The sequence below is a fragment of the Bradyrhizobium sp. USDA3010 genome (genome assembly GCF_056429065.1).
The window spans coordinates 57,088-113,994 of sequence record NZ_JBWJZD010000012.1; the positions used below are offsets into that span (position 1 = coordinate 57,088).

Here is a 56,907-nt window from a genome sequence, read left to right on the forward strand (position 1 = left end):
CCGTCATGCACCGCGCGTAGCGCAAGCCCGAGATAGGTCGCGGTCAGCTTGGCCGGCGGCGACACCTTCACCACCCGCCCGTTCTTCTCGAACTCCCAATCGAACATCACGCCGTTGCTGAAGCGGCTACGGATGCAGGCATGCGCCAGCAGATCCTTCGGATACATCGGCCGGCCATGCTTCGCGACGTAATCGCGCGACGCCACGACCGCGTAGCGTTGCGGCGCGCCGAGCGGGACCGCCACCATGTCCTGCGCCAGGTGCTCGCCATAGCGCACGCCGGCGTCAAAGCCCTGCGCGACGATGTCCACGAACGCACTTTCGGCGACGATATCGAGATCGACCTGCGGATATTTGGCGAGGAACGGCGCGACCATCGGCGCCAGCACGAGATCGACCGCGGGCGGCGGCGCGTTGATGCGCAGCCGCCCCGAAGGCTCGGCGCGCAGGCCGCGCACCTCGGTGATCGCGTCGGCGACGTTGACCATTGCCGGCGCGACGCGGGCGAGCAGCAGTTCGCCGGCTTCGGTCAGGGCAACGCTGCGGGTGGTGCGGTTCATCAGGCGGACGCCGAGCCGCTCCTCCATATCGCGCAGGCGCTGGCTGAGGCTTGAGACCGAGACGCGGCTCTCCAGCGCGGCACGCCGGAAGTTGCGCGTGCGCGCCACCGCCACGAAGGCATCGAGGTCGCGAAGGTCGAAATCCTGCATTGTTCGATATAGTGAACAACCCGTTCGCGATTGTCCAGCTTATCCCAAAAACCGGATCGGCCCATATCAGCGGCGGCGGATCATCCGCCGCAATGTTTTGGGAACACCATCATGGACACACGTAAACTCGGTTCCACCGGCCCGACGGTTTCGCTGATCGGCCTCGGCTGCATGGGCATGTCCGACTTCTATGGTCCCACCGACCGCGGCGAGAGCATCGCGACGATCCATGCCGCGCTCGAGGCCGGCATCACGCTGCTCGACACCGGCGACTTCTACGGCATGGGCCACAATGAGATGCTGATCGGCGAGGCGCTGAAGAGCCGCAGCCGCGACAATCTCGTGATCAGCGTCAAGTTCGGCGCGCTGCGCGATCGCAACTACGGCTTCCTCGGCTATGACAGCCGTCCCGCTGCCGTGAAGAATTTCGTCGCCTATTCGCTGCAGCGGCTCGGCGTCGATCACATTGATATCTATCGCCCGGCGCGGCTCGATCCCAATGTGCCGATCGAGGATACGGTCGGCGCGATGGCCGACATGATCAAGGCCGGCTGGATCAGCCATATCGGCCTCTCCGAAGTGGGTTCCGACACCATCCGCCGTGCCCACAAGGTGCATCCGATCGCCGATCTGCAGATCGAGTATTCGCTCATCTCGCGCGGCATCGAGACCGACATCCTGAAGACCTGCCGCGAGCTCGGCATCGGCATATCGGCCTATGGCGTGCTGGCACGCGGGCTGATCAGCGGGCACTGGTCGAAGGACCACGCCGGCGCAAAGGATTTCCGCCTGCTGAGCCCGCGCTTCCAGGCCGGCAACATCGACACCAACCTCGCGCTCGCCGATCGGCTGCGCATCATCGCAGGCGAGATCGGCGCCTCCCCGGCGCAGGTCGCGATTGCCTGGGTCGCGGCGCAAGGCAAGGATATCGTGCCGCTGGTCGGCGCGCGGCGGCGCGAGCGGCTGACCGAGGCGCTCGGTGCGCGCGATGTGAAGCTGACCGCGGCGCATCTTGCCGCGCTCGCCGAAGCATTTCCGCCCGGCGCCGCCGCCGGCGGGCGCTATCCGGAGGAGCATCTCCGGCACATGGACAGCGAGAAGCCCGCATCCGCGTCTAGAGCGGGATAATTTTTGGTTGAATCGGCTTGCCGTGGGTTCGGTTCACCTCTCCCACGGGAGAGGTGAACTTTCGACGTCGTTCAAGCTCAACCTAATCTCATCACGCTTTAACGAACTACAGATGCCCGCTCAGATCGGTGATGCCGGGTGTATCACCGTTGAGCGGGTTCTGCGGATCGCGCGCGTAGCGCAGGGTTTCGAACCGCATCGCGCGCGCATCGACCATCAGGAGGCGGCCGACCAGGCCCTCGCCGAAGCCGACGATCTCGCGGATCGCCTCCAGCGCCATCATCGATCCCAGGACGCCTGCGAGCGCGCCCATCACGCCGGCCTCGGCGCAGGCCGGCACCGTGCCCGGCGGCGGCGCCTCCGGGAATAGGCAGCGATAGGTCGGGTTGAACACGCCGTCCGCATTCTTCTCGTGCGCGCGGATCGTGGTCAGCGAACCGTCGAACTGGCCCAGCGCCGCCGTGATCAGCGGCCGTTTCGCGAGGAAGCAGCCATCGGCGACGAGATAGCGGGTCTCGAAATTATCGGAGCCGTCGAGCACGAGATCGTAATTTCCGATCATCGCCATCGCGTTGTCGGCGGTGAGCCGCATCGGATGCGCCTCGAACGCCACGTGCGGGTTGAGCGCGTGGATCTGCGCCGCCGCGCTGTCGACCTTGCGCTTGCCGATATCCGACGTCGTATGGATGATCTGGCGCTGCAAATTGGAGAGCGAGACGATGTCGTCATCGATCACGCCGAGCCGGCCGACGCCGGCGGCGGCCAGATACATCAGCGCCGGCGCGCCAAGGCCGCCGGCGCCGATCACCAGCACCGACGCCTTTTTCAGTGCATTCTGGCCGGGGCCGCCCACCTCGCGCAGCACGATGTGGCGGGCATAGCGTTCAAGTTCGTCGGCACTCAGCATTCGGTTGTCCTGCGCGCTGTTCCCTGAACCGGAGCGCGGTTGTTGCCGACCAAGCAGATGTGCTTAATTGCTTGGACGTCAATGGTATCAGTCATTTCCCCCGGATTTGTCATGAGATTGGTGCTTTCGGCAACATTGATGGTCGTGGCAGTCGGCGCCGCGCACGCCCAATTGACGCCGCCGACGACGGCCGGAGCCAAGCCGAAGACCGTGACGACGGTGCCGGTTCGCCCCGCTCTGCAGAAACCGGAAGATACCGCGAGCGCGATGGCGCAGGCCGAGCGGCTGGCGCTGCAATCCGACCTCGCCTGGGTCGGCGAATATAACGGCGCGATTACCGGCGACGTCAGCGAGCGCATGGTCAATGCGATCAAGGAATTCCAGAAGAACCGCGGCGGCAAGCCGACCGGCGTGCTGAACCCACAGGAGCGCGGCGTGCTCGCCGACACCGCGCGGCGGAAGCAGGAGAGCATCGGCTGGAGGGTCGTCACCGAGCCTGCCACCGGGGCGCGGCTCGGCATTCCCACCAAGCTGGTGCCGCAGCTCACCAGCGACGCCTCCGGCGCCAAATGGACCTCGCCGACCGGCACCGTCCAGGTGCTGCTGACCCGGCGCAAGGAGGCGAGCCCCACCACTGCAAAGCTTGCCGAGCAGGAGAAGAAGGAGCCGGCCGGCCGCACCATCGACTACACCGTGGTGAAGCCAGATTTCTTCGTGCTGTCGGGCATGCAGGGACTGAAGAAATTCTATCTGCGCGGCACCTTGAAGGGCGACGAGGTCCGCATCCTCACCATTCTCTATGATCAGGCGATGCAGACCACGGTCGAGCCGGTGGTGATCGCGATGTCGAGCGCCTTCAACGCATTTCCGTCCGGCGTGCAGGCCGGCCCGCCGCCGCGCAAGACCGTCGAATACGCCACCGGCGTCGTGGTCAGCGACGATGGCGCTGTCGTTACCGACCGGGTGGCGACCGATGACTGCATCGCGCTGACGATCCCGGGCCACGGCAATGCCGATCGGGTCGCCGCGGACAAGGATCATGATCTCGCCTTGCTGCGCATCTATGGCGCGCGCGGGCTGAAGCCGCTCAACATCGCAGGCCAGGCGACGCAGACCGCGCTCGACATCACCGGCATCGCCGATCCGCAGAACCAGGGCGGCGGTGCAGCCGCGAGCAGCGTCAAGGCGTCGGTGGCGCAACTCGGCGGCGGCGATCAGGCGCTGTCGCCGCCGCCGGCGATCGGGTTCTCCGGAGCGGCAGCACTCGACGGCAGCGGCAAGTTTGCCGGCATCGCGGTGCTAAAGCCTGTCATCGTTGCAGGCCCGGCCAATGCGGTACCGCCGGCGCAAGCCGCGCTGGTGCCCGCCGATACGGTGCGCAACTTCCTGAAGGCGCACGGCGTCAACGCGTCGGGCGAATCGGCGGATGCCAAGGCCGCCGTGGTCCGCGTGATCTGCGTCAGGAAATAGGATGCTGTCATCGCCCGCGCATGCGGGCGATCGGGTATTCCAGAGACTCGTGTGATTCAGCCACGGCTCTTCCCACACGTCGTCCTGGCGAAGGCCAGGACCCATAACCACCGCATCCAGCGATGAAACCGGATCGCGGCCCCGGCGTCGCACAATAATGAGATTTGGGGTAATGGGTCCTGGCTTTCGCCAGGACGACGTTGAGGATGGTGCTCGGTTCAAGCTGTCAAACAGCGTAGTCGGCGTCGGCGTCACCTCAGCGCAAACCGCACCCCGGCGCGGGCGAGACCGCCGGCGATGCCGACCGGCGTGCCGTCGGCGCGCCAGCAGGCCGCGCCCGACATCGTGCCGTCGGCGTGGAACTGGATCGCGTTCATGCCGCCGGCGACCGTCGGCACGACCTGCACCTTGTGGCCCTTCGCCGACAGTGCGGCGCGGATGCTCTCCGGGACCGCCTGCTCGACCTCCAGCGCATTGCCCTCGGTCCAGACTCGTGGCGCCTCGACCGCCTCCTGCAGGTCCATGCCGTGGTCGATCAAATTGATCAGCGCCTGCATCGCGCTCGGGAAGATGCGCTTCCCGCCCGGCAGGCCGAGTGCGTAGACCAGTTTGCCGTCGCGCAGCGCCATCATCGGCGACATCGAGGTGGTGACGCGCTTGCCCGCGGCCAGCGACAGCGCGTGCCCCGGCCGCGGATCGAACAGGTTCATGTAGTTGTTCGGCACGGTGCCGAGGCCCGGGATCAGGATCTTGGCCCCGAACAGATTGTTGATCGTCTGCGTGGTCGCCACCACATTGCCCATCGCATCCGCCGCGGTCATGTGCGTGGTGTGGGCGCCTTCGAGCTGCGTGACACCCGCGCTCCAGGCCTGCGCGCGGTCGGGATCGATGGCGCGGCGGCGCTCCTCGGCATAGGCCTTCGAGGTCAGCCGCTCCACCGGAACGCTGATATAGGCGGGATCGCCGCTCGCGGCTTCGCGGTCGGCAAAGGCGATCTTCAACACTTCGGCGAGATAATGGATGGTCTCGGCCGTGCCGAAGCCGAGGCGCGCGACATCATAGCCTTCCAAGATGTTGAGCATCTCTGTGATGTGCACGCCTGACGCCGCGGGCGGCGGGGGCCCGAGGATTTCCCAGCCGCGGTAGTCGCAGCGGATCGGCTGCCGCTCGACGGTCTTGTAGGCCGCGAGATCCTCTTGCGCGATGAAGCCGCCGTTGTTCTTCATGTAGTCGACCAGGATGTCGCCAAGCGGCCCCTGGTAGAGCGCGTTGTCGCCGTGGTCGGCGATGTATTTCAGTGTCTCGGCATACTCGGCCTGCACCACGCGCTCGCCCGGCTTCAGCGGGGTGCCGCCAGGCAGATAGATTGCCGAGATCGGCTTGTCCTTCAGCATCTCCTCGGCACCATCGGTGATGCATTCGTTCAAGTACGGCGTCGCCGCGTAGCCGCGCGCGGCATGCTTGATCGCGGGCTGCATCACGTCGGCGAGACTCATGGTGCCGAAGCGGCGCAGCGTTTCGCACCACGCCTTCAGCGAGCCCGGCACCGCGACCGCCTTCGGCCCATTCAGATTCTCGTTGCCGACGGTGTCGAACACGTCATGCGCCGAACCGGGCTTCGACGTGTAGGTGTCCGGCCGCACCGCCTTCGGCACCGTGCTCTGGCCGTCGATGAAGCGATGGCTGCCGTCGGCGAGGCGGATATGCGCCATGCCGCCGCCGATGATGCCGACCATCATCGGCTCGACCACGGTCAGCGTGAACAGGGTCGCGATCGCTGCATCGATCGCGTTGCCGCCGGCAGCCAGCATCTCGGCGCCCGCGCTCGATGCCAGCGGATGATTGCTCACCACCATGCCGCGGCTGCTGGTGGCCGGTTGCTTCTCGCACTGAAAGCTTGTCGCGGCGCGATCGCGCCAGTTGCCGTTGATCGCCATTGTGTTCTCGTTTTTGAAGGAGCGATGGGCGCCATGTTCTGCGGCCTCGCATCCGCGGTCAAGGCGCCACGACTTTTCTCACGGCGGCATTCGCCCTTGAGGGTCACGTTGTCGGGCGATCGCGCAGCCAGGTTTCGCGCGTGACCTTCCATTTCTCCGCTCTGGATTCGCCATTGTGGTGCGGAAGTTCGACGAAGCCGACCAATTCGGCGCCGGTCTTCTGCTTGACCCGGCGCGAGGCGATATTGGACTGCGCGTTGCAGACATGGAAGTGATCGAGGCCGAGCGTCAGGAAAGCGAAATCATTCACCGCGGCGATCGCCTCCGTCATCAGTCCTTGATTCCAGTAAGGCTCGGCCAGCCAGAACCCGCGATTGCCCTTGCGCCCGTCGGCGCGCGGCCGGAAATTGATGTTGCCGATCGCCTCGCCATCGCCGGTGCGCAACACCAGCACCCATTGATAGCTTTCCTCGCCGGCCGCGATCTTGTCCAGCTCGCGCTTGATGAAACTTTCCGCGCCGTCGTCGGGATACGGCCACGGCACCACCGTGGCGAGCGTCTTGATCACGTTCCAATTGTTGAAGTGACGCTGAATCGCCGCGGCATCGGACAGCGCAAGCGGCCGCAGGATCAGGCGTCGCGTCTCGATGCGTGGCGTCTCGAACATGTTATTTCTGGCACTTCGGGCACCAGAACGTGGAGCGGCCGTTCTGGGTGAAGCGCCTCACGATGCCCTCGCAGCCCGATGTGCGGCATGTCTCGCCTTCGCGGTCGTAGACCTGGAAGGAATGCTGGAAATAGCCGAGATCGCCGTTGGTCAGCCGATGATCGCTGATCGACGAGCCGCCGGCCTTGATCGCCTGGTTGAGCACAGAATGGATCGCGTCGACCAGCCGTTTGGCGTGATCGGTGGGCTCGGCCTTCTTCGTTGCAAGCGTCGCGGCCAATCGCCGCGGCGACAGGTGCGAGCGAAACAGCGCCTCGCAGACATAGATGTTGCCAAGTCCCGCCACCACGCGCTGATCGAGCAGCGCGGCCTTCAGGCTGGTCTTCTTGTTGTGGCAGGAGCGCGCCAGCATCGCAGCGTCGAACGCATTGCCGAGCGGCTCGGGTCCGAGCCCCTTCAGCAGCGGTTCATCCTCGATCGCATTGCGGGCGATGATCTTCATGTAGCCGAAGCGCCGCGGATCGTTGAAGACGACGGCCGCACCGGACGACATGTGGAACACGACGTGATCGTGCGCGCGATCCTCACTGCGCGGATGGTGGAATTGCCCCGGCGCCGCCGCGCCGTCCTGCTTCAGCACGCGGAACGAGCCCGACATGCCCAGATGCATCAGCAGCACGTCGCCGGAGTTCAGGTCCGCCATCAGATATTTGGCCCGGCGGCCGAGCCCGGTGATGGTCTGGCCCTCGAGCCGGGCGATGAAGTCTTTCTGGAACGGAAACCGCAAATCCTTGCGGCGGGCCTCGGCCTTGATGATTTTGGACCCTTCCATGGCCGGTTGCAGGCCGCGGCGGACGGTCTCGACTTCGGGTAATTCCGGCATGGCAGGCATTCACCTTTTGGAAGTGACGTGATAGCGCCATTGCGGCCGCCGCGCTATGGTCCGGCTGGAGCGTTTTCGAGCGAAGTGGGCACCGGTTCGCGTGAAGAGAACGCGACCAAAAAGGTAAGAGTATGAGTTGATGGATCGGCCGGATCAAACCACCCATTTCGGCTTCAGGGACGTGCCTCTGGGCGAGAAGCAGACGCTGGTGAACGAGGTGTTTCACAGCGTGGCGTCGCGCTACGACCTGATGAACGATCTGATGTCGGTGGGCCTGCACCGGGCCTGGAAGGACGTCATGATCACGACGCTCGATCCGCCGAAGGGCGACCGGCCGTTCGCGCTGCTCGACGTCGCCGGCGGCACCGGCGACATCGCATTCCGGGCCGCCAAGACCGCGGGCACCGGCTTCCATGCCACGGTCTGCGACATCAATACCGACATGCTCGCCGTCGGCCGCGAACGCGCTGCCAAGCAGCACCTCGATGACCGCGTGTCGTTCGTCGAGGGCAATGCCGAGGCGTTGGGTTTCGCCGACCGCGCGTTCGACGCCTACACCATCGCGTTCGGCATCCGCAACGTGCCGCAGATCGACCTCGCGCTGCGCGAGGCCTACCGGGTGCTCAAGCCCGGCAGCCGCTTTCTCTGCCTGGAATTCTCCACCGTCGACGTGCCCGGCCTCGACAAGATCTACGATCTGTTTTCCTTCAAGGTGATCCCGCCGCTCGGCCGCGCCGTCACCGGCGACGCCGAGTCCTATCAGTATCTCGTCGAGTCGATCCGCAAATTCCCGCGGCCGAGCGCGTTCGCCGAAATGATCGGCGCCGCCGGCTTTGCGCGCGTGAAGTGGCAGAGCCTCTCCGGCGGCATCGTGGCGCTGCATTCGGGCTGGCGTTTGTGATCTCTGCAGTGACCCACATCGCGCGCCTTGCCCGCGCCGGTTTCGTGTTTGCGCGCGAGGGCGTGTTCGGCGTCGTCGATCCCGCGCTGGTGCCGCCGCCCGGGCAACTTGCGTTGAAACTGGCGCGGCTGATCGAGCGCCGCTCCGCCAAATCCGGGCCGCGGCTGTCCCGCGCGCTGACCCGGCTCGGGCCCGCCTATCTCAAGCTCGGGCAATTCCTCGCCACCCGGCCCGACGTGGTCGGCGTGGCGATGGCGCTCGATCTCGAAGCCCTGCAGGACCGGCTGCCGCCATTCGCGCAGGAAGAGGCCGAAGCTGTCCTCACGCAATCGCTGGAACGGCCGCTGTCGCAGGCCTTTGTGAAACTGGGTCCGGCGGTTGCCGCAGCCTCGATCGCGCAGGTGCATCGCGCCGAGGTCGAGCGCGACGGCGTGCGGCATCAGGTTGCGGTCAAGGTGCTCCGGCCCAATGTCGCCGCGCGCTTCCGGCGCGACCTCAGCGACTTCTTCTTTGTCGCGCACAAGGCGGAAGCACATTCCGCCGAGGCGCGGCGTCTGCGGCTGATCGAGGTCATCAACACGATGTCGCGCTCGGTCGCGATGGAGATGGACCTGCGGCTCGAGGCGGCCGCGCTGTCCGAGATGGCCGAGAACACGCGCGACGATCCGGACTTCCGGGTGCCGGCGGTGGATTGGGATCGCACCGCCCACAGCGTGCTGACGATGGAATGGATCGACGGCATCGCGCTGAACGATCACGCCCGGCTGGCGCAGGCCCAGGTCGACCTGCCGGACCTCGGCCGCAAGGTGATCCAGAGCTTCCTGCGCCACGCGCTGCGCGACGGCTTCTTCCATGCCGACATGCATCCGGGCAATCTGTTCCTCGACGAGGCCGGCCGGCTGGTCGCGGTCGATTTCGGCATCATGGGGCGGCTTGGGCTGAAAGAGCGGCGCTTCCTTGCCGAGATCCTGCTCGGCTTCATCACCCGCGACTATCGCCGCGTCGCGGAGGTGCATTTCGAGGCCGGCTACGTGCCGGGCCACCATTCGGTGGAGAATTTCGCGCAGGCGATCCGTGCCATCGGCGAGCCGATCCACAACCGCACCGCCGAGGAAATCTCGATGGCGAAGCTGTTGACGCTTCTGCTCGAGGTCACCGGGCTGTTCGACATGCAGACGCGGCCCGAACTGATCCTGCTGCAGAAGACCATGGTGGTGGTCGAGGGCGTGGCGCGCGGCTTCGACCCCAAGCTCGACATCTGGAAGATCGCAGACCCGGTGGTGCGCGAATGGATCACGCACAATCTCGGCCCGGCGGGACGCATCCAGGGCGCGCTATCGGGCGCGGGCGAACTCGGCCGCATCGTCGCCAACCTGCCGTCGATTGCCAACCGCGCCGTGACCGTGCTCGAGCAGCTGGAGACCATGACGCGGGAGGGCCACATGCTGTCGTCGGACTCCATCGACGAAATGGCCCGCGCCGAGGCCCGCAAGGCGCGGGTGCAGACCGTCGGCCTCTGGGTCATCGCCGCCGCCCTGATCGCAATCTTTTTCGCCATCCGCGCACACTGATTGCAATGCATGCACTATGTGATAGCATCGCTATCATGACTTGAGCATGATGCTGGGGGCACGCCGTGGCCAGCCTGACCATCCGCAAACTCGACGACACGCTGAAGGCCTACCTGAGGCTTCGCTCGGCCAGGAACGGGCGCTCGGTCGAGGAGGAGATCCGGGTGATCCTCCGGGACCTCGCAGAGGGCGGTATGGAGCCCGCAGAGACGCCCAGCGCGGGTTCCCCGACAGCTGCAGCCCCTGCTCCACGGGTCGCCAGCGTGGCCGGCGAGCCCCGCGTGACCCTGATCATCGGTGGCGGGATCGCGGCCTACAAGGCGCTGGATCTGATCCGGCGGCTGAAGGAGCGGCACATCCAGGTCCGCTGCGTGCTGACCAAGGCGGCCCAGCAATTCGTCACCCCGCTGGCGGCCAGCGCGCTGTCGCATGAGCGCGTCTACACCGACCTGTTCGACGCCGAGAGCGAGTTCGACGCCGGCCATATCCGCCTGGCGCGGGACTGCGACCTGATCGTGGTGGCGCCGGCGACCGCCGACCTGATGGCCAAGATGGCGCAGGGCCATGCCGACGATCTCGCCACCGCCACGCTGCTCGCGGCCAACCGGCCGATCCTGCTGGCGCCGGCGATGAACCCCTTGATGTGGAACAATCCGGCCACCCGCCGCAACGTGCTGCAGCTCCGCCGTGACGGCGTCCATACCGTCGGCCCCAACGCGGGCGAGATGGCGGAAGCCGGCGAGGCCGGTATCGGGCGGATGGCCGAGCCGACCGAGATCGCCGCCGCCGCCGACCGCATGCTGCGGCCGCCGCAGCCGCGCCCGCTGGCCGGCAAGCGCGTGCTGATCACCGCAGGCCCGACCCATGAGGCGATCGATCCGGTCCGCTACATCGCCAACCGCTCGTCCGGCAAGCAGGGCTTTGCCATTGCCGCCGCCGCCCGCGCCGCCGGCGCCGAGGTCGTGCTGGTGACCGGCCCGGTCGAGCTCGGCGATCCCCAGGGCATCTCCGTCATGCGGGTAGAGTCCGCGCGCGACATGCTGCACCGGGTCGAGGCGGCGCTGCCGGTCGACGTCGCGATCTTCGCCGCCGCGGTCGCCGACTGGCGGGTCGCCACCGAAGGCAGCCAGAAACTGAAAAAGACGGCGGCCGGGATGCCGCCGCTGCAGCTCGTCGAGAACCCGGACATCCTCGCGACAATCTCCAAGCTGAAGGAGAAGCGGCCGCCGCTGGTGATCGGGTTTGCCGCCGAGACCGAGCATCTGATCGAGAACGCCAAGGCGAAGTTCGCGCGCAAGGGCTGCGACTGGATCGTCGCCAACGACGTCTCGCCGGCGACCGGCGTGATGGGCGGCGATCGCAACACCGTTCACCTGCTCTCGCGCGAGGGCAAGGACGTCACCGTCGACTCCTGGCCGGTCATGACCAAGGAAGAAGTCGCGAGCGCGCTGGTGTCGCGGATCGCAAGAGCCGTAGGAACCGCATCGTGAGCGCCACCATCAAGGTTGAAGTCCACCAATTGCCGCATGGCGCAGATCTTTTGCTGCCGATCTACCAGACCGCCGACGCCGCCGGGCTCGACCTTTTGGCCGCGGTGCCGCGGTCGGCGCCGCTGCTGCTGCTGCCGGGCCGCTACGAGATGGTTCCGACCGGGCTGACGATCGCGCTGCCGCCGGGCTACGAGGCGCAGGTGCGGCCGCGTTCCGGCCTCGCCGCCAAATACGGCGTCACGGTGCTAAACTCGCCCGGCACGATCGACGCCGACTATCGCGGCGAGATCAACGTGCTCCTGATCAATCACGGCCAGGAGGTGTTCTCGATCCGGCGCGGCGAGCGCATCGCGCAAATGGTGATCGCGCCGGTCACCCGGGCCGAGCTGGTTCCGGTCGACGTGCTGTCACCGACCGAGCGCGGCGGCGGCGGCTTCGGCTCGACCGGACGCTAGAGCGTTTTCGAGCGAAGTGGGCACCGGTTTGCGTGTGCGGCCGGCTCCGGGAGATCACGCTTTCCGGCGTGCTCTCCGCGAATACGGAGTCAATTCGCGTAAAATCCACATCAGCCGCCGCATTTTTTCACAGCGGATTCTGCGTTCACGGTCTGGACTCTTACTCGCCGAGTCCGGTTGGGACTATTCTGGATTGATTCGAGCGCGACGGGGGGTCTTCGTCGGGCTGTTGGGTCCTGCTTGGGCATGATCCCCGGACAGACGTCATACGTTTGCCGTGGGGGAATTCCGGTCTCCTGTTTTCCGGATCATGCCTTAAGGTTTGTGCGTTCTGGGGCAACATATGTCGGGCGTAGTCGCGGCAATGCGTCGAACCCTGCTGTCATGCACCTCACTGGCGCGCGACGGCATGCTTGGGCTCGCCATCACCGCATTGCTGCCGGCCCGCACGTCCTTTGCCGCTGAAAGCCTGGTCGCCCAGGCGATGTCGGATCATTTCGGCTTCAATCATCAGGAGATCGCGGTTCTCGCGACGTCGTTCGCGCTGGTCGGCTTTTCCGCCGTCGCCGCGATCCTTTTGATGCGCACCCGCCTGCGCGCGACGAGGAACGAGGAGCAGCTGCAGTCCGAGATCACGGACCTGCAGGCGCAATCGGACCGGCTGCGCGCGCTGCTGTTCGTCGAACCGCAGGTCCTGATCTCCTGGGCCGCGGGCGACAACCGGCCGCAGATTTCGGGCGACGTCTCGCTGGTGATGTCGCAGGAAAGCGCGCCGCAACGCATCCTCGCCTTCGGAACTTGGCTGCCGCCCGAGCCGGCGCTGCAGATGGACCACGCGGTCGACGCGCTGCGCGAAAAGGGCGAGGCGTTCCTGCTCAACCTCTCGACCTCGGCCGGCCGCGCCATCGAGGCGATGGGCCGCGCGATCGGCGGCCAGGCCATCGTGCGGATCCGCGAGCTCGGCGGCCTGCGCCGCGAACTCGCCGAATCCAACCTGCGCTACAAGACGCTGCAGGAGGAGACCGAGCTGCTGCGCGATTTCGCCGCCGCCGCGCCATGGCCGATCTGGGCCAAGAGCCTCGAGGGCAACCTGCGCTACGCCAACGCGGCCTATGTCCGCGCCACCGAGGGCAAGAGCGTGTCGGACGCGCTGCAGCGCAACCTCGAACTGCTCGAAAGCGACCAGCGCACCGAACTGACCCGCGCGCTGAACGACAATGCCAATTACGCCGCACGGCTGCCGATCGTGGTCAGCGGCGAGCGGCGGATCTACGACGTCCAGGCGCTCAAGCTCTCCGGCGGCAGCGCCGGTATCGCGATCGACGCCAGCGAAGCCGCCGCGTTGCGCGCGGCGATCGCGCGGATGGTCGAGGCGCACCGGCGCACCCTCGATCAGCTATCCTCGGGCGTCGCCGTCTTCGATGCCGACCGGCGGCTCACCTTCTACAACGAATCCTACCGGCGGCTGTGGGGCCTCGACCAGGCCTTCCTCGACAGCAATCCCGACGATTCCAGCGTGCTGGACCGGCTGCGCGCCAACCGCAAGCTGCCCGAGCAGCCGGACTTCCGCGCCTGGAAGGCCAAGCTGCACGAGGCCTATCGCGCGGTCGAATCCGAGACCTACACCTGGTTCCTGCCCGACGGCCGCGCCATCAGCGTCGTCACCACGCCGAACCTCGAGGGCGGCGTCACCTATCTGTTCGACAACGTCACCGAGAGCCTCGACCTCGCGCGCCGCTACGACCGCCTGACCCGGGTGCAGCGCGAGACCCTCGACAATCTCGGCGAGGCGGTCGCGGTGTTCGGCAGCAATGGCCGCGCGGAACTGTTCAACCCGCCCTTCGCCAAGATGTGGAAGCTGCCGGCCGATGCGCTGCAGGGCGAACCGCACATCGAGGCGGTGGAAGCGCTGTGCCGGCCGCTGTTCGATGACGCGCTGACCTGGCGGACGCTGCGCGAGCAGATCACGGCGATCGAGAACCGCGCCCAGGTCGCGCTCAAGCTGGAGCGCAAGGATGGCAGCGTGCTGAATTGCATGACCATCCCGCTGCCCGACGGCAAGACCCTGCTCGCGTTCCAGGACATCACCGACACCGAGAATGTCGAGAGGGCGCTGCGCGAGCGCAACGAGGCGCTGGAAGCTGCCGACCAGATGAAGGTGGATTTCGTTCACCACGTTTCCTACGAGCTGCGCGCGCCGCTCACCACCATCATCGGCTTCGCGCATTTCCTCAGCGATCCCTCGACCGGGCCGCTGACGCCGAAGCAGGCCGAATATCTCGACTACGTCACCAAATCGACCAACGCGCTGCTGGCGCTGACCAACAACATTCTCGATCTCGCCACCATCGACGCCGGCGCGATGAAGCTCGAACTCGGCCCGGTCAATATCGGCCAGGCGATCGAGGCCGCTGCCGAAGGCATCCAGGACCGCCTCGCGACCGACCGCATCACGCTGAAGGTCGATATCGAGCCCAACATCGGCGCCTTCGTCGGTGACGAGCGGCGCGTGGTGCAGGTGCTCTACAATCTGCTCGCCAACGCGGTCGGCTTCTCGCCGCATGACGCCACCGTCACGATCAGCGCGCACCGCACCGAGCACAGCGTGGTGTTTTCGGTGACCGACGCCGGTCCCGGCATTCCGGCCGAGATGCGCGACAAGGTGTTCAACTGGTTCGAGAGCCATTCGCACGGCTCGCGGCATCGCGGCGCGGGGCTCGGCCTGTCGCTGGTCCGCTCCTTTGTCGAACTGCATGGCGGACGGGTGCGCGTCGATTCGACCGTAGGCCGCGGCACGACCGTGACCTGCGACTTCCCGATCGACCAGACCGCACATCGCAACGCTGCGGAATGACGGCGACCTCGACATTCTCGGTGGCGCTCGCGAACGAAACCGCGACGGCCGAGCTGATGGCCGACCTCGCGCTCTTGATCGGCGCCGGCGACGTCATCACGCTGTCGGGCGACCTCGGCGCCGGCAAGACCGCGGCCGCCCGCGCGCTGATCCGCTACCTCGCCGCCGACGATACGCTGGAAGTGCCGAGCCCGACCTTCACGCTAGCGCAGAGCTACGAACTGCCGTCGTTTCCGCTGGTTCATGCCGACCTCTATCGCATCAACGATGCCAGCGAACTCGAGGAGCTCGGGCTGTCGCCGTTGCCCGACGACATCATGGCGCTGATCGAATGGCCGGAACGTGCGCCGGACGCCATGCCCACTGATCGCATCGACATCGCATTCAGCCACCGCCCGGCGCTCGGATCGGCCGCACGCGCGGCCGAGATCACCGGCCATGGCAAAGGCGCGGCGAAGGTTGCGCGGCTCAACGAGCTGCGCCGGTTCCTCGAGCGCGGCGGCTTCCTCAACGCCCGGCGCGAGCGCATGCCGGGCGATGCCTCGACGCGCTCCTATGCGCGGCTGCGCAACGACGACGGCAGCGTCATCCTGATGAACTCGCCGCGCCGCCCCGACGGACCGGCGATCTACAACGGCAGGTCCTACAGCGCGGCAGTGCATCTCGCCGAAGATGTCAGGCCGTTCGTCGCCATCGGAAACGGCCTGCGCAAGCACGGCTTCTCCGCGCCCGCGATCCGTCACATCGATCTCGAATCAGGCTTCCTGATCACCGAGGATCTCGGCGCCGAAGGCGTGATCGAAGGCGATCCACCGCAGCCGATCGCCGAGCGTTACGAGGCCGCCGTCGACATGCTGGCGGCGCTGCATCGCGAGGTGCTGCCCGACACGCTGCCGGTGACCTCAGACGAGAGCTACGACATCCCCGTATTCGATATCGACGCCTGGCTGATCGAGATCGGGCTGATGCTGGAATGGTACCTGCCTGACCGCGGCGTGCAGCCGGACGAGGAGCTCCGCACCGAATTCCTCGGGATGTGGCGCGGCCTGCTGCAGAAGCCCGCCGCGGCGCCGCAGACCTGGGTGATCCGCGACTTCCATTCGCCGAACATCATCTGGCTTGCCGAGCGCACCGGCATCCTGCGCGTCGGCATCATTGACTTCCAGGACGCGCTGCTCGGCCCCGCGGCCTATGACGTGGTGTCGCTGCTGCAGGATGCGCGGATCGACGTGCCCGAGCAGCTCGAGCTGTCGCTCTTGACGCGCTACATCAAGGCGCGGCGCGCGACCGACGAGAGCTTCGATCCCGCAGGGTTCGCTGAGCTCTATGCGATCATGTCGGCGCAGCGGAACACCCGCTTGCTCGGCACCTTTGCGCGGCTCAACCGCCGCGACGGCAAGCCGCAATATCTGAAGCACCAGCCGCGGATCTGGACCTACCTCGAACGGTCGCTGGCCCATCCGGCACTGGCCACCTTCCGCATCTGGTACACGGCCAACGTCCCTCCTCCAGTACCGTAGTTTACGGGTTGTTAGCCTTGGGTCTCCTAGAGTTGTGGAGGCCGCATTTCATCCAAGGCGCGGCCGGATCGGGAGCAGGACCACACGATGGGGACGGAACGACGCAAGGGCGATCGTGTCACGTTTGAGCGCGGCATAGCCGCGCACATGATGGGCATTGACGGCACCTGGCGGCGCGACTGCACCATGGAAGACGTGTCGGAGACGGGCGCCAAGCTCTCCGTCGACGGCTCGGTCGAGGGCCTGAACCTGAAGGAGTTTTTTCTGCTGCTGTCGTCCACAGGATTGGCCTATCGCCGCTGCGAGCTGGCGTGGGTCAATGGCGACCAGATCGGCGTCAACTTCCTCAAACAAGGCGACAAGAAGAAGAAAACTGCCAAACGCGGCGCGCAGGCTGCCGACGTCTAGGCCCGTTGCCGTCTTACGGCCGTCATGTCCCGTGACTATGGCGTCTGATCGATGCGCTTGCCGAATCGCCGTGATATGATCGGCGCCGAGAGATGATGACCGAGAATATCAGGAAAATGCCCGTCACTCCCCACAAGGCTATGGTGCTCGCTGCGGGCCTCGGCGTGCGCATGCGCCCTCTGACCGACACGATGCCGAAGCCGCTGGTGAGCGTCGCCGGCCAGCCGCTGCTCGACCATGTGCTCGACAAGCTTGCCGGCGCCGGCGTCAGCGAAGCGGTGGTGAACGTACACTACTTACCCGACCAGATCATCGAACACGTCAAGATCCGCAGCCGCCCGCGCGTGATCATCTCCGACGAGCGCGACCAGGTGCTCGGCACCGGCGGCGCGGTGGTGAAGGCGCTGCCGCTGCTCGGCGATGCGCCGTTCTTCCATCTCAACGCCGACACGATGTGGATCGACGGCGTGCGCTCCAACCTGGCGCGGCTGGCAGAGACATTCGATCCCGAGCGGATGGATATTCTGCTGCTGATGGCACCGACCGCCTCGAGCATCGGCTACAGCGGCCGCGGCGACTATTCGATGTTGCCGGACGGCGCACTACGCAAGCGCCGCGAGAACCAGGTGGTGCCGTTCGTCTATGCCGGCGCCGCGATCATGTCGCCTGCGCTGTTCGCCGACGCCCCCGCCGGCGAATTCTCTCTGACCAAGATGTTCGACCGCGCCAACGAGCAGGAACGGCTGTTCGGCCTGCGCCTCGACGGCGTCTGGATGCATGTCGGGACCCCGGACGCAATCCAGGCCGCGGAAGAAGCTTTCCTGGAAAGCGTCGCTTAGAGCGGGATGAGTGTTGGTTGAATCGGCTTGCCTCGCTTTCGGTTCACCTCTCCCCGTCGGGGAGAGGTCGGATTGCGAAGCAATCCGGGTGAGGGCTCTTGCTCCCTCGATAGACCGTAACCCCTCACCCGATTTGCTGCGCAAATCGACCTCTCCCGAAGGGAGAGGTGAACTACGACGCCGTTCCGGCTCATCCTAGACCCACCCGTCAATCATCGCTGTCGATCGCGAGCACTGCAAAACTCGCGAGCCAGTGCTCGCCCATATAGTCGCTGGCGATATGCGGCAGCCCGGCGTCGAGATGGCCTCGCGCAGCATCCAGCAGGATCGGGCGTCGCGCATCGCCCTCCGGCAACGCGCCGGCCAGCGCGCGCCAGCACCATGCCCGGCTGAGATTGAGCCCATCAAGATGCGCCAGCTTGCCATCCGACCGGTCGGTGACCGTGGCGGGCCGGAACAGGGTTGCGGGTTCGCGTTGCGCGAGCCGCGGCAGGAAGCGGTCGAACCAGGACAGGAAGTCGCCCGGCGCCAGCAGCCGGCGCATGCATTCCGCTTCGATCAGTGCGGACGACTGAAAATCATCGCCGCTCGGCTCGCCCCAGGCGGGACAATCCTGATCGGCTCCGTACCAGCGCAGCGCGGTCTCGCGTAACAGCGCACTGAGCGCGCCGTCCTGCGTCACTGCGGCGTAGTCGGCGGCCATGCGCAGCCCGAACGCGGTGTTGAAATGCGTGCCGACCCGCACCGGATAGGTGGCGAGCGGCAGGAAATCGCGAAAGCGCTGCGCGAAGATTGCGGCAAGCGGCGCGATCTGCGCGCGCCACCGCGTCTCGTCGAGCGCAGCGAGCTCCGCCGCAAGCTTCAACAGCCAACCCCAGCCGTAAGGCCGCTTGAAGCCGCGCGCCGTCGGGGCCGCGAGATAGGCGCATTCGGCCGCGACCTTCTCCGCGACGAACTGCACGTCGAACAGGGCGCGTATATCGTCCGCCGCTTCTGACGCCGGATAGCGGCGCAGCAGCCGGGCGAGCATCCAGTAGCTATGGACGCAGGAGTGCCAGTCGTAGCTGCCGAAGAACACCGGATGCAACTCGCGCGGCGTGCGTGCGTCCTGCGGCCCTGCCAGCACATGATCCGGCTTGTTCGGGTACTCGCGCGTGACATGGCCGAGCGCGATGCGGGCGAAACCGACGGCGAGGTCTTCGGTCAGGATCGTCTCGCTCATGATGAGGCTTTCTCCTTTCGCTCGCGCCGAACCAGCATCTCGATCAGGCGCGGCATCATATAGATCGGAAACTGCGTGGCGGCGAAGAACAGCGCCGTCATCGGTGACACCGCCGCGCCCATCGCCGACCAGACCAATCCGACGTTGCGGTTGCTCAGAATGAGACCCGTGGTCAATCGCTCGGCCAGCGGACCCGGCGTCAGCAGCGCGCCAAGCGCTTGCAGCGCGAGATTGCAGGCGAAGGCAAGGCCGACAAAGCTCAGCGCAGTGGCCGGCTGCGCTTGGATCTGTGCACGTACCCCGGCCATGGTGGCAATCGCAAACAGCAACAGTGAGGCGAGCACAAGCGCGTCGATGGTGCGCGAATGCCGCACCAATTGTGCAGTAGCCTGACGGCGAAGTAGCAACGCCAGCACGCCGGCGCCGACGACCAGCAGCGCCAGCCGCGCGGCGAGCGCCAGCGGATCGAGCGCAAGATCGGCAAATCCGGCCGCGATCAGCGGAACCGTGATCGGGGCCAGCGCCATCGACAGCAGCGTCACGGCCAATGGAATGGTCGCGTCGAAGCCGAGCATGCGTGCGACCGCCGCCGTGCCGGTCGATGGCGGCGCGCACACCGACAGCACCAGCGCAACGATCAGCTCCGGCCGAAATCCGGCGCCGCGCGCTGCGAAGCCGACCGCAAGCGGACAGGCCAGCATCGCCAGCGCCGGCAACAGCAGCGAAACCAGCGGACGCCCCAGCGCACGCCGGAACGCCACGCCGTCGACCTGGAGAAAGGTCCCGAGAACCAGGACGAAGATCGCCGCCGCCATCAGCGGGCGTACGCTGTCCGCCAGGGCCGGGAAAGCCAGCCCGGCCAGCACGCCGATGATCAGCAAGGTCGGCCCGCGCGGCACCAGTTTCGCGAATGATCGTCCCAAGTCTGAACGTTTCAAGTCTTCCCGCCTCATCGTCGCGTCAGTCGCAATCGTAGGCTTGTGCAAATCATCGTTGAAATCGATTATTATTATAAGCATTATTGCTGTGATGAATTTAGCCGCCGTCGATCTCAACCTGCTGGTCGCCTTCGAGGCGCTGATGGAGGAGCGCCACGTCACCCGCGCGGCCGAGCGCATTGGCCTCGCCCAGCCGTCGATGAGTAGCGCGTTGCGCAGGCTGCGCGCGCTGTTTGCGGACGAACTGTTCCTGCGCGCCGGCGCGGGCATGCAGCCGACCGAAAAGGCACTCTCCCTGGCCGGGCCGATCGGAGAGGCGTTACGGCAAATCAGGGGTGCGCTGGCGCCCGATCGGTGCTTCGATCCGGCCACCGCGCGAAGGCGCTTCACCATCGCCGCGACCGACTACGGCGACCTCGTTCTGGTGCCGGAACTGAGCCGCTTGTTGCGCATGGAAGCGCCGGGCATCGACCTTGCCGTACGCCCGCTGACTGACGCGACAGCGGCCCTGGCAAAGCTCGAGCGCGCCGAACTCGATGCGCTGATCGGCGGCCATCTGCCGGACTCGCCCCGCTGCGTCCGGCACCGGCTGTTCGAGGAACGCTTCGTGTGCATCCGCGATGCGGCGCGCGCGAGCCGATCCGAGGCTCTCAGCCTGGAGGATTATGCGACCCTGCCGCACGCGCTGTTCTCCGCGGCCGGCGGCGATGGGCTGCCGAGCGTGATCGACGCGCTGCTGGCGCGCCATCGGCTGAAGCGACGGGTGGCCGTGACGCTGGCGCATGTGGTGGCCGTTCCCTTCGCCGTGGCCGGCACCGATCTGATCGCCACGATGGCCGAACGCGTCGCCCGGCGCTTCACGCATCTCGCCGAAATTACCGCCGTGATGCCGCCGATCTACATCCCTGCCTTCGCCATCGACCTGATCCATACAGCCCGCGCGGCTGAAGATCCGGCGCTGCGCTGGTTCCTCGATGCCGTCGATCGCTGCGCCGCCCGGCTGCGATAATCAGCGGTGATGGCTGATCTGCAGGGGTGGCTAACGACGGCCGCCGCTCCCTATATTGGCGCCTGATTCGAACCAGGCAGCCCATGCGCGTTTTCAGCGTTCCCGTTTCTGCGCCGTTCCTGCGCGCCGTCATTTCGGCGCTGGTCGACGGCCGGCTGGTCGCAGGATTCGAGGCGCAGAGCGATCCCGCGAAGCTCGCCGGCGCCACGCTCTATCTGCCGACCCGCCGCGCCGGCCGGCTGGCGCGCGAAATCTTCCTCGATGTGCTCGATTCCGACGCCGCGGTGCTGCCGCGCATCGTCGCGCTCGGCGAGATCGATGAGGACGAGCTCGCTTTCGCCGACCAGGGCGACGACGTCGGCGGCGCCGCGCCGCTGGAGATCCCGCCGAGACTCGGCGAGCTCGAGCGCCGGCTGACGCTGGCGCATCTGGTCGCGGCGTGGGCGAAGACGCCGGTGTCGGCGCCGCTGGTGGTCGGCGGTCCGGCCTCGACGCTGCAGCTCGCCGGCGATCTGGCGCGGCTGATGGACGACATGGTCACGCGCGGCGTCGACTGGCGCGCGCTCGACCGCCTGGTGCCGGACCAGCTCGACAAATACTGGCAGCATTCGCTCGACTTCCTGCGCATCGCGCGCGATGCCTGGCCGAACTACCTCAAGGAGATCGGCCGGATCGAGCCGGCCGCGCGACGCGATCTCCTGATCGAGGCGGAGGCGGCGCGCCTCATGGAGCATCACGCGGGCCCGGTGATCGCGGCCGGTTCGACCGGCTCGATGCCGGCGACCGCAAAATTCCTCCACGTGGTGGCGAAGCTTCCGAACGGCGCCGTGGTGCTGCCCGGGCTCGACACCGATCTCGACGAGGACTCCTGGGACACGATCGGCGGCGAACGCGGCGACGACGGCAGGTTCACGACGCCGCCCTCGTCCAACCACCCGCAATTCGCGATGCACGCCTTGCTCGACCGCTTCGGCATCAAGCGCCGCGACGTCGAGAGCCTTGCCGAGCCTGCGCCGCTCGGCCGCGAGGTGCTGGTGTCGGAGACGATGCGCCCGTCGACGGCAACCGCGCAGTGGCACGACCGGCTGGAACGGCCCGAGATCGTAGCGCGGATTTCCGCCGGGATGACCAATCTTACCGTGGTCGAAGCGCCTAATCCGGAGATGGAGGCGCTGGCGATCGCGGTCGCGATGCGCGAGGCGCGGCATCTCGGCAAATCGGCCGCGCTGGTGACTCCGGATCGCGCGCTGGCACGCCGCGTGATGGCCTCGCTGACGCGCTGGAAGCTGGAGTTCGACGATTCCGGCGGCGACGCGCTGATGGAAACGCCGCCCGGCGTGTTCGCCCGCCTCACCGCGGAGGCCGCGGCCAAGGGGCTGGAGCCGCCGACATTGCTCGCGCTGCTCAAGCATCCGCTGTTCCGGCTCGGCGGCGCCCATGGCGCGCTAAAGCGCGCGATCGAGGTGCTAGAGATCGCGCTGCTCCGCGGCACACGGCCGCAAGCTGGAACCAGCGGCCTCGCGCGCGACTTCGCGCGTTTCCGCGCCGAGCTCGTCAAGCTGCATGGCGGCGAGACCTCGTCGCTGCACGCCATGGAGCCGCGCGCCCGGCTGCGCGACAACGAGCTCAACCAGGCCCAGCACCTGATCGTGAGGCTGCAAACGGCGCTGGCGCCGCTGGAAGGCATGGCCTCGTCAAAGCCCTATGACTTCGCCGAGCTGGCCGCGCGTCACCGCGAGGCGCTGATCGCACTGTCGGCCGACCAGAACGGCGTCGCAATCGTGTTCGAGGAACGCGCAGGGGCATCGCTTGCGTCCGCCTTCGACGAGCTGCTCGCCAAGCAGCAGCCGAGCGGGCTGATGACGCCGCTGTCAGATTATCCCGAGGTGTTCCAGACCGCGTTCGCCGACCGCATGGTGCGGCGGCCGGAATCGGCGCGCGCGCAGCTCAACATCTTCGGCCAGCTCGAGGCGCGTCTGACCGAGTCGGATCGCGTCATCCTCGGCGGTCTGGTCGAGGGCGTCTGGCCGCCGGCGCCGCGGATCGATCCGTGGCTGAGCCGGCCGATGCGGCACGAGCTCGGGCTCGATCTCCCCGAACGGCGCATCGGCCTCTCTGCGCACGACTTTGCGCAGCTGCTCGGCCATGACGAGGTGATCCTCACCCATGCGGCCAAGGTCGGCGGCGCGCCCGCGGTCGCTTCGCGCTTCATGCACCGGCTCGAAGCCGTTGCGGGCGAAGCGCGCTGGAAGGCGGCGACATCGGCCGGCGAAACTTACGTGCAATATGCCGCCGAGCTCGACCGGCCCGACACCGTCAAGCCGATCCCGCAGCCGGAGCCGCGGCCACCGCGCGAGGCGCGGCCGCTGAAAATGTCGGTCACCGCGATCGAGGACTGGCTGCGCGATCCCTACACGATCTATGCGCGCTACATCCTGAAGCTCGATCCGCTCGATCCCGTCGACATGCCGCTGTCGGCGGCCGATCGCGGCTCCGCGATCCACGAATCGCTCGGCGAGTTCACACAGGTTTATGCCGACGCGCTGCCTGACGACATCAAGAGCGCGCTGCGCGACATCGGGGCCAAGCATTTTGCGCCACTGATGGAGCGGCCCGAAGCGCGCGCGCTGTGGTGGCCACGCTTCCAGCGTATCGCGGCGTGGTTTTCCGAATGGGAGCAGGCCCGGCGCGGCAGTATTGCTGCAATCAAGGCCGAGATCCGCGGCGAGATCGGCATTCCGCTTGACGCGACGAGGACATTCACGCTCTCCGCGCGCGCCGACCGCATCGAGCGCCGCGACGACGGCAGCTTTGCGATCCTCGACTACAAGACCGGCCAGCCGCCGACCGGCAAGCAGGTGCGCATGGGCCTGTCGCCGCAGCTCACGCTGGAAGCCGCGATCCTGCGTGAGGGCGGCTTCGCCGGCATCCCGGCCGACTCCTCGGTCGGCGACCTCGTCTACGTCCGGCTGAGCGGCAACAATCCGCCGGGCGAGCAGCGTTCGCTGGAGCTGAAGATCAAGACCAACGATACGCCGCAGCCGCCCGATGAAGCCGCCGACAGCGCGCGGCGCAAGCTGGAAGATCTGATCCGCGCATTCGACGACGAGCAGCAGGCCTACACCTCGCTGAACCTCTCGATGTGGGCGAACCGTTACGGCGCCTATGACGATCTTGCGCGCATCAAGGAATGGTCCGCGGCCGGCGGCCTGGGGATCGAGGAATGGTGAAGGCTATCAGACCCATCCCGCCTGCGGTGCGCGACGCGCAGGCGCGCGCGTCCGATCCGAAGGCGTCGACCTTCGTTTCGGCCAATGCCGGCTCGGGCAAGACCCACGTGCTGGTCCAGCGCGTGATCCGCCTGCTGCTGTCGGGCGTGCCGCCGGAAAAGATCCTCTGCATCACCTTCACCAAGGCCGCCGCGGCCAACATGGCCGAACGCGTGTTCACGACGCTCGGCCACTGGGTGACGCTCGACGACACCGCGCTCGATACCGCGATCCGCGAGGCCGGCATCGCACATCCCAGCGCCACGCTGCGGCGCGAGGCACGAAAACTGTTTGCCTGCGCGCTGGAAACGCCCGGCGGGTTGAAGGTGCAGACCATCCACGCGCTGTGCACCCGCCTGCTGCAACAGTTTCCGTTCGAGGCCAACGTGCCGGCGCGCTTCGCCGTGCTCGACGACCGCGACCAGAATGAGATGATGGAGCGCGCCAATCTCGCGGTGTTCCTCGAGGCGTCGCGGATTCCCGACAGTCCGATAGGCCGCGCGCTGCGGACGGCGATGGCGAGCGCCGCCGACGTCACCTTCAAGGAGGTGGTCCGTGAGGCCTGCCTCAGCCGCGATCATTTCATGGCCTGGACCGATGCCGCCGGCAGCGCCGCGGCCGCCGCCGCGCAGATGTCGGCCGCGCTCGGCGTCTCCTCCGATATTCGCATCGAGGATGTCGAGCGCGAGATCGTCGACGGGCCGAACCTGCCGCGGTCGAGCTGGAAGGAGATGGCGACGCTCCTCGACACCAGCAGCAAGGCGGATCAGAAGCAGGCCGAGCGGCTGCGGAGCGCGCTGACCTTTACCGGCGCAGCCCAGGTCGACGAATATCTCGGCGTCTTCCTGACCGATGACCGCGCGCCGCGTGCGTCTGTCGTCACCAACAATTTCATCAAGAAGAATGCCGTCGCAGGTCACCGGTTCGAGGCGGAGGTCGACCGGCTTGGTCCGTTGATCGAGCGCCGCCGCGCCGTGGTCGCGCGCGACCGCACCGAGGCGCTGATCCACATCGCGACCGCGGCAGCCGCGCACTACCGGCGCGAAAAGCTGGAGCGCGGCCTGCTCGATTATGACGACCTGATCGACAAGACGCTGGCGATGCTCGACCGCGTCTCCTCGGGCTGGGTGCATTACAAGCTCGACCGTGGCGTCGATCACGTGCTGATCGACGAGGCGCAGGACACCAGCCCCCGGCAATGGGACATCGTCGCGCACATCATCTCGGAATTCACCTCCGGCGCCGGTGCGCGCGATGGCCTGGTGCGTACCGTGTTCGCGGTCGGCGACGAGAAGCAGTCGATCTTCTCGTTCCAGGGCGCCGCGCCGCGCGAATTCGACCTGCGCCGGCGCGAGCTGAAGCGGCGCTTCGAGGAAGCCGGGCTGAAATTCGATCCGGTGTCGTTCACCTATTCGTTCCGCTCGGGACCGGTGATCCTGCATTCGGTCGACCACGTGTTCCGCGAGCAGGAGATCTTTCGCAGCATTCACGCGGTCGAGAACGGCTATCCGATCCACAACGCGATGGCTGACGCCGGCCCCAGCCTGATCGAGCTCTGGGATCTCGCCGTCGCCGACGACCGCCAGGACATCGAAGGCTGGCGCGCACCGTTCGACGGCGTCTCGGTGACCAGCCCCGAGGTGAAACTCGCGCGGCGCATCCAGGCCGAGATCAAGCGCCTCGTCAGCAGCGGCACCATGACCGGCAGCGCCGGCGGGCGGCGGCCGCTGCGTTATGGCGATATGCTGATCCTGGTGCGACGGCGCGGCAACGCGTTCGACGCGGTGATCCAGGCGCTGAAGCACGCCAACATTCCGGTCGCCGGCGCCGACCGGCTGAAGCTGACCGAGCACATCGCGATCATCGACCTGATGAACCTCGCCGACGCGCTGCTGCTGCCGCAGGACGACCTTGCGCTCGCGGTGGCGCTGAAGAGCCCGCTGTTCGGCCTCAATGACGACGATCTGTTCAAGCTGGCGTACCAGCGCCGCGGCTCGCTGCGCGAGGCGCTGGCCGCACTGGCGCCGACCGATGAACGATTCTCGGCCGCGCTGCGCCGCCTCGAACAATGCGAGCGCCGCTTCACCGAGGAGACGCCGTTCGCGTTCTACGCCTGGCTGCTCGGCGGCGACGGCGGGCGGGCGCGCATCCTGCGTCGGCTCGGCCACGAGGCCAATGACGCGCTGGACGAATTCCTCGAGCTCGCGCTGGGTTATGAGCGCAAGGCGCCGGCCTCGCTGCAGGGCTTCATCGCCTGGCTGCGCGCCGCCGACACCGAGGTGAAGCGCGACATGGAGATTTCGCGCGACGAGGTCCGCGTGATGACCGTGCACGGCGCCAAGGGCCTCGAAGCGTCGGTGGTGTTCCTGGTCGACACCACGACCTCGCCGTCCGACACCCAGCGGCTGCGGCTGATCCATCTGCCGCAGGGCAATGCCGCGCCGAACGCGCCCGGCGTCGTGGTGTGGGCCGGCAAGAAGGCCGAGGATCCCCCTAATGTCGCCGACGCGCGCAAGGCGATGCTCGGCGACACCGAGGACGAATATCGCCGCCTGCTCTATGTCGCGATGACCCGTGCGGCCGACCGGCTGATCGTCGGCGGCTGCATGCCCGGCAACATGAACACGGTGCGGAAATCCTCCTGGTACGATCTGATCACCAAGGGGCTCGTCAATTCCGGGCTCAAGCTCGAGGAGATCGAGACGCTGGCCGGCAAGGTGATGCGCTATTCGCGGCCGGATGACGTCGCCGATCTCGCCGGCGATGCTACATCAACGGCCGCAGAGCGGATCGCGCTGCCGTCCTGGCTGCGGACGGCGGCTGCACCTGAAGCGTCCGCAACGGGCGTGCTCCGTCCGTCCGATCCGGCCGATGGCGACAGCCATCCGATACGAACCGGCGAATCGGTGTTGCTGCGCGCCCGCGCCCTGCAGCGCGGCACGCTGGTGCATCGCCTGCTGCAATCGCTGCCCGAAATTGCCGCCGAGCGGCGGCGCACCGCCGCGCTCAGCTACCTCGCGCGCAACGCCGACGGCTGGAGCAAGGAGGAGCAAGCCGCGCTCGCAGACCAGGTGCTGGACTTGATTGCCTATCCGCGCTTCGCCGCCGTGTTCGCGCCCGGCAGCCGCGCGGAGGTCTCGATCGTCGGGCGGCTGGAGCGGCCGGGCCAGCCGATGGCGCTGGTCTCGGGCCAGATCGACCGGCTGGTGGTGACGCCGGACCATGTCCTGATCGTCGATTTCAAGACCAATCATGCTCCGCCGAAGACCGCCGCCGAGGCGCCGCGGGGCTATGTCCGGCAACTCGCGCTGTACCGGGCCGTGTTGGCGAAGCTTTATCCCCAACTGCCCGTCCGGGCGGCGCTGCTTTGGACCGAAACACCTGAAATCATGGAGATTTCGGCCTCCGCGCTGGACGCCGGGCTGGCATAAGATCATGTCAATGTGACCGAGCTTGACCCGGCAAGGGGGCGTTCATAGGTTTGACCCATGCTCCCCGGGCGCGATTCTCCGCCGCGCCCTTTTGTCTCAACCGAACGAGGTACTCACATGGCCGTTGGCAAGGTTTCTGACGCCGATTTCGAAGCCGAAGTGCTCAAGGCGACCGGGCCGGTGGTCGTCGACTTCTGGGCCGAGTGGTGCGGACCCTGCCGCATGATCGCGCCCGCTCTCGATGAAATTTCCGGCGCGATGGGCGACAAGGTCAAGATCGTGAAGCTCAACGTCGACGAGAGCCCGAAGACCGCGTCGAAATATGGCGTGATGTCGATCCCGACCCTGATGATCTTCAAGGGCGGCGAGATGGCGTCCCGTCAGGTCGGCGCCGCGCCGAAGGCCAAGCTGCAGCAGTGGATCACCGCTGCGGTCTGATCCGTTTCGAATTAGCTGATTTGTGCAAACGGCCGGCGAGAAGCCGGCCGTTTTGTTTTGTGGGCTCGTAGATCCCGTAGCCCGGATGGAGCGCAGCGCAATCCGGGGACACGGCGTCCGCGACACAATTGCCCCCGGATTTCGCTGCGCTCCATCCGGGCTACGGATCCGCGGATCCATCCCGTCGCCAGCGCCGAGGCGAGCTCGGCCTGGCCGTGCTGCCGCGCCAGCGCCGCCATCGCGGCGTGATCGTAGGGGATGTGGCGGAAGGTCACGTCCCAGCCGCCACCGACCCGTTCAAGAATCGCGTAGCGCGCATCCGGCGAACCCGCCTCCACGACATGCGGATACGGCTTGCCGGCGCGATAGCCGGGCGAGCCGACGCTGCCGGGATTGACGATCAGTCGCCCATCGCGAAGCCGCACGGCTCGCGCGGTATGGGTGTGCGCGCACAGGATCAGCGATTGCGTCACGTCGGCTGCCCTCGCCTCGATCGATTCCAGCGTCGACATGCAGACTTCGCCGCCCGGCAGCACCGTGTCGAGCCAATAGGTTTCGTCATCCTGCGGCGTCGCATGGCACAGGAAAACCTCGTCGCGATAGATCGCATTCGCCGGCAGCGTGCGCAGCCAGTCGAGATGCTGCGGCCCGAGCTGCGTATAGGTCCGCCGCTCCCATGAGCCCATTTTCTCGTGCGGACGGTCGATCAGATAGCGGTCGTGATTGCCGAGCAGATGGACCGCATCGAGCGCCATCAGCATGTCGATGGTCGGCCGGGCGTCGAGCGGCCCGCTCACCATGTCGCCGAGGTCGACGATGTCGGAAATGCCGCGCGCACGGATGTCTGACAGCGCGGCTTCAAGCGCGAGATGGTTGCCGTGGACGTCGGCGATCGCAGCAAAACGCATGGTGTTGTCCTGTCCTCAAGCGCGACGTCCCCTAGCCCGGATGGAGCGAAGCGCAATCCGGGCTACGACACCGACATCATGCAGGAGGCGTGCCGTTGGCCGCAAGCACCGGGCCGGCGAGATACAGCGAGCCGGTGATCAGGATGCGCGGCGGCACCTCGTAGGCCAGCGTGGCGAGCCGTTGCAGCGCGGCGTCGACACCGGATGCGATCTCGACCCGCATGCCGAGCGCACGCGCGGCATCGGCGAGTTTGTCCGGCGCCATGCCGTTGTCGCGGCCGGGCACCGGGACCGCGATGATGTGGCGCGTCAGTCCGGCGAAATTGGCGAGGAAGGCATCGGCATCCTTGTTGGCCATCATGCCCGTGATCACGACCAGCGGCCGCGACACGCGCTCCTCGAGATCGCCGAGCGCCGCCGCCGCAACGCGGCCGCCCTCGGCATTGTGCCCGCCATCGAGCCAGACCTCGGAGCCCTGCGGCCCCTGGCAGACCAGGCTGCCTGAGACCAGCCGCTGCATCCGCGCCGGCCATTCCGCGTTGACGATGCCGGCCTCATAGGCCGCGATATTGAGCTTGAACGTGTCGATCGCGCGCAAGGTCGCAATCGCGAGGCCCGCATTGTCGAACTGGTGCCGGCCGAACAGTCTTGGCGCGGCGAGATCCATCAGTCCGCGCTCGTCCTGATAGACCAGCCGGCCGCGCTCGACGCCGACATGCCATTGCTGGCCGGCGGCATGCAGCGGCGCGCGCATGCGCCTCGCCTCCGCCTCGATCACGGCCATCGCATCCGGCGCCTGCTCGGCAGAGATCACCGGCACCTTGCGCTTGATGATCGCGGCCTTCTCGCCGGCGATCAGAGTCAGTGTATCGCCGAGGAATTCCATGTGATCCATGCTGACCGGCGCAATCACCGAGGCCAGCGGCGTCTCGACCACATTGGTGGAATCCAGCCGGCCGCCGAGGCCGACCTCGAGCAGCGCGACATCGGCCGGATGCTTTGCGAACAGGCAGAATGCCACCGCCGTCTCCATCTCGAAGATGGTGATGGGGTTGCCGGCGTTGATGCGCTCGCAATGCTCGAACGTCGTGCGCAGCTCGTCGTCACCGACGAGCTTGCCGCCGCCCGTGGCACCCAGCCGGTAGCATTCGTTGAGCCGCACCAGATAGGGCGAGGTGAAGACGTGCACGCGCAGGCCGCCGGCTTCGAGGATCGCGCGCAGATAGGCGATCGTCGAGCCCTTGCCGTTGGTGCCGGCGACATGGATCACCGGCGGCAGCTTGCGCTCGGGATGATCGAGCCGCTCCATCAGGCCGCGCATGCGATCGAGGCTGAGATCGATGCGCTTCGGATGCAGCGCCGATATCCGCGCGATCAACGCCTCGAACGAGGGTTGCGATGGGGCGGCGCTTGCGGTCACGCGTGCGGCGCGGCCGGCACCGTCTCCGGGGCCGTGACGATCTGGGCCGGCTCGGTGACGGCGACCGTCGGCTTGGACGCGGTTTCAAGCGCCGGCGCCCTGGTCAGCAGGCGGCACAGCCGCGCCAGCGTGGCCTTCATCTCATGGCGATGCACGACCATGTCGACCATGCCGTGCTCGCGCAGATATTCGGCGCGCTGAAAACCTTCCGGCAGCTTCTCGCGGATGGTCTGCTCGATCACGCGTGCGCCGGCAAAGCCGATCAGCGCGCCGGGTTCGGCAATCTGGACGTCGCCGAGCATCGCATAAGAGGCTGTCACGCCGCCGGTGGTGGGATTGGTCAGCACCACGATATAGGGCTGCTTCGCCTCGCGCAGCATCTGCACGCCCACCGTGGTGCGCGGCATCTGCATCAGCGACAGGATGCCTTCCTGCATCCGCGCACCGCCGGACGCGGCGAACACGATGAAGGGCGACTTCTTCTCGACCGCGAGCTCGAGCCCGCGCACGATCGCCTCACCCGCGGCCATGCCGAGCGAGCCGCCCATGAAATCGAAATCCTGCACAGCGACCACGACGCCGGTGCCTTCGAGCTTGCCGTAGCCGACCTTGACCGCGTCGTTCAGGCCGGTCTTGGCCCGCGCATCCCTGATCTTGTCGACATATTTGCGCTCATCGCGGAATTTCAGCGGATCAGCCGTTACCTCAGGCAGCGCGACGTCGAACCAGGTCTCGTTGTCGAAGATCGACTTCAGCCGCGCCACCGCGCCCATGCGCATGTGGTAGTTCGAGCCGGGGATCACGAACTGGTTGGCCTCGACGTCCTTGTAGAACACGAGCTGCCCGGAATCCGGGCACTTGATCCAGAGGTTTTCCGGCGTCTCGCGCCGCAGGATGTTGCGGATCTTCGGCCGGACGACGTTGGTGAGCCAGTTCATGGTTCGCTCCGAAATGCGGGTCGGTCCCGCACCAGCTGGATATATGGCGGGCCGGGCGAACCCGGCAAGCCGCCGTCTGCGGCCTTGTTGCCGCAAAATGTGGCTTATTCAGCGGCCTGCTTGGCGCCCCGGACCCCCTGCGCCAGCGCGGACACCAGGTCCGCGACCGCGCTCACGGTCTTCGGCGTCGCGCGGCCCTCGGCATCGAGATTGGCGCGCACCACGTCGACGATCGCGGTGCCGACCACGGCGCCATTGGCGTTCTCGGCGATCGCGCGCGCCGTTTCCGGGGTGCGGATGCCGAAGCCGACGCAGACCGGCAGCTTGGTGTGCCGCTTGATGCGGGCGACGGCTTCCGCAACCGCGTTCGAATCGGCCGTCGCAGCGCCGGTGATGCCGGTGATCGAGACGTAATAGACAAAGCCCGAGGTGTTCGCGAGCACCGCCGGCAGACGCTTGTCGTCGGTGGTCGGCGTCGCGAGGCGAATGAAGTTGAGCCCGGCCTTCAACGCGGGGATGCAGAGCTCGGTATCTTCCTCCGGCGGCAGGTCGACGATGATCAACCCATCGACGCCGGCGGTCTTGGCATCGGCCAGGAAGCTCTCGACGCCGTAGATGTAGATCGGATTGTAGTAGCCCATCAGCACGATCGGCGTCGTGTTGTCGTCCTTGCGGAAGTCGCGGACCATCGCCAGCGTCTTGCGCAGCGTCATGCCGCCCTTGAGCGCGCGCAGACCGGCGGCCTGGATCGACGGGCCATCGGCCATCGGATCGGTGAAGGGCATGCCGATCTCGATGACGTCGGCGCCGGCCTTCGGCAGCGCCTTGAGGATGTCGAGCGAGGTTTTTGCGTCGGGGTCGCCGGCCATCACGAAGGTGACGAAAGCGGAGCGGCCCTGCTGCTTCAGCTCGGCGAAACGTGCGTCGATACGGGTGCTCACTTCTTCCTCGCCTTCAAGATGTCGCCGACCTGCGGCACGTCCTTGTCGCCACGGCCCGAGAGGTTAACCACCATCAGGTGATCCCTGGGCCGCTGCGGCGCGAGTTCGGACAGTTTTGCGATGGCGTGCGCGGATTCCAGCGCAGGGATGATGCCCTCGAGCCGCGACAGCAGCTGGAACGCGGCCAACGCCTCCTCGTCGGTCGCCGAGAGATATTTCACGCGGCCGGTCTCGTGCAGCCAGGCGTGCTCGGGGCCGATGCCGGGATAATCGAGGCCGGCGGAGATCGAATGCGCTTCCTCGATCTGGCCATCGGCGTCCATCAACAGATAAGTGCGGTTGCCGTGCAGCACGCCGGGGCGCCCGCCGGCGAGCGAGGCGGCATGCAGCTGCGTCAGCCCGTGACCGGCTGCCTCGACGCCGAAGATCTCGACCGAAGGATCGTCGAGGAACGGATGGAACAGGCCCATCGCATTGGAGCCGCCGCCGATGCAGGCGATCAGCGAGTCCGGCAGACGGCCCTCGGTCTCCTGCATCTGCGTGCGCGTCTCGTGGCCGATGATCGACTGGAAATCGCGCACCATCATCGGATAGGGGTGCGGGCCCGCCACCGTTCCGATGCAATAGAAGGTGTTGTGCACGTTGGTGACCCAGTCGCGCAGCGCATCGTTCATCGCGTCCTTCAGCGTGCGCGCGCCCGACTGCACCGGGACGACCTTGGCGCCCAGCATTTCCATGCGGATCACGTTCGGCTGCTGCCGCTCGACGTCGACCGCGCCCATATAGACCACGCATTCGAGCCCGAAGCGCGCGCACAGCGTCGCCGTCGCCACGCCGTGCTGGCCGGCGCCGGTCTCGGCGATGATGCGCTTCTTGCCCATGCGGCGCGCGACCATGATCTGGCCGAGCACGTTGTTGACCTTGTGCGAACCGGTGTGGTTGAGCTCCTCGCGCTTCAGATAGATCTTCGCGCCGCCGAGATGCTCGGTGAGCCGTTCGGCGAAATAGAGCGGCGAGGGCCGGCCGACATAGTCCTTCAGGTAGACGTTCATCTCGGCCTGGAATGCCGGATCGGCCTTGGCGTCGGCATAGGCCTTTTCGAGATCGAGGATCAGCGGCATCAGCGTTTCCGCGACGAAGCGTCCGCCGAAAATGCCGAAATGCCCGCGCTCGTCGGGGCCGCTGCGGAAGGAATTGGGCAGGTTTTGATTCATCGAACCATCAGTTCTTGGGTAGTTCTTTGGGTTGCGCGCGCGGCGCGGATGAAGGCGCGGATCAGCTCGGGATCCTTGACGCCCGGCGTGCGCTCGACGCCCGACGACACGTCGACCCCGCCGGCGCGGGTGACGCGGACGGCTTCGGCGACGTTGTCGGCGTTGAGTCCGCCGGAGACCATGTAGGGCAGCGCGAGATCGAGATTTTCCAGCAGGTGCCAATCGAACGGCGCACCGAGACCGCCCGGCCGGGTGGCATCCTTCGGCGCGCGGGCGTCGAACAGGATGCGGTCGGCGACGCCTGCATAGCCCGGCAGCGGGGCGAGATCGGCCGCGGTCTCGACCGGCAGCGCCTTCATCAGCGGCAGGCCGAACTTCTGCTTGATGTCGCGCAGCCGCGCGGTGGTTTCCTTGCCGTGCAATTGCAGGATATCCGGCCGCAGCGTCTCGACGATGTTTTCGAGCGTGGCGTCGTCGGCATCGACCGTCAGCGCGACCTTGACGGCGCGGCCCTTGGCGCGGCTGCCGAGCTCGCGCGCGGTCTCGAGGCTGATATGGCGCGGCGACGGGGAGAAGAACACGAACCCCACCATGTCCGCGCCGCCCTCAAGCGCGACGTCGAGCGTCTCGCGCGTGGACAGGCCGCAGATTTTGACGAGCAGGGGCATGGTCTCGAAACGGGTCTCAAAACGGGTTTTCGGGCGTCCGGAACAGGGGTAATCCCGGGTCCGACGGGGCGGGTTCTACAACGTCGCGCCCTGCTTGTCTCGCCCATTGGGCCCGTAAAAGCCCAGCTGGGCCGGGGCCGAACGACGCTGCGCATCGTCCCGGGAGGCAGCGGCCCTGAGATCGGCGAGCTCGGCGCGGACGTGCCGGACGTCGGCCTCGTGCTGCCGGGCGGCGCGGCGCCAGCGCCCCTGCTTGAACCAGGTTCCGATGCCACCGGCGATCACGCCGAGAATGGCGGACGCGATGATGACGACGAACAGCGGCAGTGTGACCGCAACCGTCGGTGTCACAGAGTTGAAAGGATCGAACGACACCGTCACCCAGTGACGGTTGGCGACGGCAAAGATGATGAAGATCAGCCCGAGCGGAACGACGACCACTGCCGTGAAGAACTTTCGCATGACCATCTCTCGCAGCGATGGAGAAAGTGCGGGCCCATCGCCCGCAGCAGCGGCAACGCCGGGCGTCGTGCCAAGCGTCAGCCTTAAGCGTCAGCCTTGGGCGCGTCGATCTTGGAGGCTCCCGCCTCAGCCTCGTTGCGATTGAGGCGCTCGCGCATTTCCTTGCCGGTCTTGAAGAACGGCACGCTCTTCTGGTCGACCGGCACATGCTCGCCGGTACGCGGATTGCGGCCGGCACGGGCCGGGCGATGCTTCACCGAGAAAGCGCCAAAACCGCGCAGCTCGACGCGGTCGCCACGCGCCAGCGCCGCGACGATTTCATCGAGAATCGCATTCACAATGTTCTCGACGTCCCGCTGATAGAGGTGCGGGTTGTGCTCGGCGATACGCTGAACAAGTTCGGATTTGATCATCGAAAATGGGATCCGGGCTCTTGCGGAAACCCATTTCCGTGAAAATGCCGTGCACTGTCAAGACGCTAAATCAATTTAGAGCGCCGTGAAATCGCGTGACAAATAGCCCAATTGGGGCATGCGGCGATTCCCGCAGAGCGAGAATACCCTGATCAGTACGCCTTTCGCGCTCGACTAGTCGGTTCCTCCGGGAGTCCACAGCGCCAGCATGCCGTCGAGCCCGAACCGGTCGACCGCCTGGGCCACGCCACCCTGCTCGATCCGCCGCGCGATGCCGCCAAGACCGAACGCATCGAGCGTCATTGAAGCCGCGGTGCGCAGGAAGGTCAGGTCGCTGAATCGCGGATTGAGCTTGTAATTGCGCACCGGTAGGTCGCTTTTGACCTTCTTCTCCGCAACCAGCCAGGCGATCGCGGTCTTTTCATCCCCGAGCTGATCGATCAGCTTGAGATCGACCGCCTGCCGGCCGGTGAAGACGCGGCCGTCCGCGACCTTCTCCAGCAAGCCGTCATCCATGCCGCGCCGTTCCTTCACCAATCCACGGAACCATGCATAGGAATCCTTGACCAGACCCTCGATCGCGGCGCGGGCTTCCGGACTGGTCGGCTCCATGCCGTTTGGCGCGGCCTTCAGCGGCGAAGACTTGATCTCCTCCATCTTCACGCCGACGGTCTTGAGCAATTCGGAAACGTTGGGGAACTGGAACAGCACGCCGATCGAGCCGACCAGCGAGGTCTGCTGGGCGACGATGTGGTCGGAGGCGATCGCCGTGATGTAGCCGCCCGAGGCCGCCAATCCCTCGACCACGACGACGAGCGGCTTCTTCGCCTTCAACTGCACCAGCGAATCGTAGAGCTGCTCGGAGCCCGCGGTGGTGCCGCCGGGCGAATTGATGTGCACGACAACGGCCGCGTAGCTCGACTTGCCGAGCCGCTCCAGCGCCTCGACGCGCTCCTGGTCGCTGCGGATCAGTCCGTCGATATTGATCCGCGCGATCGCGTTCGACGTCGAGAAGGCGCCGCGTCCGCCGGCGGCCACAACGCCCACGCCGACGATGGCCGCGATTGCAATGACCGCAGCGGCGACGCGCCAGAACGTCAGCTTGCGCCTGATCCGGCGGCGGTCGACGATCACGTCTGAATCCAGCGACATCCGATCTCTCCAGAAATAGTCAGCGCGCAATCCGCGCGTTTTGCCGTCGCAGCGTCACTATCAGCTTAGCCAAATACATCAATTGCGACGCAATATGAAGAAAACAAGGCCCGTCACGTTACCTGCATCGTAGCCCGGATGAAGCGAAGCGTAATCCGAGAAAGATCGCCGCGGGGACACAGCCCTGGATTTCGCTGCGCTTCATCCGGGCTACGGGCTACAGGGTAACAAAAAGGGCCCCGGCTTGCGCCGGGGCCCGATTGTTCGCCTGAACTCAAGCGAATGCTTACTTGTCGGTGCCGCGGTTCTTCAGCGCGGTGCCGAGGATGTCGCCAAGCGTCGCTCCCGAATCGGAGGAGCCATACTGCGCGATGGCTTCCTTCTCTTCGGCAACTTCGAGCGCCTTGATTGAGACCTGCACCTTGCGGGCCTTCTTGTCGAACTGGATGACGCGCGCATCGACCTTCTCGCCGACGGCAAAGCGTTCGGCGCGCTGGTCGTTGCGATCGCGGGCCAGCTCGGACCGCTTGATGAAGGTGGTGAACTCGGTGCCCGAAATCCGGACCTCGATGCCGCTCTCCTTCACTTCGAGCACTTCGCAGGTCACGACCGCGCCCTTCTTGACGTCGCCCGGCTCGGCGAAGGGGTCGCCTTCGAGCTGTTTGACGCCGAGGGAAATGCGCTCCTTCTCGACATCGACATCGAGCACCACGGCCTTGACCATGTCGCCCTTCTTGAAGTTGTCGATGACCTGCTCGCCCGGAAGCTTCCAGTCGAGGTCGGAGAGGTGGACCATGCCGTCGACATCGCCCTCGAGACCGAGGAACAGACCGAACTCGGTCTTGTTCTTGACCTCGCCCTCGACCACCGAACCGACCGGGAACTTCTCGACGAAGACTTCCCAGGGATTGCGCATGGTCTGCTTGAGACCGAGCGAGATGCGGCGCTTGACCGAATCCACCTCGAGCACCTGCACTTCGACTTCCTGCGAGGTCGAAACGATCTTGCCGGGGTGCATGTTCTTCTTGGTCCACGACATCTCGGAGACGTGGATCAGGCCTTCGATGCCCGGCTCGAGCTCGACGAACGCGCCGTAGTCGGTGATGTTGGTGACGCGGCCGGTGAAGCGGGCACCCAGCGGGTACTTGGCTTCGATGCCCTGCCACGGATCATCCAGCAGCTGCTTCATGCCCAGCGAGATGCGGTGCGTCTCGTGGTTGATCTTGATGATCTTGACCTTCACCGTCTGGCCGATGGTCAGCACCTCGGTCGGGTGGTTGACGCGGCGCCAGGCGATATCGGTCACGTGGAGCAGGCCGTCGATGCCGCCGAGATCAACGAACGCACCGTAATCGGTGATGTTCTTGACCACGCCGTCGATCACCTGACCCTCTTCGAGGTTCTGCACCAGCTCCTGGCGCTGCTCGGCGCGGGTCTCTTCGAGAACCGTGCGGCGCGACACCACGATGTTGCCGCGGCGGCGGTCCATCTTGAGGATCTGGAACGGCTGCGAGTTGTTCATCAGCGGCGCAACGTCGCGGATCGGACGAATGTCGACCTGCGAGCGCGGCAGGAAGGCCACCGCACCGTCGAGGTCGACCGTGAAGCCGCCCTTGACCTGGTTGAAGATGACGCCGTTGACCTTTTCGTTGTTCTGGAACGCCTTCTCGAGCTTGCCCCAGCTTTCCTCGCGGCGCGCCTTGTCGCGCGACAGCACGGCTTCGCCGAGCGCATTCTCGATCCGGTCGAGGAACACCTCGACTTCGTCGCCAACTTTCAGATCGCTTTCACGGCCGGGGCCGGCGAATTCGCGCAGCGCCACGCGGCCTTCGGTCTTCAGGCCGACGTCAATGACGGCCATGTCCTTCTCAATTGCAACCACCTTGCCCTTGATGACCGAGCTTTCCTGCAAATTGCCGCCGGCAAAGGATTCATCAAGCATCGCCGCGAAATCGTCGCGGGTGGGGGTATAGGAAGACACAGTATTCGAAGCCATTTGTTCTCCAAATGCGGGATCTTGCCGGCCGTTCGGGTTGATGGGCGCACCGCGCGTGAAGTGTCAGGGTTCCGCAAACCCTGACGACCGCTCATTGCAGGAGGTGCAACAGCGGGCCGGCAGCAAAACTGCACGTTCGGTACGTTTGAATTGTCGGGAGCCTGAAACGAAAATATCGACTTCAAGACCTGGGAGCGGGCGTTCCTCCAGATGCGGCGAGGGCTCAAACCCGGCGCCGGCCCGCTCAGACACGGCCTCGACATCGTCGATGGCGCTCCGAACGGCGCTGATATAGCCCTGCAAGCCGTTTTCGGCAAGCAGGAAATACCCCATTTTGCTGGGTTTTCGGGCCGAAAGGGCCCTCCGATGCCGACGGTTCTAGCGCCGGGCGCGCACCGCCTCGACGATGGCGATGGCGGCGCGGACCCCGGCCTCGATGTCGAGATTGGAATTGTCCAGCGTGTGGGCGTCCGCAGCCGGCCGCAACGGCGCAACGGCGCGGTTCTTGTCCCGCTCGTCGCGCTTGAGGATGTCGGCCAGCACCGCCTCCTCGTCAGCGTCCTCGCCACGGGCGCGGGCCTCCAGGGTGCGCCGCCGCGCCCGCACGCGGGGATCGGCGACCACGAAGATCTTCACGTCGGCATCCGGGCAGATCACGGTGCCGATATCGCGCCCATCCAGCACCGCGCCGGGCGGATCGGCGGCGAACTGGCGCTGGAAGTTGACCAGCGCCTCGCGCACCTTGGGAAAGGCCGAGACGACGGATGCGCCCTCGCCGACCTTCTGGGTCTTCAGGATCGGATTGCCGAATTTCTCGGGATCGAGCTCGAGCGCGACGGCCACCGCCAGCGCCTCATCGTTGAGATTAGCGCCCTGCGCCATCATCGCATAGGCCACCGCGCGGTAGATCACGCCGGTGTCGAGATGGCGGTAGCCGTAGTGGTGAGCGAGCCGCTTGCCGAGCGTGCCCTTGCCGGAGGCGGCGGGTCCATCGATAGCAATGATCATGCGAAGTCAGCTCCGAGCGCGCGCATCATCGGTATGAAATCCGGGAAACTGGTGGCGATGAAGGCGGTGTCATCGATCTTCACCGGCCGATCGGAAGCGCAGCCCATCACCAGCGCCGACATCGCGATGCGATGATCCATATGGGTGGCGACAAGGCCGCCGCCTGGAACGTGGCCGCGGCCCTCGACGATCAGGTCATCGCCGGAAACCTCGACCTTGACGCCGTTGACGCGCAGCATGTCGGCGGTGGCTTCGAGACGGTCGGACTCCTTGACGCGCAGCTCCTGCAGGCCGCGCATGATCGTGGTGCCCTCGGCAAACGCCGCCGCGACCGCCAGCACCAGATATTCGTCGATCATCGACGGCGCGCGCTCCGGCGGCACCTCGACGCCCTTCAGCTTCGAGGCCCGCACGCGCAATTGCGCCATCGGCTCGCCGGCATCGCCGCGCACATCGCTCTCCTCGATCGAGGCGCCCATCTCGCGCAATGTGGTGAACAGGCCGGTGCGCAGCGGATTGGTCATCACGTCGGAGAACACGACGTCGGACCCTTCGACGATCAACGCCGCCACGATCGGGAACGATGCCGAGGACGGATCGGCGGGCACCACGACCTCGGCGCCGTGCAGCTCGGGCTCGCCGTTCAGCGAGATCCTGCGGCCGTGGCTGCCTTCCTTGTCCGTGGAGATCTCGGCGCCGAAATGCTTCAGCATCAGCTCGGTGTGGTCGCGGCTCGCCTCCTGCTCGATGACCGTGGTGATGCCGGGCGCGGACAGGCCCGCCAGCAGCACCGCGGACTTGATCTGGGCCGAGGCGACCGGGGTCTTGTAGACGATCGGCACCGGATAGCGGGCGCCATGCAGGGTGAGCGGCAGCCGGCCGCCCTCCCTGATGTCGCTGGTCCGGGCGCCCATCAGTTCCAGCGGGTCGAGAATCCGGCGCATCGGCCGCGAACGCAGCGAGGCGTCGCCGTCGAAAATGGCCGCGATCGGGCAGCCGGCCACCGCGCCCATCACCAGCCGGCACCCAGTGCCGGAATTGCCGAAATCGAGCGGGGCCGCGGGCTGGGCGAAGCCGCCGACGCCGACGCCTGCGACCGACCAGGTAAAGGGCGCCGTCCGCTCCACCCTGGCGCCCAGTGCGCGCATGGATTTGGCGGTATTGAGGACGTCCTCGCCCTCCAGAAGGCCGGAAATGCGGGTTTCGCCGACCGAAAGCGCCCCGAGGATCAGGGCACGGTGGGAAATCGATTTGTCGCCGGGAACGCGGACCGTGCCGGCCAGGGGGCCGCAAACGCGCGATTCCAGCGGGGTCGGGGTGTCGGAATGAGCCAAGATTGTGTCCTCTCGCGCCGCGGCAGGTATCACATAGGCAACACCGCGTCACGCGCCCGTCACTTGCGCGCAAACCGCTATTGACAGCGGCTCCTCAACTAGCCAAGTGAAGCACCGTTTTTCAGCAAAATTCTGGGATGACCACGTTGGCCAAGTCCGAGCTCGGAACCAAGCGCATTTGCCCGACCACGGGCAAGAAGTTCTACGACCTCAACAAGAATCCGGTGATTTCGCCCTACACCGGTGAGGTCGTGCCGATCGCGCCTGTAGCCCCGCCGCGGGGCCGTGGCGCCACCGTCAGTTCGCCTGCGACCGCCGCCGAGATGCCCGAGGCGGCCGAGACCGAAGAATTGGTCTCGCTCGAGGAGGCCGATGCCGAGGAGAACACCGGCAAGGTCAAGGCCGTGGTTCCCGAATCCGAGGACGATATCGAGGTCGATGAGACCATCGACGACGATGACGACGACGATTCGACCTTCATCGCCGACGAGGAAGAAGGCGATGAGGACGTGACCGATATTATTGGTGACGTCGGCGGCGACGAAGAGACTTGAGATCGGCGCCGATCTATGATCAACGGTGCTGCCGCGCGAGTCATCCAGGCCGCGCGGACCGGGAGTGATCCCCCAGGATCATCCCAACTGGATAAGGGGCCATAGCTCAGCTGGGAGAGCGCTTGCATGGCATGCAAGAGGTCGGCGGTTCGATCCCGCCTGGCTCCACCACGCTTCGCCCTTCGGGCTACGCGTGGCGCAGCCACGAGTTGCCTGAAGGGCGAAGCGTGGTGTCCGGCGTAGCCCGAAGGGCGAAGACGGACTGCCAAGGGTTCTGCTCCCGTCCGGCTTCAGTGGATGCGAATGTGGTACGTCTACATCATCCGCAGCATCAACTTCCCTAACCAGGAATATATTGGCGCCACCGAGGACCTGAAACGACGGATTCCCGAGCACAATACCGGCAAATCCGCACACACCTCAAAATTCAAGCCTTGGCAACTCGTCTGGTACTGCGCCTTTCCCGACAAGTACAAAGCCCTGGCGTTCGAGAAGTATCTTAAATCCCACTCCGGCCGCGCCTTCGCCAAGAAGCGCCTCTAGCCGGGTGCGCCCACTACTCCCCCAGCACCGCATTCAGCCGGTCGCGCAGCGCGACGATCTCATCCTTCATCGCCATCAACTCGCCAACCGTGCAGTCGGAGGCCGCGAGGATCGACTGCGGAACGGCCTTGGCCTTTTCACGCAGCGCGTGGCCCTTCGGCGTCAGCGCGATCAGCACGACCCGCTCGTCTTCGGTGCTGCGGGTCCGCTTGATCAGCTCCGCCGCCTCCAGCCGTTTCAGCAATGGTGTCAGCGTGCCGGAATCCAGGAACAGCCGCTCGCCGAGGTCTTTCACCGGCACGTCGTCGCGCTCCCACAGCGCCAGCATCACCAGATACTGCGGATAGGTCAGCCCGAGCCGGTCGAGCAGCGGTTTGTAGACGCGGTTGAAGGCGTGCGCGGTCGAATAGACCGCAAAGCAGATCTGGTTATCGAGCCGCAGCGCCTGATCCGCCGCCGTCTGTTTCCTGACCATGATTCCCATCGAAATCCATCTGGTTTCCGGGTCATTCTGGGCTCACAGGACCGCGGATTCAATTGCGAACAATTAAATGTGAGGCCGCATATTTTATATTGCGCACAATCTAATTGGATGCAATACATAGTTCATCGAATTCAACTGAAGTCCAAACCCAAGGGAGACCACGATGTCTGTGAACGTGCTCTACAAGACCAGCGCCAAGGCGACCGGCGGCCGCGACGGCCATGCGGCAACGCTCGACGGCGCGCTCGACGTCAAGCTGACGACTCCGAAGGAACTCGGTGGCGGCGGTGGCGCCGGCAACAATCCGGAGCAGCTGTTCGCAGCCGGCTATGCCGCCTGCTTCATCGGCGCCATGAAGTTCGTGGCTTCCCAGGGCGGCCCCAAGGTTCCCGCCGACGCCTCCGTGACCTCGACGGTCGGCATCGGCCCGCGTTCGGAAGGCGGCTTCGGCCTCGCCGTCGATCTCGCCGTCTCGCTGCCCGGCCTTTCCCGCACCGACGCCGAAGCGCTGGTCGAGAAGGCCCACCAGGTGTGCCCCTATTCCAACGCGACCCGCGGCAATGTCGACGTCAAGCTGAGCGTCGTCTAGTTCACCGACTGCCAATAGTCCGTCACGTCCCGCGTGGCGGACTATTGCGTTTCAGCGGATCATTGCATTGCAGATGCCAGTTCGCTTGGCGAACGCGGGCGCTGCCTGCTGCATGGGCCTGCGCCGATGAGAGCATTGCTGCCTCGCCTGAAGACCGTTAGCTCTGGGACCCTCGTTTTCCGATCCCAACTGAGCGAAGGTTGTTTCCATGAATACCTCAGCGGCTACGGGCGCGATGACCGGACTGCGCGTGATCGATCTGACGCGCGTGCTCGGCGGCCCGTATTGCACCCAGATCCTTGCCGACCACGGCGCCGACGTGATCAAGGTCGAGCCGCCCGCCGGCGACGAGGTGCGCGACTGGGGCCCTCCCTTCCATGAGGAAGACGCGGCCTATTTCGTCGGCATCAACCGCAACAAGCGCTCGATCGGCCTCGACCTCGCTTCCGAGGGCGGACGCGCGGTGCTGATGAAGATGCTCGAGACCGCCGACGTGCTGATCGAGAATTTCAAGCCGGGCACGCTCGACAAATGGGGCATCGGCAATGACGTGCTGCGCGCGAAATTTCCGCGCCTCGTGCATTGCCGGATCTCCGGCTTCGGCGCCGACGGCCCGCGCGGCGGCAATCCCGGCTACGACGCGATCATCCAGGCGATGACCGGCATGATCGCGGCGACCGGCTCGCCGGAGAGCGGACCGATGCGCATCGGCGTGCCGCTGGTCGACATCACGACCGGACTCTATGCAGCGATCGGCATCCTGATGGCGCTGTCGGAGCGGCAGCGCTCCGGGCTCGGCCAGTTCATCGAGACCACGCTGTACGAGACCGGGCTTGCGATCATGCATCCGCACACCGCGAACTATTTCATGCATGGCAAGCCGCCATCGCTCACCGGCAACGAGCATCCCAACCTCGTGCCTTACGCGATCTTCCCGACCAAGACCGACAATATCTTCATCGGCGTCGGCAACGACGGCACCTTCCGCAAGCTCGCCAAGGAGATCGGCAAGCCCGAGCTCGGCACCGACCCGCGCTTTGCCCGCAACAAGGACCGTATCGCCAACCGCGATGCGCTGCGCCTCGAGCTTGCCGCGGTGTTCAGCCAGCACGAGGCCGAGCCGCTGTGCAACCGGCTGCTTGCCGCCGGCCTGCCGGCCGGCCCCGTGCAGAAGGTCGATCAGGCGCTGACCAACCCGCACACGATCCATCGCGGCGACGTCATCGAGAAGGATTGGTACAAGGGCGTTGCCTCGCCGATCCGGCTCGAACGCACCAAGCCGAGCCTGCGCCGCACGCCACCGAAGTTCAGCCAGCACGCTGCGGAAGTGCTCGGCGAGTTCGGCTACTCCAAGGACGAGATCAACGGCCTGGTCGACAAGGGCGTGGTCTGCGGTCCCCAACGCAAGCGCTAACGGCGCATTCGAAGCAAAGCCCGTCCCGCAGGTGATGCGGGATGGGCACCGTTCGCATTAAGCCAACAGGTCGCCCCTGCGGTGCAACGTCGCGTCCGGCGTTGCACCGCACGCACATGGGCTGCAATCTCCGCCTTTTTTAGCGCTTCCCTTTGCTTCGGCTTCCCCCGTACCATGGCTTTCGTTTATACGGTCATTTGAACGTCATCCGGCGCTGATAACGCGCCCAACGAAAGATGGTGTTCCAACCGGAGGGGCCTTTGATGATTTTCAGACGACTCGGCGCTGCTGCGGCAGCCGCTGCCACGCTCGTATTCGCGTCGCCTGCGTTTGCGGTGACGGAGATTCAGTGGTGGCACGCGATGACCGGCGCCAACAACGACGTCATCGTCAAGCTGGCCAACGACTTCAATGCCTCGCAGTCCGACTACAAGGTGATCCCGACCTACAAGGGCGGCTACGCCGACACCATGAACGCCGGCATCGCCGCATTCCGCGCCGGCAACGCGCCGCACATCATGCAGGTGTTCGAGGTCGGCACCGCGACGATGATGGCCGCCACCGGCGCCGTCAAACCGGTCTACAAGCTGATGGCCGACGCCGGCGAGAAGTTCGATCCGAGCGTCTATCTGCCCGCGATCACCGGCTACTACTCGACATCGAAGGGCGAGATGCTGTCGTTCCCCTTCAACTCGTCGTCGACCGTGATGTGGGTCAATCTCGATGCGCTGAAGAAGGCCAACATCGCCGAGATCCCGAAGACCTGGCCGCAAGTGTTCGAGGACGCCAAGAAGCTGAAGGCGGCCGGCTACACCACCTGCGGCTTCTCCGGCTCGTGGGTCACCTGGGTCAATCTCGAGCAGCTCTCGGCCTGGCACAACGTGCCGCTCGCCAGCAAGGCCAACGGCCTCGACGGCTTCGACACCGTGCTCGAATTCAACGGCCCGCTGCAGGTCAAGCATCTCGAGAACCTGGTCGAGCTGCAGAAGGACAAGACCTACGACTACGCCGGCCGCACCAACACCGGTGAAGGCCGCTTCACCGCGGGCGAATGCCCGATCTACCTGACCTCGTCGGCCTTCTTCGGCAACGTCAAGGCGCAGGCCAAGTTCAACTTCACCGCTGCGCCGATGCCCTATTATCCCGATGCCAAGGGCGCGCCGCAGAACTCGATCATCGGCGGCGCCTCGCTCTGGGTGATGGGCGGCAAGTCGGCTGAGGAATACAAGGGCGTAGCCAAGTTCCTGACCTTCCTCTCGGACACCGACCGCCAGATCTGGATCCACAAGGCCTCGGGCTATCTGCCGATCACCAAGGCCGCCTACGCCAAGGCCAAGGAAGAGGGCTTCTACAAGGACCAGCCCTATCTGGAGACCCCGCTGCTCGAACTCACCAACAAGGAGCCGACCGAGAACTCCCGCGGTTTGCGCCTCGGCAACATGGTGCAGCTGCGCGACATGTGGTCGGAGGAGATCGAGCAGGCGCTGGCCGGCAAGAAGACCGCCAAGCAGGCGCTGGACTCGGCCGTCGAGCGCGGCAACCAGATGCTGCGGCAGTTTGAAAAGACCGCTGTCCACTGACATGATGCGCAAAAGCGCGATGAAGATCGTCACCGCGCTTTCGCTTCTTGTTTGAGCATGATCTCTTCGGAAAACCGCTTCGCACTTTTCCGGATCATGCTTTACGCAACCGGCAGGCCGCACGCGCGCGGCCTGCCAATTCTTACGAGATCATGCAAAAGCAAGCGATTTTCCAGTCAAAGCTGTTGCCTTACGCGCTGGTTGCCCCGCAACTCGCGATCGTCCTGATCTTTTTCTACTGGCCGGCCGCACAGGCGGTGATTCAATCCTTCCTGCTGCAGGATGCCTTCGGCCTTTCGACCACCTTCGTGTGGTTCGAGAACTATCTCGAACTGTTCAAGGACCCGGCCTATTTCGCGGCAATCGTCCGAACCTTCGCGTTCTCGTTCGCGATCGCGGTCTCCTCGCTGTCGTTCGCGCTGCTGCTCGCTGTCATGGCCGACAGACCGCTGCGCGGCTCGACGCTCTACCGCACTCTGCTGATCTGGCCCTACGCGGTCGCCCCGCCGGTGGTCGGCGTGCTCTGGGTGTTTATGCTGCATCCCTCGCTCGGCGTGCTGTCGCGCTACCTGCGCGCGATGGGCGTTGACTGGAATCCGCTGCTCGACGGCGACCAGGCTGCGGCCCTGATCATCCTCGCCGCGGCCTGGAAGCAGATCTCCTACAATTTCCTGTTCTTCCTCGCCGGGCTGCAGAGCATCCCGAAAAGCGTGATCGAGGCCGCCGCGATCGACGGCGCCCGCCCGATGCGGCGGTTCTGGACCGTGATCTTCCCGCTGCTGTCGCCGACCATCTTCTTCCTCTTGGTCATCAACATCGTCTACGCCTTCTTCGACACCTTCGGCATCATCGACACGATGACCCGCGGCGGCCCCGGCAAGGCGACCGAAACGCTGGTCTACAAGGTCTATACGGATGGCCTGCTCGGCGGCAATCTCGGCTCCTCCGCGGCACAGTCGGTCATCCTGATGGTCATCGTCGTCGTGCTGACGGGAATCCAGTTCCGCTTCGTCGAACGCAAGGTGACCTACTGATGGTCGAGGAGGAAGGCTTCCAGCGCTATCTGGCTCACGCCATCCTGTGGATCGGGATCGCGATCGTCGCCTTCCCGGTCTATCTGGCGATCGTCGCCTCGACCCAGGACAACGCCGTCATCGCCAACGGCCAGATGTCGCTGTTGCCCGGCGGCCATTTCCTCGAGACCTACTACCAGACGCTGTTTGTCGGCACGAGCGGCTCGACCCGCGAGCCGGTGCTCAACATGATGCTGAACTCGCTGATCATGGCGCTGTTGATCGCGGTCGGCAAAATCGCGATCTCGATCATCTCGGCCTACGCGATCGTCTATTTCCGATTTCCGTTCCGGATGGCGATCTTCTGGATCATCTTCATCACCTTGATGCTGCCGGTCGAGGTGCGCATCTATCCGACCTACAAGATCGTCGCCGACCTGCATCTGCTCGACAGCTATGCCGGCCTGTCGCTGCCGCTGATCGCCTCTGCCACCGCGACGCTGCTGTTCCGGCAGTTCTTCATGACCGTGCCGGATGAGTTGCTGGAGGCTTCGCGCATCGACGGTGCGGGCCCGTTCCGCTTCTTCTGGGATACGCTATTGCCGCTGTCGCGCACCAACATGGCCGCGCTGTTCGTGATCCTGTTCATCCTCGGCTGGAATCAGTATCTCTGGCCGCTTTTGATCACCACGCGCGACGACATGCAGACCATCCAGGTCGGCATCCGCAAGATGATCACCACGACGGATGCGCTGACCGAATGGCCTGTGGTGATGGCGACCGCGCTGCTCGCGATGCTGCCGCCGGTGTTCGTCGTCGTCGTGATGCAGAAACTGTTCGTGCGCGGATTGGTGGAGACGGAAAAGTAATGGCTAACGTCACGCTGCGCAGCGTCCGCAAGACCTATCCCGGCGGCTTCGAGGCCATCAAGGGCGTCGATGTCGACGTCGGCGACGGCCAGTTCTGCGTGCTGGTCGGGCCAAGCGGCTGCGGCAAGTCCACGCTGCTCCGCATGGTCGCGGGGCTCGAGACCATCACCGGCGGCGAGATCGACATCGGCGGCCGCGTCGTCAACCAGATCGAGCCCGCCGATCGCGACATCGCGATGGTGTTTCAGAACTACGCGCTCTATCCGCATATGAGCGTCTACAACAACATGGCCTACGGCCTGCGCAATCGCGGCATGGCCGAAGCCGAGGTCAAGACCCGCGTCGAGGAAGCCGCGCGCGTCCTCGAGCTCTCGCCGATGCTGGAGCGCAAGCCGCGGCAGCTCTCCGGCGGCCAGCGCCAACGCGTCGCGATGGGCCGTGCCATCGTGCGCCAGCCGAAAGTCTTCCTGTTTGACGAGCCGCTGTCGAACCTCGACGCCAAGCTGCGCATCGCGATGCGGGTCGAGATCCGCAAGCTGCAGCGCCGGCTCAACACCACCTCGATCTACGTCACCCACGACCAGCTCGAGGCGATGACGCTCGCCGACATCCTTGTGGTGATGAATGGCGGCCAGGTCGAGCAGATCGGCAATCCGCTGGAAATCTATCAGAAGCCGGCGACCACCTTCGTCGCCTCCTTCATCGGCGCCCCGCCGATGAACCTGATGCCGCTGCGCTCGGACGAGCTGACCTCCCAGATCGCGGGCGCCGATGGTGCCGGCATCGTCGGCATCCGGCCGGAGGATTTCGTGATCACGGGCGAGACCGCATCCGGCGGCGTCGCGCTCGGCCTGACGGTCGAGGCGATCGAGCATGTCGGCGCCGAGACCTTCGTCTACGGCAGCCGCCAGCGCGAGGAACGGGCCATCGCCGCCAATCCGGGCGAGCTGCCGCCGGGCGAAGTGATCGTCCGGATTCCCGGCGCCACTGGGCCTGCAATCGGCGAGCAGATCCGGGCGGTCGCGCCGCGCGACAAACTGCATCTTTTTACCGCTGACGGCCGCAAGCGCGTCGGCCCGTAACCGATCGGGAGGGCATGGGGGCCATGCCGGCGCGTTTTCGAGCGAAGTGGACACCGGTTCGCGTGAAGAAACGCGCCCAAAACAAAAAGTGGAGCATATTGGTCCTGATTTGATCAGAACCGATATGCGCCAGGCGGCATTTACGCTGGTTTCAGAGGCGCTTGAACGCTATCCAGATCACTCCCATATTGGCTGGTGACCGACGGGCAAGCGGCCCGCCGGTTGCATGGGGCGCCGCAAGGGCCCCTCAAAGTCGCTTCGAGAGGACTTTGTAATGTCTCGTGTTCCATCGTTGTCCAGTCCGTTCCTTCTGGGATTCGACGAGATCGAGCGTGCGCTCGACCGCGTCGTGAAGGGCGCTGACGGCTATCCTCCGTACAATATCGAGCGGTGCGACCGTACCAACGGGCAGCCCGAGCGGTTGCGCATCACGTTGGCGGTGGCGGGCTTCACCCGCGACCAACTCGATGTAACTATTGAGGAAAATCAGCTCGTCATCCGTGGCCGCCAGCAGGACGACAAGGCTCGGCAATACATCCATCGCGGCATCGCCGCGCGCCACTTCCAGCGCACCTTCGTGCTGGCGGAGGGGATGCAGGTGCTGGGCGCGGATCTGAAGAACGGGTTGTTGTCGATCGACTTGGCCAGGCCGGAACCTGAACGGGTCGTTAAGACAATCGCTATCAATGAACACGAATAATAGAAACAACAAGCGGACTCGACCGCTTATCTGACTGAGGAGTCGAGACCATGAGTGAACTGAGTACCACCACCATCGAATCCAACAGCGTCACGCCGGAAGCGCTGGCCCATCTGGGCGAGGGCCATATCGCCTATGTGAAGCAGGTCCGTTCCGAGGACGTGCCGGATCTCTTTCCGCAGGCGCCGAAGATCGCGCCGGGCCTCAAGCTGTTCGCACTGCATGCCGCCGACGGCACGCCGATCATGCTGACCGACAGCCGCGAAGCCGCGATCGCGAACGCCTGGAGCAACGAGCTGCAGGCCGTCAGCGTGCACTGACGCAGCATCCACTAAGACACGGCTAATTCAGCATCCGCGAGTTCAATGCGCGGGCATGCCTCGACATCAATCGAGGCGGCCCGCGCTTTTTTTGCAGACCTCGTTTGGATCATTCGATCAAGGCCTGTCGTGCTCCTCGGAAATGTCCTTGTTGGTGTAGTCGGGCATCATGGCGGTCGCGACAATGCTGACGACCGCGCAGAACAGAATGTAGAGCGCGATCACGTAGCCCGAGCCGGTGGCGGCCAGCAATGCGGTGGCGATCAACGGTGCCGGCCCGCCTGAAATGACCGAGGAGAGCTGGTAGCCGATCGAGCAACCGCTGTACCGCAGCCGCGGGGTGAAGCACTCGGCTATGAGCGCCGCCTGCGGGCCATATGTCAGAGCATGCGGTATGAATGACAGCACGATGGCGATGAAGATCAACGCCGGAGCTGCCGTGTTCAGCAGCGCGAAATACGCAAAGCCGAACAGCCCGGTCAGAACCGCACCGATCAGGTACAGGCGCTTGCGCCCGATCCGATCCGATAGGTGCCCCGCCAGCGGGATGGTGAAGAGCTCAAGGGTGCCGGCGCAGATCAGACAGATGAGCAGGAAGTCGCGATCCTGATGGATGACCTGGGTGCCGTAAGCGAAGACAAAGGCCAGGTAGATGTAGGCCGGCGCCTGTTCGACCATCCGCGCCAGCGCCGAGAGAATGATCGACCGCGGCTGACGCTTGATCACCTCGATCACCGGGACGCGCGCGACACGGTTCTCGGCCACGATCCGCCGGAATGTCGGCGTCTCCATGATGCCGAGCCGGATGTAGAGCCCGATGGCGATCATCACGAGGCTCAGCAGGAACGGGATGCGCCAGCCCCAAACCAGGAACTGGTCGCCGGAAATGCGGCTGAACACCAGCACCGCGATGTTTGCCAGCAGCAATCCCGCGGGACCGCCGAGCTGCGGCCAGGACGTGATGAAGCCGCGGTGCTTGTTGGTCCGCGCCCACTCCATCGACAGCAGCACCGAGCCGCCCCATTCGCCGCCGACGCCGACGCCCTGAATGAAGCGGATGACGGTCAGGATGACGGCACCCCAGATGCCGATGCTGTCATAGGTCGGGACGAGGCCGACCGCCGTCGTGGCAAGCCCGGTCAGCAGCAACGTGGCGATCAGCGTTGCCTTGCGGCCGATGCGGTCGCCATAGTGGCCGAAGATCGCGGCACCGATGGGCCGCGCGATGAAGCCCACCGTGTAGATGGCGAACGCCTCCAGCACGCCGACCAGGGGATCGGACTTGGGAAAGAACAGCTTGCCGAAGACGAGGCCGGTCACGGTGCTGTAAAGCAGAAAGTCGTACCATTCGATAGTGGTGCCTACCGTGCTGGCGATCAGTGCGCGACGCAATTGCGCCTGGTGCTCGGCTTCCGGGAGCGGGGCGACTGCAATGTCCAATGTCGTCATTGTACATCTCCCTGGCCCGACATGTTCGGGCCATCTGGAATGCGTTTCGTCCCCCGTCCACGGCGGTGGACGGTGGTATCGATGCCGGTTATTTGTTTGGTTGGGGCAGGGCCGCAAATGCGCGGGGCGTGCCCATGCAGGCCTTGAGGAAGCCGGTCCTGGATCGCGCGCGGCCTAACCGATCGCCATCGCGGGAGTACGACATCCCTTCATGACACGGTCTTGCAATCCGAAATCTAGTCCTTCGGTCCGCCCGGTAAATTCGACCTTGGTCTGTGGGAATGGTCGTCGAACATGCTCGTCGGCCACTGCTGCAGCGCGGTGGCGGTCCGCGCCTTTATGGCGACGCGGTCGATGCGCCGAGCATCGGGCCCATGCAGTGCTGCACTTCGCCAGGCACATTGTAGGTGCGCATGATCGCGCGGCTGTCGCGCATGCCGCAAGCTTCCCGCTGCACCACAAACATCCAGAGCGCGTGGCCGGCTTCCCGCACCAGGATGCGCCGCGCCTGTTGGGCGGATGCCGGTGCTTCAGCGCGCGGATGGTCAGCATCGAACTCGCGCAGGCTGGCGAGAGCCTGTTCCAGCGCGCGGCCCATCCGTCCGAGTGCCGAAGCTTTCTCCTCGGCGAGTTCGTAGGCGAAAACGTCGACGGGAGTGCGATGGAAGCGAAAGTCGAGGGACATCGGTTATCCCAGGGGTCGATGCAGAACGATGATCCCCGGATTTTTCTGGCGCCACGGCCGGTTGTCAATACACGTTCAAACCCGTCGCGCGCCGCATCCGGTTTCAGTCCCTTGCTGAAACGGGGTTCTCCGCACTGATGGCGCGATCCAGAGCCTCGACCAACGCCTGAACCTCGACGAACTTGCTGCGGGCCCGCTCCGCCTTGTCACGATCGAACGGAGCGGCCAGCACTTTCGCATGCGCGTCCCTGTCCTCGATCATGCGATCACGGGCTTTCTTCAGTGTTTCGAGTCGCTCGCTCATCCGGGTCCTCCCTTACGTAGCTTTCGCAACCGGGCCTTAGCCGAACACCGCCGGAAGATCGCCCTTCCGGAAGAAGACCATCGGCTCATCATCATAGTCACCCATTTCGGGATCGCCGGTGGACGAGAATGCAACGACGGCGAGCTTGCTCAACGCCAGGCGCTCTGCCGTTCGCAGTGCGCCATTTGCCGTCTTGCAGACGATCGGAGGGTCCGGCTTGAGATGCCCGCCCTTGCCGGCGTTGAACGCCTGCACGACGTAGGTTGTTTCGCTTGCCATCAAGGCTCCTTCCGCCGGCCACCGGACGCGGTGACGCCAAGGACGAAGCGATGCGCTCGTCGCCGGCCACTCGCGTATCTCGTCGCAAATCTCAACAACCGCGACAGATGTTCTTCAGCTTCGCCGCAACGCGGGCATCTTCCGCGATCAACGGGTCCTTGTATTCGGATCGCGGCGCGTTGCTATCGATGGCCGGAGGCTTCTTGACCGTCGGGGGGAACGCGGCATCGTAGCAGGCGAGACGACCGACGGTGCCTTCGATCTTGTGGCAGGCCGGTTCGGCGGCGAACGCGCCCTGTGCAAGCAGGGTGGCCGCAACCGCGGCGAATAGCAGCGTTTTCATACAGGAGCCTTTCCGGGTGATCGTCCCGCTGAGCATTTCATGATTTTGGTTGTGCGCTTGCGCGTTGCCGGCCATGTCAAGCGCCGGCCTGGCGTGGCCAAACGCCGGCGCAGCAGAATTCATGGTTGCGTCGCCTTATCCATGCAGGACAGCGGCAGCGGCCACCAGGAGCAGAAGAAACAGGGGAACGATCACCGGCGGCACGATCCAATCGGCCAGACGAAATCCAGACACGTATGCTCCTCATCTTTTGGCGGGAGCCCTACGTTACCCTCAGTCACCGGTGGATGCCGTGGATGGGCGGTGATGCCACGACTCTACGCTCAAAGCCGGCGAATAGCGAGCGTTTAAACCCGATGCGGCAACAGCGTCAGGTCCACAGCGTCACCATCAAGCGCCGACCCAGCTGCCTGAACGCTCCGTCAAGCGCGCGCGGATGTCCGGCTTCAGCACCTTGCCGACCTTGGAACGCGGCAGATCGTCCCAGACCTCGATCTGCTTCGGCGTCTTGATGCTGCCGACCTGCTGCTTGACGAACGCGGCCAGCGCCGTCGCATCGACGGTTTGGCCGGCGCGCGGCTGCACCACCGCGACGATGCGCTCGCCCCATTTGTCGTCGGGCAGCCCGATGACAGCGCAATCCTGCACCGCCTCGTGGGCGCGCAACGCGTTCTCGACCTCGATCGAGTAGACGTTGAAGCCGCCGGTAATGATCATGTCCTTGGCACGGTCGACGATGTAGAGGTAGCCGTCGCCGTCGATGTAGCCGATATCGCCGGTGTGGTGCCAGCCATGCGCCGAGGCCTCACGCGTGGCCTCCGGGTTCTTGTAGTAGCCTTCCATGACAAGCGAACCGCGCACCACGATCTCGCCGCGCGATCCCGCGGGCAACAGCTTGCCGTCGCCGTCCATGATGCCGGCTTGCACCAGCGGACCGATCCGCCCGGCGGAGGCAAGGCGCTCCATCGCGATCGTGCCGTCTGCATTGTAGTGATCGGCGGGCGCCATCATCGAGATCATCATCGGCGCCTCGGTCTGGCCGAACAGCTGCGCCATTGGCCCGATCCGCTTCAGGGCCTCGGCGAGCCGCGTCGCCGAGATCGGTGCCGCGCCATACCAGAAGCATTGCAGCGAGCTGAGATCGGCTGCATCGAGCCCGGGATGGTCGAGCAGCATGTAGATCACGGTCGGCGGCAGGAACGTATGCGTGACGCGGTAGCGTTCGATCAGCGCCAGGTACTTGCCGATGTCAGGGTGGTGCATGATCACGACGCGGCCGCCGAGCGTCATGATCGGGAAACAAAGCACCCCGGCGGCATGCGTCAGCGGCGCCAGCGCCAGATAGATCGGACGGCCCTTGAACGGGTAGCCCATCAGGGTCAGCGCCGTCATCGCCTCGATGTTGCGCCCGGAAAGCATCACACCCTTCGGCTTGCCGGTGGTGCCGCCGGTGCCCGGGATCATCGCGAGATCGTCGATCGTCTCGCGCTGATAGACATCATCGGCGAGCCCGCCGAGCCAGCGGTCGAACGATGGCGCAAACGGCAGCTCGGTATCAAGGCAGACCAGCGCGCGCAGCTTGGGCAGATCCTGCCTGACGGCTTCGACCATTGGCGCGAAGCTCGAATGAAACAGCAGCAGGCTGCAGTCGAACTGGTCGAGGATGAACTTGTTCTCGGTCGCCTCGTTGCGCGGATTGATCGGACACCACACCGCTGCGGCGCGCGAGATGCCGAACACGCAGGCGAAGGCGAGCGGATCGTTGCCGGACAGGATCGCGACCTTCTCGCCGGGTGCGATGCCCGACCGCTCGAGCCCGCGCGCGATCCGGTAGCTCAGCCGCTGCACCTCGCGATAGCTGAGGTCGCGGCCGTCCATAGTGAGGCACGGCGCGTCGGCGCCGAGCGAGGCACCTTTGTCGAGATAATCGATGAAGCGCATGGCAGGTCTCGCGCAAGAGGCGGGTGACGCGCTACTGCGTCGCCCGCGGAGGCGGCGTTTTCGACCAGATTGGATACCGATCCGCTTGACGAAAACGCTTCAGGGAAGGGAGTGTTGAGCCCCGATCCAATCGGGGCTCAAGCTCAATCGTGCACGGTCAGGACCGGCTTGCCGACCAGGCCGAAGCTGCGCAATTGCCCGAGCAGTTCGTGATGGCCGAACGCCTGGCAGGCGGAGGCGAAGCCCACGCGCTTGGGCCGCTGTTGCAGCAGGTACGCCGCGGCAAAGGCCTGCAGCATGCCGGTCTGCTTGTAGTTGCTGTTGCCGTAGATGACGCAGTGCGCGCGCCCCAGCGGGCCGGAGGCGTACACCGAATCCAACGACTTGTTGACGCGCGGGTTCTCGCGCGGCGGCATGGTGTTCATCACGCCGGCAGCAGTCTGCGCCAGCGCGGCGTAGCGCTCGTCGGGCTTCATGTCCTTGGTCGCTTCCAGCGCGGCGGCAACGATCTGCGGCACGCCCAGCATCAGCGCGCGGTTGAACACGCCGCCCAGCACCTTCACGTTGGCCACGCGCGGATCGCGCTTGAACCACACCGGGTGCGAGGTGCCGCCCCAGGGCAGCGCCAGCGCCAGTTCGTGCTGGCCGGGGATGGCGAGGTTGTAGAGGCCGGCATCGGGCTGATGCTCGACGTACTTGTTCTGCTCCAGGTAGTAAGCCTTGGCCATCGCGGCGTTGACCAGGATGGTCTGCGTCGAGGCGATGGTCGGGCTGCCGCCCCAGAACACGGCGATATCAAGCGTGTCCAGGCCGGGCGTCTCCAGGCACAGCTGCGCGGCGATCTCGCCGGTGGTGTACATCTGCGCGATGCCCGGCGCGAGCAGCAGGCCGGCATTGGCGAACTTGGTGCCAAACTCCTGCTCGAGCGTGATCAGCCAGTCCTGCTCGCCGGTGGTGTCGGTGTAGTGGCACTTGGCAGCCAGGCAGGCCTGCACCACCTCGCCGCCGAACTTGGCGAACGGTCCCACGGTGTTGAGCACCACCGAGGCGCCCTTGAACAATTCGGTCAGCGCCGCCACGGTGTGCGGCACCGTCACCACCTCGTAGTCGGCGGTCTCGATGCCGGCCACGTTCGACTTCATCGCGGCATTGAGCTTCTCGCCGCTGCGACCGGCGGCGATGAAGGGGATGTTGTACTCACGCAGATATTCGCAGACCAGCCGGCCGGTGTAGCCGGAAGCGCCATAGACGATGACGGGCTTCTTCTCGCTCATTGCGATCCTCCGAAATGCTTGTTGTCGGCCTTGTTGCTACATGCCCATGCCGCCATCGACCGGAAGGCCGATGCCGGTGATGAAGCGGGCCTCGTTCGAGCACAGGAACACCGCGGCGTCGGCGATGTCGGAGACCTCGGCGAGCTTGCCGAGCGGCGTCTGCTCCACCACCGAGCCGACGGCGGCGTTGACGTCGGGCGCAAGACCGATCTTCACGATGTCATTGGCGAGCTGCAGGCCCATGTCGGTCGGGATCAGGCCGGGATAGATGCAATTCACCCGCACCCCATAGCCGAGCTTGCCGGCTTCCATCGCGCCGACCCGCGTCATGCGATCGACGGCGGATTTGGTGCCGGAGTAGACGGCGATACTCGGAAAGGCGATCGTCGCTGCGACCGAGGCGATGTTGACGACTGCACCGCCCTTGCCCGCGGCTCCGCCCGGCCGCATCGCGCGGAAGGCGTGCTTCATGCCGAGCACGGTGCCGACGATGTTGACGTCGCACATGCGGCGCGCGTCCTCGGCCTTGATGTCGGCGACCAGCGAGGTGATCTCGATGCCGGCATTGTTGATCAGGATGTCGTAGCCGCCGAGGGTTTCGACCGTTGCGGCGACGGCCCGCTCCCATTGCGCGTCGTCGGTGACGTCGAGCTTGACGAAGCCGGTTTTCACCCCGGCCTTGGCGATCTCGGCGGCGCTGGCCTTGCCGGCATCGTCGAGAATATCACCGATCATGACCGCGGCGCCGGACCGCGCCAGCGCCTGCGCGATCGCCGCGCCAATCCCCCGGGCGCCGCCGGTGACCAGGGCTTTCCTGCCTTCAAGGCTCTTCGCACTCATGACGTAGTCCTCCCTTTGCTTGGTGATTGATCGGTGCCTTGGCGATCGACAGCACGCTCGGCGGCCTTGCGCATTCTGAGCGCATTGGTGGTCACGGCCGGCGTCGGCGGGGCGCAGCGTTGGCGCGCCCGGCAGTGCATTCC

General features: G+C 65.7%; 53 protein-coding genes, 1 tRNA gene and 1 pseudogene (1 of these 55 only partly in view). 26 read left to right on the forward strand and 29 right to left on the reverse strand.

What is annotated here, in order from left to right; genetic code table 11:
* On the reverse strand, window positions 1-710 hold the 5' portion of the coding sequence (locus tag AC066Y_RS19900) for a LysR family transcriptional regulator (protein ID WP_478275371.1). It extends 211 nt beyond the left edge of the window; 710 of the gene's 921 nt are visible here — the first part of the coding sequence; its start codon is at window positions 708-710; its stop codon lies off the left edge, out of view.
* Window positions 711-821: 111 nt separating this feature from the next.
* Here AC066Y_RS19900 and AC066Y_RS19905 point away from each other — a divergent pair, with 111 nt between their 5' ends.
* Entirely contained in the window at window positions 822-1,838 is a 1,017-nt protein-coding gene (locus tag AC066Y_RS19905; protein ID WP_478275372.1) for an aldo/keto reductase, read from the forward strand.
* Between the two features lie 106 nt (window positions 1,839-1,944).
* Here AC066Y_RS19905 and AC066Y_RS19910 read toward each other — a convergent pair whose 3' ends face one another.
* Entirely contained in the window at window positions 1,945-2,745 is an 801-nt protein-coding gene (locus AC066Y_RS19910; RefSeq protein ID WP_478275373.1) for a HesA/MoeB/ThiF family protein, read from the reverse strand.
* Window positions 2,746-2,856: 111 nt separating this feature from the next.
* Between AC066Y_RS19910 and AC066Y_RS19915 the strand changes: the two genes are divergently transcribed.
* Entirely contained in the window at window positions 2,857-4,215 is a 1,359-nt protein-coding gene (locus AC066Y_RS19915) for a serine protease (protein ID WP_478275374.1), read from the forward strand.
* A gap of 251 nt (window positions 4,216-4,466) precedes the next feature.
* On the opposite strand, the gene ggt is transcribed toward AC066Y_RS19915, so the two are convergent.
* The 3 genes from ggt to mutM all read right to left on the reverse strand — a co-directional run bounded on the left by ggt (window position 4,467) and on the right by mutM (window position 7,702).
* The gene (ggt, locus tag AC066Y_RS19920; RefSeq protein WP_478275476.1) at window positions 4,467-6,146 is read right to left on the reverse strand and encodes a gamma-glutamyltransferase; all 1,680 of its coding nucleotides are present in this window, start codon (window positions 6,144-6,146) and stop codon (window positions 4,467-4,469) included.
* Window positions 6,147-6,255: 109 nt separating this feature from the next.
* Complete coding sequence (locus AC066Y_RS19925) at window positions 6,256-6,819, reverse strand: GNAT family N-acetyltransferase (protein ID WP_478275375.1); 564 nt, start codon at window positions 6,817-6,819, stop codon at window positions 6,256-6,258.
* 1 nt (window position 6,820) lies between these two features.
* Complete coding sequence (mutM, locus tag AC066Y_RS19930) at window positions 6,821-7,702, reverse strand: bifunctional DNA-formamidopyrimidine glycosylase/DNA-(apurinic or apyrimidinic site) lyase (RefSeq protein ID WP_478275376.1); 882 nt, start codon at window positions 7,700-7,702, stop codon at window positions 6,821-6,823.
* Window positions 7,703-7,841: 139 nt separating this feature from the next.
* Between mutM and ubiE the strand changes: the two genes are divergently transcribed.
* From ubiE to AC066Y_RS19970, 8 genes are all read left to right on the forward strand, one after another.
* Window positions 7,842-8,603, forward strand: a complete 762-nt coding sequence (gene ubiE / locus AC066Y_RS19935; RefSeq protein WP_478275377.1) for a bifunctional demethylmenaquinone methyltransferase/2-methoxy-6-polyprenyl-1,4-benzoquinol methylase UbiE — start codon at window positions 7,842-7,844, stop codon at window positions 8,601-8,603.
* A complete protein-coding gene (ubiB, locus tag AC066Y_RS19940; RefSeq protein WP_478275378.1) occupies window positions 8,600-10,174 on the forward strand; it encodes a 2-polyprenylphenol 6-hydroxylase in 1,575 nt (524 codons plus the stop codon). Before ubiE ends, ubiB begins: the two co-directional genes overlap by 4 nt.
* Before the next feature lie 65 nt (window positions 10,175-10,239).
* Window positions 10,240-11,664 carry a bifunctional phosphopantothenoylcysteine decarboxylase/phosphopantothenate--cysteine ligase CoaBC gene (coaBC, locus tag AC066Y_RS19945; RefSeq protein ID WP_478275379.1) on the forward strand — a complete coding sequence of 475 codons (1,425 nt, stop codon included), beginning with the start codon at window positions 10,240-10,242 and terminating at the stop codon, window positions 11,662-11,664.
* On the forward strand, window positions 11,661-12,119 hold the full coding sequence (gene dut, locus AC066Y_RS19950; RefSeq protein WP_478275380.1) for a dUTP diphosphatase: 459 nt from the start codon (window positions 11,661-11,663) through the stop codon (window positions 12,117-12,119). Before coaBC ends, dut begins: the two co-directional genes overlap by 4 nt.
* Before the next feature lie 343 nt (window positions 12,120-12,462).
* Window positions 12,463-14,973, forward strand: coding sequence for a sensor histidine kinase (locus tag AC066Y_RS19955; protein WP_478275381.1), 2,511 nt, complete (start codon window positions 12,463-12,465; stop codon window positions 14,971-14,973).
* Entirely contained in the window at window positions 14,970-16,493 is a 1,524-nt protein-coding gene (gene tsaE / locus AC066Y_RS19960) for a tRNA (adenosine(37)-N6)-threonylcarbamoyltransferase complex ATPase subunit type 1 TsaE (RefSeq protein WP_478275382.1), read from the forward strand. Before AC066Y_RS19955 ends, tsaE begins: the two co-directional genes overlap by 4 nt.
* Window positions 16,494-16,580: 87 nt before the next feature.
* On the forward strand, window positions 16,581-16,901 hold the full coding sequence (locus AC066Y_RS19965; protein ID WP_163156892.1) for a PilZ domain-containing protein: 321 nt from the start codon (window positions 16,581-16,583) through the stop codon (window positions 16,899-16,901).
* 116 nt (window positions 16,902-17,017) lie between these two features.
* Window positions 17,018-17,740, forward strand: coding sequence for a nucleotidyltransferase family protein (locus AC066Y_RS19970; RefSeq protein WP_478275383.1), 723 nt, complete (start codon window positions 17,018-17,020; stop codon window positions 17,738-17,740).
* A gap of 208 nt (window positions 17,741-17,948) precedes the next feature.
* Here the strand turns inward: AC066Y_RS19970 and AC066Y_RS19975 are convergent, their stop codons facing one another.
* Window positions 17,949-18,962: a DUF2891 domain-containing protein gene (locus AC066Y_RS19975; RefSeq protein ID WP_478275384.1), complete on the reverse strand. Its 1,014-nt coding sequence runs from the start codon at window positions 18,960-18,962 to the stop codon at window positions 17,949-17,951.
* Window positions 18,959-19,885 (reverse strand): hypothetical protein, encoded by a 927-nt coding sequence (locus AC066Y_RS19980; RefSeq protein ID WP_478275385.1) that lies wholly within the window; start codon window positions 19,883-19,885, stop codon window positions 18,959-18,961. Before AC066Y_RS19980 ends, AC066Y_RS19975 begins: the two co-directional genes overlap by 4 nt.
* Here AC066Y_RS19980 and AC066Y_RS19985 point away from each other — a divergent pair.
* The 4 genes from AC066Y_RS19985 to trxA all read left to right on the forward strand — a co-directional run bounded on the left by AC066Y_RS19985 (window position 19,833) and on the right by trxA (window position 28,047).
* Entirely contained in the window at window positions 19,833-20,909 is a 1,077-nt protein-coding gene (locus AC066Y_RS19985; RefSeq protein WP_478275386.1) for a LysR family transcriptional regulator, read from the forward strand. The genes AC066Y_RS19980 and AC066Y_RS19985 overlap by 53 nt on opposite strands.
* A gap of 83 nt (window positions 20,910-20,992) precedes the next feature.
* Window positions 20,993-24,139, forward strand: coding sequence for a double-strand break repair protein AddB (gene addB / locus AC066Y_RS19990; protein ID WP_478275387.1), 3,147 nt, complete (start codon window positions 20,993-20,995; stop codon window positions 24,137-24,139).
* Window positions 24,133-27,609 (forward strand): double-strand break repair helicase AddA, encoded by a 3,477-nt coding sequence (gene addA, locus AC066Y_RS19995; protein WP_478275388.1) that lies wholly within the window; start codon window positions 24,133-24,135, stop codon window positions 27,607-27,609. The genes addB and addA overlap by 7 nt, the downstream gene beginning before the upstream one ends.
* Before the next feature lie 117 nt (window positions 27,610-27,726).
* Window positions 27,727-28,047, forward strand: coding sequence for a thioredoxin (trxA, locus tag AC066Y_RS20000; RefSeq protein WP_016847387.1), 321 nt, complete (start codon window positions 27,727-27,729; stop codon window positions 28,045-28,047).
* A 170-nt stretch (window positions 28,048-28,217) separates the two neighbouring features.
* Here trxA and AC066Y_RS20005 read toward each other — a convergent pair.
* From AC066Y_RS20005 to aroA, 13 genes and pseudogenes are all read right to left on the reverse strand, one after another.
* Window positions 28,218-28,955, reverse strand: a pseudogene (locus AC066Y_RS20005) (metallophosphoesterase family protein); the annotation flags it as partial.
* Window positions 28,956-29,031: 76 nt separating this feature from the next.
* On the reverse strand, window positions 29,032-30,276 hold the full coding sequence (locus AC066Y_RS20010; RefSeq protein WP_478275477.1) for a bifunctional folylpolyglutamate synthase/dihydrofolate synthase: 1,245 nt from the start codon (window positions 30,274-30,276) through the stop codon (window positions 29,032-29,034).
* Between the two features lie 95 nt (window positions 30,277-30,371).
* On the reverse strand, window positions 30,372-31,313 hold the full coding sequence (accD, locus tag AC066Y_RS20015; RefSeq protein ID WP_092120775.1) for an acetyl-CoA carboxylase, carboxyltransferase subunit beta: 942 nt from the start codon (window positions 31,311-31,313) through the stop codon (window positions 30,372-30,374).
* A gap of 104 nt (window positions 31,314-31,417) precedes the next feature.
* Window positions 31,418-32,254, reverse strand: coding sequence for a tryptophan synthase subunit alpha (trpA, locus tag AC066Y_RS20020; protein ID WP_092120778.1), 837 nt, complete (start codon window positions 32,252-32,254; stop codon window positions 31,418-31,420).
* Window positions 32,251-33,468: a tryptophan synthase subunit beta gene (trpB, locus tag AC066Y_RS20025; protein ID WP_478275389.1), complete on the reverse strand. Its 1,218-nt coding sequence runs from the start codon at window positions 33,466-33,468 to the stop codon at window positions 32,251-32,253. The genes trpA and trpB overlap by 4 nt, the downstream gene beginning before the upstream one ends.
* Window positions 33,465-34,136: a phosphoribosylanthranilate isomerase gene (locus AC066Y_RS20030; protein WP_092120784.1), complete on the reverse strand. Its 672-nt coding sequence runs from the start codon at window positions 34,134-34,136 to the stop codon at window positions 33,465-33,467. The genes trpB and AC066Y_RS20030 overlap by 4 nt, the downstream gene beginning before the upstream one ends.
* 75 nt (window positions 34,137-34,211) lie before the next feature.
* Window positions 34,212-34,598, reverse strand: a complete 387-nt coding sequence (locus tag AC066Y_RS20035; protein ID WP_478275390.1) for a LapA family protein — start codon at window positions 34,596-34,598, stop codon at window positions 34,212-34,214.
* Window positions 34,599-34,681: 83 nt separating this feature from the next.
* Window positions 34,682-35,011, reverse strand: a complete 330-nt coding sequence (locus AC066Y_RS20040; protein ID WP_456759744.1) for an integration host factor subunit beta — start codon at window positions 35,009-35,011, stop codon at window positions 34,682-34,684.
* Between the two features lie 174 nt (window positions 35,012-35,185).
* Window positions 35,186-36,163: a signal peptide peptidase SppA gene (gene sppA, locus AC066Y_RS20045; protein ID WP_478275391.1), complete on the reverse strand. Its 978-nt coding sequence runs from the start codon at window positions 36,161-36,163 to the stop codon at window positions 35,186-35,188.
* A 286-nt stretch (window positions 36,164-36,449) separates the two neighbouring features.
* Window positions 36,450-38,159, reverse strand: a complete 1,710-nt coding sequence (gene rpsA, locus AC066Y_RS20050; RefSeq protein ID WP_050404279.1) for a 30S ribosomal protein S1 — start codon at window positions 38,157-38,159, stop codon at window positions 36,450-36,452.
* A gap of 63 nt (window positions 38,160-38,222) precedes the next feature.
* Window positions 38,223-38,492: a hypothetical protein gene (locus AC066Y_RS20055; RefSeq protein ID WP_478275392.1), complete on the reverse strand. Its 270-nt coding sequence runs from the start codon at window positions 38,490-38,492 to the stop codon at window positions 38,223-38,225.
* A 45-nt stretch (window positions 38,493-38,537) separates the two neighbouring features.
* Window positions 38,538-39,167, reverse strand: coding sequence for a (d)CMP kinase (gene cmk, locus AC066Y_RS20060; RefSeq protein ID WP_478275393.1), 630 nt, complete (start codon window positions 39,165-39,167; stop codon window positions 38,538-38,540).
* Window positions 39,164-40,501, reverse strand: coding sequence for a 3-phosphoshikimate 1-carboxyvinyltransferase (aroA, locus tag AC066Y_RS20065; protein ID WP_478275394.1), 1,338 nt, complete (start codon window positions 40,499-40,501; stop codon window positions 39,164-39,166). The genes cmk and aroA overlap by 4 nt, the downstream gene beginning before the upstream one ends.
* Window positions 40,502-40,647: 146 nt before the next feature.
* Between aroA and AC066Y_RS20070 the strand changes: the two genes are divergently transcribed.
* The 3 genes from AC066Y_RS20070 (at window position 40,648) to AC066Y_RS20080 (ending at window position 41,598) form a co-directional block, all read left to right on the forward strand.
* The gene (locus tag AC066Y_RS20070) at window positions 40,648-41,055 is read left to right on the forward strand and encodes a TIGR02300 family protein (RefSeq protein WP_029082481.1); all 408 of its coding nucleotides are present in this window, start codon (window positions 40,648-40,650) and stop codon (window positions 41,053-41,055) included.
* Window positions 41,056-41,150: 95 nt separating this feature from the next.
* A tRNA-Ala gene (locus AC066Y_RS20075) sits at window positions 41,151-41,226 on the forward strand.
* A gap of 132 nt (window positions 41,227-41,358) precedes the next feature.
* Window positions 41,359-41,598, forward strand: coding sequence for a GIY-YIG nuclease family protein (locus tag AC066Y_RS20080; RefSeq protein ID WP_478275395.1), 240 nt, complete (start codon window positions 41,359-41,361; stop codon window positions 41,596-41,598).
* Window positions 41,599-41,611: 13 nt separating this feature from the next.
* Here the strand turns inward: AC066Y_RS20080 and AC066Y_RS20085 are convergent, their stop codons facing one another.
* Window positions 41,612-42,073 carry a MarR family winged helix-turn-helix transcriptional regulator gene (locus AC066Y_RS20085; protein WP_478275396.1) on the reverse strand — a complete coding sequence of 154 codons (462 nt, stop codon included), beginning with the start codon at window positions 42,071-42,073 and terminating at the stop codon, window positions 41,612-41,614.
* Window positions 42,074-42,245: 172 nt separating this feature from the next.
* Between AC066Y_RS20085 and AC066Y_RS20090 the strand changes: the two genes are divergently transcribed.
* From AC066Y_RS20090 to AC066Y_RS20130, 9 genes are all read left to right on the forward strand, one after another.
* The gene (locus AC066Y_RS20090) at window positions 42,246-42,671 is read left to right on the forward strand and encodes an organic hydroperoxide resistance protein (RefSeq protein WP_173639766.1); all 426 of its coding nucleotides are present in this window, start codon (window positions 42,246-42,248) and stop codon (window positions 42,669-42,671) included.
* 208 nt (window positions 42,672-42,879) lie between these two features.
* Window positions 42,880-44,085, forward strand: a complete 1,206-nt coding sequence (locus AC066Y_RS20095) for a CaiB/BaiF CoA transferase family protein (protein WP_478275397.1) — start codon at window positions 42,880-42,882, stop codon at window positions 44,083-44,085.
* Between the two features lie 263 nt (window positions 44,086-44,348).
* Entirely contained in the window at window positions 44,349-45,665 is a 1,317-nt protein-coding gene (gene ugpB / locus AC066Y_RS20100) for a sn-glycerol-3-phosphate ABC transporter substrate-binding protein UgpB (protein ID WP_456719802.1), read from the forward strand.
* A 152-nt stretch (window positions 45,666-45,817) separates the two neighbouring features.
* On the forward strand, window positions 45,818-46,699 hold the full coding sequence (ugpA, locus tag AC066Y_RS20105) for a sn-glycerol-3-phosphate ABC transporter permease UgpA (protein ID WP_478275398.1): 882 nt from the start codon (window positions 45,818-45,820) through the stop codon (window positions 46,697-46,699).
* Window positions 46,699-47,547: a sn-glycerol-3-phosphate ABC transporter permease UgpE gene (ugpE, locus tag AC066Y_RS20110; RefSeq protein WP_092120808.1), complete on the forward strand. Its 849-nt coding sequence runs from the start codon at window positions 46,699-46,701 to the stop codon at window positions 47,545-47,547. The genes ugpA and ugpE overlap by 1 nt, the downstream gene beginning before the upstream one ends.
* Window positions 47,547-48,629, forward strand: coding sequence for a sn-glycerol-3-phosphate import ATP-binding protein UgpC (locus tag AC066Y_RS20115; RefSeq protein ID WP_229168472.1), 1,083 nt, complete (start codon window positions 47,547-47,549; stop codon window positions 48,627-48,629). The genes ugpE and AC066Y_RS20115 overlap by 1 nt, the downstream gene beginning before the upstream one ends.
* A 46-nt stretch (window positions 48,630-48,675) precedes the next feature.
* Window positions 48,676-48,828 (forward strand): hypothetical protein, encoded by a 153-nt coding sequence (locus tag AC066Y_RS20120; protein WP_478275399.1) that lies wholly within the window; start codon window positions 48,676-48,678, stop codon window positions 48,826-48,828.
* A gap of 75 nt (window positions 48,829-48,903) precedes the next feature.
* On the forward strand, window positions 48,904-49,329 hold the full coding sequence (locus AC066Y_RS20125; RefSeq protein WP_092120814.1) for an Hsp20 family protein: 426 nt from the start codon (window positions 48,904-48,906) through the stop codon (window positions 49,327-49,329).
* A gap of 50 nt (window positions 49,330-49,379) precedes the next feature.
* On the forward strand, window positions 49,380-49,649 hold the full coding sequence (locus tag AC066Y_RS20130; RefSeq protein WP_478275400.1) for a BQ00720 family protein: 270 nt from the start codon (window positions 49,380-49,382) through the stop codon (window positions 49,647-49,649).
* A gap of 117 nt (window positions 49,650-49,766) precedes the next feature.
* Here the strand turns inward: AC066Y_RS20130 and AC066Y_RS20135 are convergent, their stop codons facing one another.
* The 8 genes from AC066Y_RS20135 to AC066Y_RS20170 form a co-directional block, all read right to left on the reverse strand.
* The gene (locus AC066Y_RS20135) at window positions 49,767-51,098 is read right to left on the reverse strand and encodes an MFS transporter (RefSeq protein ID WP_478275401.1); all 1,332 of its coding nucleotides are present in this window, start codon (window positions 51,096-51,098) and stop codon (window positions 49,767-49,769) included.
* Between the two features lie 337 nt (window positions 51,099-51,435).
* Window positions 51,436-51,783, reverse strand: coding sequence for a DUF6665 family protein (locus AC066Y_RS20140; RefSeq protein WP_478275402.1), 348 nt, complete (start codon window positions 51,781-51,783; stop codon window positions 51,436-51,438).
* Between the two features lie 103 nt (window positions 51,784-51,886).
* Window positions 51,887-52,087 carry a hypothetical protein gene (locus AC066Y_RS20145; protein WP_478275403.1) on the reverse strand — a complete coding sequence of 67 codons (201 nt, stop codon included), beginning with the start codon at window positions 52,085-52,087 and terminating at the stop codon, window positions 51,887-51,889.
* 36 nt (window positions 52,088-52,123) lie between these two features.
* Window positions 52,124-52,366, reverse strand: a complete 243-nt coding sequence (locus AC066Y_RS20150) for a hypothetical protein (protein WP_176534631.1) — start codon at window positions 52,364-52,366, stop codon at window positions 52,124-52,126.
* A gap of 91 nt (window positions 52,367-52,457) precedes the next feature.
* Window positions 52,458-52,784, reverse strand: coding sequence for a hypothetical protein (locus AC066Y_RS20155; RefSeq protein ID WP_478275404.1), 327 nt, complete (start codon window positions 52,782-52,784; stop codon window positions 52,458-52,460).
* Window positions 52,785-53,099: 315 nt separating this feature from the next.
* A complete protein-coding gene (locus AC066Y_RS20160; protein WP_478275405.1) occupies window positions 53,100-54,650 on the reverse strand; it encodes an AMP-binding protein in 1,551 nt (516 codons plus the stop codon).
* A 143-nt stretch (window positions 54,651-54,793) separates the two neighbouring features.
* Window positions 54,794-55,924 (reverse strand): DUF5938 domain-containing protein, encoded by a 1,131-nt coding sequence (locus tag AC066Y_RS20165; RefSeq protein WP_478275406.1) that lies wholly within the window; start codon window positions 55,922-55,924, stop codon window positions 54,794-54,796.
* A gap of 36 nt (window positions 55,925-55,960) precedes the next feature.
* Window positions 55,961-56,764: an SDR family NAD(P)-dependent oxidoreductase gene (locus AC066Y_RS20170; protein ID WP_092120835.1), complete on the reverse strand. Its 804-nt coding sequence runs from the start codon at window positions 56,762-56,764 to the stop codon at window positions 55,961-55,963.
* Window positions 56,765-56,907: the final 143 nt, after the last annotated feature.

Excerpts from the sequence above, each read along its gene's own strand:
- AC066Y_RS19905 (WP_478275372.1), top strand. The coding sequence starts at position 822 with ATGGACACACGTAAACTCGGTTCCACCGGCCCGACGGTTTCGCTGATC.
- AC066Y_RS19910 (WP_478275373.1), bottom strand. The coding sequence starts at position 2,745 with ATGCTGAGTGCCGACGAACTTGAACGCTATGCCCGCCACATCGTGCTG.
- AC066Y_RS19915 (WP_478275374.1), top strand. The coding sequence starts at position 2,857 with ATGAGATTGGTGCTTTCGGCAACATTGATGGTCGTGGCAGTCGGCGCC.
- AC066Y_RS19925 (WP_478275375.1), bottom strand. The coding sequence starts at position 6,819 with ATGTTCGAGACGCCACGCATCGAGACGCGACGCCTGATCCTGCGGCCG.
- mutM (WP_478275376.1), bottom strand. The coding sequence starts at position 7,702 with ATGCCGGAATTACCCGAAGTCGAGACCGTCCGCCGCGGCCTGCAACCG.
- ubiE (WP_478275377.1), top strand. The coding sequence starts at position 7,842 with ATGGATCGGCCGGATCAAACCACCCATTTCGGCTTCAGGGACGTGCCT.
- AC066Y_RS19955 (WP_478275381.1), top strand. The coding sequence starts at position 12,463 with ATGTCGGGCGTAGTCGCGGCAATGCGTCGAACCCTGCTGTCATGCACC.
- tsaE (WP_478275382.1), top strand. The coding sequence starts at position 14,970 with ATGACGGCGACCTCGACATTCTCGGTGGCGCTCGCGAACGAAACCGCG.
- AC066Y_RS19965 (WP_163156892.1), top strand. The coding sequence starts at position 16,581 with ATGGGGACGGAACGACGCAAGGGCGATCGTGTCACGTTTGAGCGCGGC.
- AC066Y_RS19970 (WP_478275383.1), top strand. The coding sequence starts at position 17,018 with ATGCCCGTCACTCCCCACAAGGCTATGGTGCTCGCTGCGGGCCTCGGC.
- AC066Y_RS19975 (WP_478275384.1), bottom strand. The coding sequence starts at position 18,962 with ATGAGCGAGACGATCCTGACCGAAGACCTCGCCGTCGGTTTCGCCCGC.
- AC066Y_RS19985 (WP_478275386.1), top strand. The coding sequence starts at position 19,833 with ATGATCAGCAAGGTCGGCCCGCGCGGCACCAGTTTCGCGAATGATCGT.
- addB (WP_478275387.1), top strand. The coding sequence starts at position 20,993 with ATGCGCGTTTTCAGCGTTCCCGTTTCTGCGCCGTTCCTGCGCGCCGTC.
- addA (WP_478275388.1), top strand. The coding sequence starts at position 24,133 with ATGGTGAAGGCTATCAGACCCATCCCGCCTGCGGTGCGCGACGCGCAG.
- trxA (WP_016847387.1), top strand. The coding sequence starts at position 27,727 with ATGGCCGTTGGCAAGGTTTCTGACGCCGATTTCGAAGCCGAAGTGCTC.
- AC066Y_RS20010 (WP_478275477.1), bottom strand. The coding sequence starts at position 30,276 with ATGCGCGGCCTGATGGAGCGGCTCGATCATCCCGAGCGCAAGCTGCCG.
- accD (WP_092120775.1), bottom strand. The coding sequence starts at position 31,313 with ATGAACTGGCTCACCAACGTCGTCCGGCCGAAGATCCGCAACATCCTG.
- trpB (WP_478275389.1), bottom strand. The coding sequence starts at position 33,468 with ATGAATCAAAACCTGCCCAATTCCTTCCGCAGCGGCCCCGACGAGCGC.
- AC066Y_RS20030 (WP_092120784.1), bottom strand. The coding sequence starts at position 34,136 with ATGCCCCTGCTCGTCAAAATCTGCGGCCTGTCCACGCGCGAGACGCTC.
- AC066Y_RS20035 (WP_478275390.1), bottom strand. The coding sequence starts at position 34,598 with ATGCGAAAGTTCTTCACGGCAGTGGTCGTCGTTCCGCTCGGGCTGATC.
- AC066Y_RS20040 (WP_456759744.1), bottom strand. The coding sequence starts at position 35,011 with ATGATCAAATCCGAACTTGTTCAGCGTATCGCCGAGCACAACCCGCAC.
- sppA (WP_478275391.1), bottom strand. The coding sequence starts at position 36,163 with ATGTCGCTGGATTCAGACGTGATCGTCGACCGCCGCCGGATCAGGCGC.
- rpsA (WP_050404279.1), bottom strand. The coding sequence starts at position 38,159 with ATGGCTTCGAATACTGTGTCTTCCTATACCCCCACCCGCGACGATTTC.
- AC066Y_RS20055 (WP_478275392.1), bottom strand. The coding sequence starts at position 38,492 with ATGGGGTATTTCCTGCTTGCCGAAAACGGCTTGCAGGGCTATATCAGC.
- cmk (WP_478275393.1), bottom strand. The coding sequence starts at position 39,167 with ATGATCATTGCTATCGATGGACCCGCCGCCTCCGGCAAGGGCACGCTC.
- AC066Y_RS20080 (WP_478275395.1), top strand. The coding sequence starts at position 41,359 with ATGTGGTACGTCTACATCATCCGCAGCATCAACTTCCCTAACCAGGAA.
- AC066Y_RS20085 (WP_478275396.1), bottom strand. The coding sequence starts at position 42,073 with ATGGTCAGGAAACAGACGGCGGCGGATCAGGCGCTGCGGCTCGATAAC.
- AC066Y_RS20090 (WP_173639766.1), top strand. The coding sequence starts at position 42,246 with ATGTCTGTGAACGTGCTCTACAAGACCAGCGCCAAGGCGACCGGCGGC.
- AC066Y_RS20095 (WP_478275397.1), top strand. The coding sequence starts at position 42,880 with ATGAATACCTCAGCGGCTACGGGCGCGATGACCGGACTGCGCGTGATC.
- ugpB (WP_456719802.1), top strand. The coding sequence starts at position 44,349 with ATGATTTTCAGACGACTCGGCGCTGCTGCGGCAGCCGCTGCCACGCTC.
- ugpA (WP_478275398.1), top strand. The coding sequence starts at position 45,818 with ATGCAAAAGCAAGCGATTTTCCAGTCAAAGCTGTTGCCTTACGCGCTG.
- ugpE (WP_092120808.1), top strand. The coding sequence starts at position 46,699 with ATGGTCGAGGAGGAAGGCTTCCAGCGCTATCTGGCTCACGCCATCCTG.
- AC066Y_RS20115 (WP_229168472.1), top strand. The coding sequence starts at position 47,547 with ATGGCTAACGTCACGCTGCGCAGCGTCCGCAAGACCTATCCCGGCGGC.
- AC066Y_RS20125 (WP_092120814.1), top strand. The coding sequence starts at position 48,904 with ATGTCTCGTGTTCCATCGTTGTCCAGTCCGTTCCTTCTGGGATTCGAC.
- AC066Y_RS20130 (WP_478275400.1), top strand. The coding sequence starts at position 49,380 with ATGAGTGAACTGAGTACCACCACCATCGAATCCAACAGCGTCACGCCG.
- AC066Y_RS20135 (WP_478275401.1), bottom strand. The coding sequence starts at position 51,098 with ATGACGACATTGGACATTGCAGTCGCCCCGCTCCCGGAAGCCGAGCAC.
- AC066Y_RS20140 (WP_478275402.1), bottom strand. The coding sequence starts at position 51,783 with ATGTCCCTCGACTTTCGCTTCCATCGCACTCCCGTCGACGTTTTCGCC.
- AC066Y_RS20145 (WP_478275403.1), bottom strand. The coding sequence starts at position 52,087 with ATGAGCGAGCGACTCGAAACACTGAAGAAAGCCCGTGATCGCATGATC.
- AC066Y_RS20150 (WP_176534631.1), bottom strand. The coding sequence starts at position 52,366 with ATGGCAAGCGAAACAACCTACGTCGTGCAGGCGTTCAACGCCGGCAAG.
- AC066Y_RS20155 (WP_478275404.1), bottom strand. The coding sequence starts at position 52,784 with ATGGCCGGCAACGCGCAAGCGCACAACCAAAATCATGAAATGCTCAGC.
- AC066Y_RS20160 (WP_478275405.1), bottom strand. The coding sequence starts at position 54,650 with ATGCGCTTCATCGATTATCTCGACAAAGGTGCCTCGCTCGGCGCCGAC.
- AC066Y_RS20165 (WP_478275406.1), bottom strand. The coding sequence starts at position 55,924 with ATGAGCGAGAAGAAGCCCGTCATCGTCTATGGCGCTTCCGGCTACACC.
- AC066Y_RS20170 (WP_092120835.1), bottom strand. The coding sequence starts at position 56,764 with ATGAGTGCGAAGAGCCTTGAAGGCAGGAAAGCCCTGGTCACCGGCGGC.